Consider the following 52,578-nt stretch of genomic DNA (forward strand, 5'->3'; position numbering starts at 1 on the left):
CCCCCCGCCCCCCCCCCGATGACCCCTGCGTAGCTGCGGAGGAATCAGCAATCGCACGGCGATTGCCCGGAGCACGCCCAAGCGTAAGCGCAGAGCGGGTCTATGGACTGGCATCCGATCCAAGGCGCCAGGGGACAGTTCTGGTCCATAGATACTTGCCAGCGCAGGTATCTTCGGAAGAGAGCAAGCCTAGACTGCCCCAAAAACGCAAACAGCAATGCGCAGTGCCGGGCCATGGCCTGCGAAACGCGCGCCCCTTGCCCCTCCGGCCTAGGTCCGTAGGGTAAAGCCTCCACAATGGGAGGACACGGAATGATTCGGAAATTTGCGATGGCTACGGCCCTGGCCGGGGCGCTCATGGCGGGGACGGCGCCGGCGGCCCATGCGGGCCCGGACGAATACCTTGGCGAGATCATCACGGCGGGCTTCAATTTCTGCCCCCGCGGTACGCTGGAGGCCGATGGCCGCCTCCTGCCGATCAACGAGAATTCCGCCCTGTTCTCTCTCCTCGGCACGATGTATGGCGGCGACGGTCGAACCTCGTTCGCCCTGCCGGACCTGCGCGGGCGCACAATCATCGGGGCGGGCCAGGGCCCGGGCCTCACCGAACGCCGGCAGGGCGAGCGGGGCGGCACCGAGACTGACAGCGCGTCCCCCGCCCTTGCCGATGGTGGCGAAGGGGATGCCTCCGGCAATGCCTCGGCCGGCAACAATATGCCGCCCTATCTCGCCCTCAAGCAATGCATCGTGACGCAAGGCCTCTTCCCGTCCCGGAACTGACCATGCCCCTCTCCCCCTTCCACCTGGCCTTCCCGGTCCACGACCTTGCTGCCGCCCGCGCCTTCTATGGCACCCTGCTCGGCTGCGCCGAGGGGCGCAGTTCGCCGGAATGGGTGGATTTCGATTTTCAAGGCCACCAGATCGTCGCCCATCTTGCGCCAGACCAGTGCACCCCCACCGGCACCAGCGCCGTGGACGGCCACGGCGTGCCCGTGCGCCATTTCGGCCTCGTCCTGCCGATGGCAGACTGGCAGGCGATGGCCGCGCGCCTTGAAGGCCAGGTCGAATTCCTGATTGCGCCCTATGTCCGCTTCAAGGGCCAGCCTGGCGAGCAGGCAACCATCTTCTTCCACGACCCCTCCGGCAACGCCATAGAACTGAAAGCCTTCGCCGACATCGGCCAGCTGTTCGCGAGATAGGGCTGCGCCTCAGGCGGGCTCCCCTTCCCTGTCCCGCACCTTCTCCCCCATGATCCCGTTCGCGCGGCGCGCCTTGACGCATTCGAAGCTGCCCGCCCGGAAGGCGCGGCAGGCTTCCGGCCTGTCTTCATACACGCCGCACACGGCCTTGCCGCCGCCAAGCTGGAGGTGCACGCACTGGCCGCAATCGAATGTCACGAATGTCTGCCCGCCCTCGGCAAACAGGCTGCCTGCTGGCAGGGGGCGTGACGCGTCCCAAGGCGACAGGGCGAGATAGCGCGGGTTCTTGCTGAAACAGCAGGCCCCGCAGGACACGCAATCGGATGTCGGGTCAGTCATGGTGGGGGTCATCGCTCCGCCGCCCGTGCTGCGCACTCGCATCGGTCGGCGGCAGCCGCGATCTACGCCCGCCTGCGCCGCCCGGCAAGCGGGATTCGCCCTCGACTTTCCACCCCCCGCCCGGCCTCGCGTATACTGCGCGCCATGAACCCCGCGACGCGCCATCGCATCTTCTCTGCATTGCCGATCTGGCTGTGGCCTTATGTCTGGCTGCAGCTCTGGGGCCTGCAGCGCTGGATCCAGGCGAGCCGGCGCTGCCTGCTGATCGGCGTCTGCCCGCGCAGCGGCAATGTCTACATCACGCACGTCGCCGACGCCCCGGCGCCCGACGTACACGCCGCCGCGCCAGTTCGCGTGGCCCCGCCTTGCCGTGGCCGAGGCCGCGCGCCTCTGCGCGGCCTGTCCTTGCGTCCTCCGTGCACAATTCACGCACAGGCCACGCCCGGCCCACACCCTTGCCACACCCTTCGCCGACACGTCTTAAGGACGCGCCACCCCCGCACCACACCCGCATCACACCCCTGCCGCCGCTGCCCACCGGGCCTGCGGCCGCCCGTGCTGGGCCATGCCTTTGCGTTACCCCTTCCCTGCCCCGGCCTGCCCGCGCTAGGCTGTCGCCATGATCCTGTATGACTATCCCGGCGGGCCCAACCCGCGCCGCGTCCGCATCTTCCTAGCCGAGAAGGGCATCGCTGTGCCCATGGAAACCGTAGACATCATGACCCGCCGCAATCGCCAGCCTGATTTCCTTGAGAAAAACCCCACTGGCGGCATTCCCATTCTCGAGCTGGACGATGGCACCTGCATTTCGGAAAGCGTCGCCATCTGCCGCTATTTCGAGGAATTGCACCCCGAACCGCCTCTGTTTGGCACCGGTGCCAAACAGCGCGCCATCGTGGAAATGTGGCTGCGCCGGGTCGAGCTGAACCTGATGGTGCCGATCGGCATGGTCTGGGTCCACGGCCATCCGCTGACGGCCAAGCTGATCCGCCAGATCCCCGAAGCCGCCGCGCAAAACCGCGTGCGCGCTGCCATGGGCTACAAGCTGCTCAACGACCAGCTGGCGGAAAATGAGTTCATCGCCGGAGACGCCTATAGCGTCGTCGATGCCGTCGCCCTCGCCACGTATGATTTCGGCGCCGGCCTCGTCGGCGTGCCCCCCGAAGACGACCTCACCCACCTCGCCTGCTGGCATGCCGCCGTCTCCGCCCGGCCCAGCGCCACGGCTTGACACGACTGCGGGTTGACGTAAGCGCCCGCCACGGTCAAGCCTTGTGGCATGCCTATATCCATTCCGTCCGATATCGCCCACATCATCCAGCTCGCCATTGCGCCGGTTTTCCTGCTCGCAGGTATCGGCGCCTTCCTCAATGTCATGGCCAATCGCCTGTCCCGCGTGGTCGACCGCTGGCGCAAGGTGGAGGGCTTCATGGCCGAACTGGATGAATCGTCCCGCCAGATCCACGTGCCCGAGCTTGCGGCCATCGACCAGCGGATGATCCTGATCAATCGCGCCGTCATCCTGTCCACCCTGTCAGCCCTGCTGATCTGCCTCGTGGTTGTGACGCTGTTCACCGGCCAGGTCGTTAAGATGGATGTATCCAACGCGGTTGCGGCGCTCTTCGTCGCGTCGATGGGCGTTCTCATCGCCGGGCTCGTCTATTTCCTCGCCGAGATCTCCGTCGCCACCCGCACCCTGCGCGTCGCCCCCCACCTGATCCCGTCACACAAATCGCGGCACAAAAAAAAGGCGCCACCGGAATCCGGTGACGCCTGATTTTTAGCATGTGAGGCCGGGCCTCAGGCCGGGCTAGGCTCCGGGTCGCCAAGGCCTTTATCGCCCTTGGGCTTGCGGCGCTTGCCGATGACCGGGACAGCCGAGGCCGGTCCGGCATCATTGTCGTCGAAATCAGGCCGGGTCGGCTTGTTGCCCTTGAGCAGTTCGGAAATCTCGGCGCCGCTCAGCGTTTCATATTCAAGCAGGCCATTCGCAATCGCTTCCCACTCAGACCTCGTTTCGGTCATGATGCGGCGCGCTTCGTCCATGCCGGTCTGGATCAGCTTGCGGACTTCTTCCTCGATCTTGCGTGAGGTCTCTTCCGAAATATGGCTCGACTGCATCAGCTGCTGGCCAAGGAACACGTCACCCTGGTCTGAGCCGTAATCGACAGGGCCGATATCGTCGGCAAAGCCCCAGCGCGTGACCATCGCCCGGGCGAGGCGGGTCGCCTGCTGGATGTCGGAGGCGGCACCGGCTGTAACATTGTCATGGCCGAATTTCAGTTCCTCGGCGACGCGTCCGCCCATCATGATGGCCAGGCGGCTGGTCATCTCGATCTTCGACATTGACAGTTTGTCGTCTTCCGGCAGCTGCATCACCATGCCCAGCGCACGTCCGCGCGGAATGATGGTGGCCTTGTGCACCGGATCGGCCGACGGCACTTTAATCGCCACGATGGCGTGACCGGCTTCGTGCCAGGCTGTCAGCTCTTTTTCTTTCTCGGACATCACCATCGAGCGGCGTTCCGGCCCCATCAGGACCTTGTCCTTGGCATCTTCGAACTCTGCCATCGCCACGACGCGCTTGCCGCGGCGGGCCGCCAGCAGCGCCGCCTCGTTGACGAGGTTGGCAAGGTCAGCACCCGAAAAGCCGGGCGTGCCGCGCGCAATCGTCTTGGTGTCGACGTCCTTGGCCAGCGGCACATTCCGCATGTGGACGCGCAGAATTTTCTCGCGGCCGATAATGTCCGGATTGCCGACGGTGATCTGGCGGTCGAAACGGCCGGGCCGCAGCAGCGCCGGGTCCAGCACGTCAGGCCGGTTGGTCGCCGCGACGAGGATGATGCCCTCATTGGCCTCAAAGCCGTCCATCTCGACGAGCAACTGGTTCAGCGTCTGCTCGCGTTCGTCATTGCCGCCGCCGAGGCCCGCGCCGCGCGAGCGGCCGACTGCGTCGATTTCGTCAATGAAGATGATGCACGGCGCTGAGCGCTTGGCCTGTTCGAACATGTCGCGCACGCGGCTGGCGCCGACGCCGACGAACATTTCGACAAAGTCGGAACCGGAAATCGTGAAGAAGGGTACGCCGGCCTCGCCAGCCACAGCGCGGGCGAGCAACGTCTTGCCGGTGCCGGGAGGGCCGACCAGAAGGGCGCCCTTCGGGATCTTGCCTCCGAGGCGCTGGAACTTGGATGGGTCCTGCAGGAATTCGACGATCTCCTGCAGCTCTTCCTTGGCTTCGTCCACGCCGGCGACATCGTCAAACGTGACGCGGCCATTCTTTTCGGTCAGCAGGCGGGCGCGCGACTTGCCGAAGCTCATCGCACCGCGTCCGCCGCCGCCCTGCATCTGGCGCATCATGAAGAAGACAAAGCCGACGATCAGGACGATCGGCAGGATCGAGAAGATCAACGAGGCAAAATTGTTGCGGCCACTGTCAGCATCAATCGTGAAGGGCACGCCTTGTTTCACGAGGATGCCCTGGGTTTCCATGTCGAGACCGCGCAATTCGCTGACCAGCGTGCGGTTGTCAGTTGTCTTCACGATGATTTGCTGGTCGCCCAGCGTGGCTTCGACCAGTTCACCGCCGTCGATCAGTTTGTAGATTTCGGACAGTTTCGCCTTGTCGGCATGATCTGCTTCAGAGGTACCGCCCATGGCGACGGCCATGCCGATGACAAGCAGGGCGATGGCCCCCCAGATGGCAAGATTGCGCACGTTCATATTCGGTCTCTCAATTTTTCAGTGTCCCTGATATCTAACATAGGAGCAGCGTCACACAAAAACGACTCCTTTCCGCTTAACATGCAGCAATTGTCATGCATGATCGAGCAGAAGGCCCTGCAAATCAGTCAAACGCCGGATCAGCAATGGATCCGGGCCATCTAGCCCCGCTTCCGGGACAAGGTGAACAATATTGCCCTGCCGGCTAACCTTCGCGCAGCCCAATGTCGCACCTGCAAAAGCCCGCGGGGCCCGCACCCGGTCAGCCAGCGATTGCAGGTTTTCCCGCCGTGGAGGGGTCTCCCGGCCCGTCACGGCCTGGATCAGGATGCCCATCCCGCGCGCGCCACTTTCCGGGCCGAGCATGGTCATATCTGCCGTTATATGGGCAACGCCGGACACACTTACATGGTCGCGCAGCCAGCGCCCGAGACGAACATCCTCGATTGCGCGCAGGGCGGTGACATCAGTAAGGCAACGCGAAATCTGGGCATGAAGCCCGGGAGAGCCGGCCAGCAACTGCCGCATCTGCACCCGTTCATAGACCGGATTGTCGTTCGTCGGGTCCTCGACCCAGTCCGCGCCCCGTGATTTCAGCTCGTATCGCAAATCGCTGCGACGGGCGGTCAACAGCGGCCGGGCGATCCGAACGCCCTCCCCTTCCGGCCAGACAGGCGACGGTGAAAGGGCCTGCATGCCAGCAAGCCCATACCAGGTCGACCCCTGCCGGGCCCGCATCAGGAAGGTCTCAGCCTGGTCGTCGGCCGTGTGGCCGGTCAGCAGGATCGCGCCGCCATGCGCCTTCAGCGCGCAGGCGAGGGCGGCATGCCGGGCCCGCCGGGCCGCAGATTGACGGCTGACGGGGGCGTCCCACTGCAACGTCTCGTGACGTATCCCGAGCGCGCGGCAGATCTCGCCGACCCGCACGGCCTCGTCAGCAGACGCATCTCGCAGGTGGTGATCAAATGTGAATGCGATGAGGTCGCGGCCACGCGCCTGCGCCCAGTCGTGTGAAAGATGCAGGAGCGCGAGGGAATCGCTGCCCCCGGACACGGCGACTCCGACCGGGCCGGTTCCCGCCGGACACAGCCGATCAAAGGCTGAGAGAGCGGGCGTTAGCGTCTCTAGTTGTCGCACCCGGACTTGGTCCGCTCGACCGCCGACAGGTCGCGCGTCACACCCGAAGCATTCGGGTAGCGTTTCGGCAGCGTGTCGAGCGCGAGGCAGGCCTTCTCCTTGTCGCCGATGAGGCGCATGGCCCGGGCCAGTTTTACCAGCGCATCAGGCGCGCGCGGGTCGTTCGGGAAGGAACGGATCATCGTCGTGTAAGCTGCCCCGCTGTCAGCATAGGCTTTCTGCTGGTACAGCGTCTCGCCGAGCCAGTAGTGGGCCTCGCCCGCTTGCGGATCATTGCCGAACTTCTCGAGGAACTGGCGAAAGGCGGCCTCAGCGCCGGCATAGTCAAACTGAATCAGTTTCGATTTGGCGGCGGCAAACAACGGGCCGGCCTGGCCTGGCAGGTTGCTCGCCGAAATCGTGCCCAGCGATCCGGACGGCAGGTTCAGGCCTGCTTCCGACGGGTTGTTCGAAATAGGCGTCGACGACTGACGCATGCCGGACGCGCTGTTGGCGAGGCCGGACGCGGACGATTCATTGGTCGGCGTGATCAGCCGGGTCGGCCCGGATTCGCCGAGGCTGCCAGACTGAGGTGAAGACTGCGAGGCGACGGAATAGTCGCCACTCTGCGCCGCACCGGGATAGGCGGATTCCGGCTCAGCGGCAGGATCCGCAAAGGCGGGGTCTGCGCCAAGGCGGGCTTCAAGCGCGGCCAGGGTACGGCCCTGCGCTTCGAGCTGCTTGCGCAATTCACCGATACTGTCGGAGAGCGACTCATTATCGCGCTGGAGGGCGTCATTCTGGTCGCGCGCCTGGGAGAGTTGGAATTCCATCGTCTCGACGCGCCCGGTCAGGGTCATGATATCGCCGAGCAGGTTGTTCGCCTGGACTTTGAGGTCCGCATTCTGCTGGCGCACCATTGTGACCTGCGACGCGAGGTCAGAGCTGGTAACGCCCTGTGAGATTGGCGCATTGCGCTGCGCCATGGCCGGTGAAGCAGCAAACACGAGGCAGGCAAGGGCGAGAGCCGGGGCTTTGAACATGGATGCATTATCTCCGCGCAGTGTGGTTGCCACCATACAAAAACAGCCGGGGCCAAAATAAGGCACCCGGCTGCATATTGTAGACCGTTCAGCAGGACAGCTTAGCTGGTCGAGCCGGAAACGATTTGCGTGAAACCGTTACGGTTCAGAGCCCAGGACTGCTCGTCGCTGCCAGCAGCGATCGGACGTTCCTTGCCGTACGAGATCGTGTCGACCCGCGAAGGATCAACGCCGAGGCTGACAAGGTAGTCTTTCACAACCGACGCGCGGCGTTCGCCGAGCGCGAGGTTGTATTCGCGTGTGCCGCGCTCGTCACAGTTGCCTGCCACGAGGATACGGACGCCTGGATAGGACGCCAGCCAGGCAGCCTGACGCTTCAGGATTTCCTGGTCGTCGGCATCAAGGCGGTAGTTGTTGAGGTCGTAATAAACGCGCTCACCAACGTTGACGCGGAAATCGTCAAGCGAACCAGCCAGCGGGCCGGCAGGTTTCACGACGTCTTCGACAACAGGTGCAGTAGGCGCTGGTGCCGTTTCGACGACTTCAACCGGCGTCGTATCTTCAACGACAGGCGCGGGCTTGGAAGCGCAGGCGCCGAGCGAAATCAGTACGAGGGCGGCGGCGGTAAGTTTCAGTGACTTTTGCATTGCTAAGACTCCCCTGGATGTCCTTAGAGCGATATTGACGCCTTGCGGCGGGCGTTTTGTCAACAAGACGACGACTAGCGCTTGATTGATTCCATATTCGGAGGGAAATCAGGCGACAATCGGGCGGTGACTTAACCGAGCGTCGTTTCGCACAAATTTGTCGTCATGTCTCCATAAAGCAACGCCCCCGGACCATTCCGGTGGCCTTTAACTGCTAATTTTATTGCAGAAGCGGCGACCAGGCCGGATCTGACGCGTCGGTTTGGGTCTGCAAACGCTGTTCGTTGCGTCCTGAAAGGTCGACCGACCAGAGCTGGGGCCCTGCGCCGGGACGTGATTCGCGGAAATAAACGATCACGCGGCCATTTGGCGACCAGTCCGGGCCCTCATCAAGATAGGCTTCGGTGAGCAGGCGCTCGCCTTTGCCGTCAATCCCGATCACGCCGATATAAAAGCGGCTGCCAGACTGTTTGGTGAAGGCGACGAGATCGCCGCGCGGGCTCCAGACAGGCGTGGAATAGCTGCCCTTGCCGAACGTGATGCGGCAGGCCGAATCGCGACCGCCCGACGGGCAGGTGCGCGGGCTGCCATCGGCATTCATGATGTAGAGTTGCGGGCTGCCGCCCCGGTCGGACGTGAAGACGATGGAATTGCCGTCCGGTGACATGGAGGGCGATGTATCAATGGCCGGATGATCGGTCAGGCGGCGCGATTCGCGGGTCCGCAGGTTCATGATGTAGATGTCGGAATTGCCGCGTTCGGCCTGGGTCATCAGCACGCTTTGGCCATCACGCGAGAAGCGCGGGGCAAAGGTCATACCCGGGAAATTTCCGAGCAATTCCTGGCGACCTGTCTCGATATTGAAGAGATAGACACGCGGCTTGCCGCCCTCATAGGACATGTAGGTGATTTCCTGGGCCGACGGCGAGAAACGCGGCGTCAGAACCGTATTGCGGCCAGGTGTCAGGTATTGCTGGTTGGCGCCGTCACTATCCATGATGGCAAGGCGTTTGACGCGGGCGAGTTTCGGACCGGTCTCGGCAATATAGACGATGCGCGTGTCGAAATACGGATCTTCCCCGGTCAGGCGCTGGTAGATCGAGTCGGCGATCTTGTGGGAAATGCGGCGCCAGTTGTCCGGAGTCGTGGTCAGGCGGCGGCCCGGCTGGCCATTGATCCGCATCACTTCGCCCGCATAGACGTCCCACAGGCGGAACGAGACGGCGATCTTGCCATCGGGCAGCTCTTCATAAGCACCGACGACCAGGCCGTCTGTCTTGATGATCTTCCAGTCGGCAAAGCGCGGCTGCACGTCCAGCGACAGGTCTTTCTGGATGAAGGAGGCCGGGTTCTGCATTTCGAACAGGCCGGTCGAAGCGAGATCGGCACGCACGACGTCGCTGATCTGCTTCGCCATCGCGGCGTCGGCCCCGGAAATCTGGAAGTCCGGAATGGCCAGCGGCGTCGGCGTGAAATTGCCGTCCGTGACCCGCACCTGCAACTGCGCCGCAGACGGAAGGGCAAAGCTCGTGGCCAGCAGGAACGCTGATACCAGCGCCATCAGGATACGTTTCATTCGATAGTCTCCTTGAATCTTTGGGGGGCGGTCAATTCTCCGGCCCGATTGTCACGTCGATTTCCTGCCATTGGTCGTAATCGTCTGCAGGTAATTTGTATGGCGCGCACTTGCGCACTGCCCGGAGGGCAAGGTCAACCGGAATGCCCGACCGGCCGATTGGGCGCGATTTCGGCAAGATCAGTTCGGCCGAGTTCGACAGGCTGCCATCGCGGGCCAGCTTCAGGCGCACCACGACATTGATCTGGTCTTCCTTGGGCAGGTCGTCGATACCGTTCCAGCAATAGCCGATCTGACGGCGAACGGCTGCCTGCAACGAGGCGGTATTACCGGTGCGCTCGCCCGCCCCCTTGCGGGGTTGCTGGGCATCGGCCAGCATCGGCTTCTGGATACGTGGCGGTTCCTGCGCAGGCGGGGCCTTGCGCTCGTTCTTGGCCTTGGTCTTCAGCACATCTTCGAAATCATTCAGGAAATCGAGGTCATCGGACTCGGTCTTCGGCTTCGTCTTCTGAACCAGTTTCTCTTCCTTCTTCGGTTCCGGCTTCTTCTTTTCCGGCTCCTTGACAGGCGCAGGCTCGGGATCCGGCTCGGCCTTCTCGTCTTCTACAACAATGTCATCCTCGCTCGGTTCCTCGGCGCGGGTGTCATTGGCGTCGACTTCGTCGGCCGTCAGGTCTTTCTGGTCGTCCGGTTTCGCCTCTTCTTCGGGCGTCTCTTCTGGCACCGGCTCGGCTTCAGGTTTGACCTCGGCCTTGGGGATCGCACTCACATTGGTGACAAGGCCGATGTCGAGAAACTCGATCGGCACATCGATGGCGTTCGCACATTCGGGCAGGCGCATCAGGATATCGATCGGGCCGAGGCCCGGCTCGTCGCGTTCGAGCTTGACGATCGCCTTGTCACACTCGGATTTCTGGTTCGGCCACGACATCACCGCCAGCGCGAGCACGCTCGCGTGGAGAAGGGCCGAAAGGGTGAAACCGCGAAGCATGGGTGCTTAAGGCCCTCGCTATTTCTTCTGTTCGGTCACGAAGGCGAGGCGCGTATAGCCAGCCGCACGCACTTCGGACGTCACTTCCATTATCCTGCCATAGGGAACGGACTCGTCGGCGCGCAGGTACATCTGCTGCTCGTAGCCTTCGCCGATGATGGCGGCGAGCTTTGCGCCGAGCTCGTCCACGGTCACTTCCGTGTTCTGAATGAATATCGTGCCGTCAGCCTTCACGGAGATGGCCAGCGGCGCATCGTTCGGCTCGGTCTTGATCGGCCCGGATACGGTCTTCGGCAGGGCGACGTCCTCACCGCGCACCAGCAGGGGCGCGGTGATCATGAACACGATCAGCAGCACCAGCATGACGTCCACAAATGGCGTGACGTTGATTTCGGCATTCAGCGCGCGGCGTCCGCGCCGCCCGCCCTTGCCGCCGGATCCGAGGATAAGTCCCATGCCCTAGTCCCTCGCTGCGTCGGACGCACGGCGCGACAGGCGCACCAGGACATCCTGCGAGAATGTGTCGAGCTGGTCGCCGAACTTGGTCAGGTCGCTCGTGAACTTGTTGTAGAAAATAACCGCCGGGATAGCGGCAACAAGCCCCATGCCGGTTGCGAACAGGGCTTCGGCAATCGGGCCTGCCACGGTGCCGAGGCTCGTGTCTTGCTGGGCCGCGATGTTGAGGAAGGCGTTCATGATACCCCAAACCGTGCCGAACAGGCCAATGAAGGGCGACGCTGAACCGATGGTTGCCAGCACGCCCAGCCCGCTGCCGGCCTTGCTGATTTCCCGGTCAACAGCGGCCCGCATGGAACGCTCGGCGCGGCTGACGATAGCCGCCGCCTCAGTCGGCTGGGAAAGGGCGCGCTTGGCATCCGACCATTCGCGGGCAGCCGATGCGAATACGCGGCTGGCTGCATCACCCGCGACCTGACCAGGGCGCATGTCGAAGTCTTCCGTGCGACCGGTCCAGAATGCATCTTCGAACTGTTTCGCTTTCTTGCGGGCGCCGCCCAGCGAGAACGTCTTTTCGGCAATCACCATCCACGACCAGACCGAGGCGGCTAGCAGGCAGAGGAGCACCAGTTTGACAATCGGGTCTGCATCGAAAACCAGTGAGAGTAGCGAGAAGTCACTATTGCTGGCGGCCGTACCAATCGCTTCGGATTCCATGAGATTCCCTGCTCCTTGAAGTCTGCGGGCTGCGTGCGCGCCGCATATGAGTCTGTGCCGTCGGCGAAGGCCTCGGCGTCTGCCCCTGTTTCCACACCAAATCTGGCGGAAACACGGCAGGCACGCGAGTTTCCGCAGCTGGTTAACCGATAGGGGCTTTTGGTTAAGGATTAGTGGCTGAAGACCGGGTTCGTTGCACTGCAGCAAGGACGAGGCAAACGGGCCTAGAGGATAGGTGCGGCGAGGCGTAAAATATTCTCTTTCATCCGTCGCCAATTCGATCGCGTCGCCCAGGCTTCGGGATCGATAAAGGTGCACCTGTCCAGATAGCGTTCGCGCATCTCGTCCAGCTGGCCGGATACAGCCCGGTCATAGGCGATCAGGGTCAGTTCAAGATTCAGGTAGAAGCTGCGCGTGTCCATATTGACCGTTCCGACCATCGAAATCGTGTCATCGATCAGCACGCATTTCGTGTGCAACAGGCCGTCCGAATAGCGCGCGATACGAATGTCGGCGGCCAGGAGCTCCTCGAAGACAGACTCGCTGGCAAATTGGGCGAGCTTCGAGTCGATCCTTTCGGGCACAATCACATCCACGGCAACGCCTCGCTTGCGGGCCGCCTTCAGCGCCAGTGTCAGCGTCTCGTCGGGGATGAAATAGGGCGTGATGATCGACACGCGCGAATGGGCGGCAAAGATGGCCGAGACGACCCATTCATGGATCGGGCTGTCGCGCGTTTCCGGCCCGGACGGCAACAATTGCAGCGATACGTCCCCGGCCGGCGCCACTTCCGGGCGGTCAGTCGGCAGGTCGCGCAGGGCCTCCCGGTCGACATCCAGACCTACACAGTCAAAAATATAGTCGGCATTGAACACGCAACCGAGCGAATCGACGATCCGCCCCTCCAGCCGGAACATCGTGTCGACCCATTCGCCGACCGACTTGCTCTTCTTGAAAAATTTCGGATCGACCAGGTTGAAGCTGCCAATATAGCCAATCGACTGGTCGATCGCGATCAGCTTGCGATGGTTGCGCAGGTCTGAGCGCTGGGACAGCGATTTGATCAGGCCGACCGGCAGCGAGGCTTCCACGTCCACGCCCGCCTGACGCAGCCGCTGCAGCCAGCTCGATCGGAACAGCGCCTTGCTGCCGAAACTGTCTGCCAGAAGATTGCAGTCGACCCCGCGCTTGGCGGCGCGCACCAGCGCTTCCATCACTCTCATTACCCGGCCTTCCGGCTCGACAATATAGAATTCGAGGAAACACGTATTGGACGCCTGATCGATATCGGCGACAATCCGGTCGAGTATGCTGCCGGCGTCTTCGAGCAGTTCCAGCTTGTTGTCGTGAGTCACGGGGAAACCGGAATGGGTTGCCACGCTTTGGCTGAGCGCCCGCATCGTGTGCGAGGCTTCCAGCACCACGTCCTGCAAGGGATCCTCGGTCATGCCATAACGGCGCGAGTAGAATTGCCGGATACGCGCGCCCTGTCTGAGGCGCTTGCGTCCCATCCGGTGGTCGCCAAACAGGAAGTAGAAGAATATCCCGAAATAAGGCAGAAAGAACAGGATGATGATCCATGCCAGCGTCGTGCTGACCGCCAGCTTTCGGTAGAGCAACCGGAAGGTCAGACCGACCGAGATCAGGATATGAAGGGCAAAGACGAGTGAACTTGGTAGCAAGACGGTCCCCTTCAACGCGTACTGTCGAACGCCGGATGGAACCTTGTGTTCCAGCCGCCATATGAGCAGCATGAGCCACTCTCTCGAAATCCTGACATGGAATATCCAGGCCGCTATCGGCACGACCCGGTATTCACAATACCTGACCCGCGCGCATCATCAGGTGTTCAATACCAGCGCCAAGCGCTCGACGTTGGAAAAAATAGCGGAAATCGTCAGAACCTATGACGTGGTCTGCCTGCAGGAGGTCGATCTGGGGGGGCGCCGATCCGGCTTTTCCTGCCAAGCCGAGCAGATTGCGACCCTGTCTGGCCATTCCCACGTCGCCGTTCAGCGCAACCGGACGATCCCCGGCATCTCACAGCACGGCAACGCCATTCTCAGTCGGTACGCCCTGTCTGATATCCATGATTTCAAACTGCCGGGACGTGTGAAGGGTCGCGGCTGCCTCATCGCCAATGTGCAGGTGGGACGGGGAATATCAGTCGCAAACCTGCACCTCAGCCTTGGCCGTAACGACCAGGCCCAACAGCTTGAGGCCATTGGCCAGTACCTGCCCCGGAAGAACCCGTTCCTAGTCGTTGGCGACTTCAACTGCACGAACAGCTCCACTCATCTCGAGGCGTTCGCCGAGGCGAACCGAGCCCAGATTGCCAATCATCCGCAAATCCCGACCTTCCCGTCATGGCGCCCGCAGCGCGATCTCGACCATATCGTCTATTCCGACCTGGTGAGCCTTGAGCACAGGCGTAGTCATGCGCTTCAGCTGTCCGATCACCTGCCAGTTTCGGCCGAAATCCACTTCTGATGTTGCGAGAATGAAAAAGCGGGGCCCCTTCCAGCGCCCCGCTCAAATTCTCTAAATGCTGACCGCACTATTCGAGCGAAGAAATCTCATCGCGCGCGGCGTTCAGAATTTCGACGATCCGGCACTGGCGCGCCTCGTCAGCGAGCCGATCGCGCGCCGACATTACGACGGCATGCCGCAGCCGGTGCATCGCCGTGCGCACGTCGGTCGGGTCGACGTCTTCCTCGGCGCGCAGCAGGTCAGCGAGCCGCGCATGAATCGCGTCGACCGTTTCCGTCTCGCGTTCAAGTTCGGCCTTACCGTCATCCGTGATGTGGAAAGTCTTCTTTCCGTCCTCGGTGCGCACTTCGGCCCAGCCAAGGTCCTGGATGATTTCCAGCGCCGGATACATGACGCCCGGGCTCGGCTTGTAGGTGCCACCGGTCCGCGTCTCGATTTCCTGGATCAGGTCGTAGCCGTGGCGCGGCGTTTCGTTGATCAGGCTGAGAATGAGAAGGCGAAGATCGCCGTGGCCGAGTGGCCTGCCGCCGCGGCGTCCGCCCCGACCTTGGCCTCCGCGCCCATGGCGGTGTCCGCCGCCCATTCCCATTTTCATGTGCCAGCGCGCGCGGCGACCTTCTCCATTACATCTGTGCATATTGTCTCCTTTATTCTGGCGCCTGTGGCGGCCGACTCCATCGTCATTGTCCAAAAGTTCGCCCGACAGAACGAGCCCGTCATCTGAATCCTGATCTCGCATAGATACTCATTTTCGATATATCTAAACATAAAATAGTTTTAGATATATCTAAATGCAAGTGGCGGGCACAGAAAAGGCCAGGCCGCCGCAATGCCAGCAGGCTTCTTTTGCAGATTATACTGTAATTACAAGGTTATTAGTCTTTGTAGACGAACGCTTCCAGATGTTCGGCCACTTCACGAATCGGCCGGCGCAGGCGCCCGTCGGCATGGATCATCACGGCTGTGATCTCGGCTTCGGAAATCAACTGGCCGTCTCGCAGGCAGGCCTGCTCGAACCGGATACGCGGCCCGTCCATGCCGAGGTAGCGCGTGCGGATGTGCAGCAGGTCGTCCACCTTGGCCGGGCGCTTGTAGCTGACATTCACATTGGTCAACGTGAACGCGGCAGGATCCTCACGGTCCAGCAACGACTGGTGCGAGATACCTGCATCGCGCAAATGATCCGACCTGCCACGCTCGAAGAAGCGCAGGTAATTGGCGTGGTAGACCATGCCCGTGAAATCGGTGTCTTCGTAATAGACGCGCACCGTGATCCAGTGCTGGCGTTGATCATCGAAATTCTTGGTGTCGCGTGTCGGCTGGGTCATGCCTTCCGCGTTAGCAGATCACCCTTGGTCCGTCATCTCCAGCGGACCGGTTTCGTACCCCAACTCTTCTGCACGGGTCTCGATGCGGGCCAGGGTCCCGGCGTCGAGGGATTTCTCGCGCGCGAGTATCCAGAGATACTTTCCGCTCGGGTCACCGACAAGTACGGCCGAATAGTCGGGTTCGAGATGCAGGATCCAATAGTCGCCCCAGGCGAACGGCACCCAGGACGGCGCGAATTTCACCTTCAGGCGCGCATTGCCGGACTGCTCCATCACCCGCGCCATGCCCTTTGCCACCTCTACGGGACCATCCACGCTGCCCTTGTGGCAGGTATTGATCACATCGATCCGGCCATCGGCCCGCTGGACATATTCCGCTGTCACACCGGCGCAATTGTTCTCGAAGCTATTGGGATAGCGGGCGATCTCATACCAGAGCCCTGCATAGCGTGTTAGGTCGACCTGCAGAACGGTGGGCGGGGCCGTTTCAGCGGCGCGGTAGTCCGGCTGGCTGGTGCAGGCAGAGAGCCCAAAGGCTGCGGTTAAGGCAAACAGGCTGTGGCGTATCATGGTGAAGTCCTCCTGCTCTGCATACGCGCCATAACGCCTTTCGGTTTCACCCTTGTCTGGCCAGAGTGCCGCGCACATGCGAAGCCGGATCATTGCCAACGCACAGAGGCGTCATGACTAGCCCTCCCCGCACCAGCCTCACCCCCATCCTGCGCGGCCTGCGCGGACGCTGCCCGGCCTGCGGCAAGGGCCGCCTGTTTACCGGCTACCTTCGCCAGGCGCCCACCTGTTACCATTGCGGCGAACCAACCGGCCAGATCCGCGCCGAGGATGGCCCGCCCTGGCTGACCGTGCTGATCCTTGGGCCCCTGCTGGCGCCGCTCACCTTCATTGTCTCGATGAAATCGACCCTGCCGCTCTGGCTCAGCCTGCCGGCGCTCGGGGCGTTCGCAATCGGCGCCGTCCTGTTCCTGCTGCCCCGCGTTAAAGGAGCCTTTATCGGCCTCCTCTGGCGGATGCAGCAAACGGCCTAGGCTTACTTCTCGCCGAACAGGCCAGATTGCGCCCCGCCCGGCACCGGCAGGCCAAGTCGCTCATAGGCGAGCGGGGCCGCCGTACGCCCGCGCGGCGTGCGGGCGACATAGCCCTTTTGCATAAGGTAAGGCTCGATCACGTCCTCGACGGCATCGCGCGCCTCGGACAGGGCCGCTGCCAATGTCTCGACGCCCACCGGCCCGCCGGCATAAGTCTTCACCAGTGCATGCAGGTAGCGTCGGTCCAGCGCGTCGAGGCCATCCTCGTCAATCTCAAGCCGCTTCAGCGCCCGGCCTGCTGCGGCCCGGTCAATCTTGGCGCCCTCGGCCTCGGCAAAGTCGCGCACCCGGCGCAGCAGGCGCAGCGCAATACGCGGCGTGCCCCGCGCCCTGCCCGCAATCTCGACAGCGCCGTCTTCCGTAATGGCGGCGCCGAGTTTCCGGGCCGCTGCCATAACAATATGTGCCAGTTCCTCCGGCTCATAGAATTCGAGCCGCAGCGGAATACCGAAACGGTCGCGCAGCGGCGTTGCCAGCAGGCCGGCCCGCGTTGTTGCGCCAACCAGCGTGAAGGGCGACAGGTCCAGCCGCACGGAACGCGCCGACGGTCCCTCTCCGATCACGATATCGAGGGCATAATCCTCCATGGCCGGATAGAGGATTTCCTCCACGATCGCCGGCAGGCGGTGGATCTCGTCAATGAACAGGACATCATTCGGCTCGAGGTTTGTCAGGATCGCAGCGAGGTCGCCCGCCTTGGCGATCACCGGCCCGGAGGTCGCCCGGAAACCGACGCCCATTTCTCGCGCCAGGATCTGCGCCAGCGTCGTCTTGCCGAGGCCCGGTGGGCCGAACAGCAGCACATGGTCCAGCGCTTCCGAGCGCCCGCGTGCAGCATCGACATAGACTTTCAGGTTCGACTTGGCTTTGCGCTGACCGACATAATCGTCAAACGTCTGCGGTCGTAGCGCGCGGTCCAGCGCATCGCCGCCCTGCGCGTTGGGATCGGACAACTCACCCTCGCGGCTCACCGGCTAAGTTCCTTCAGCGCCGCCTTGACCAGCGGGCCGACGTCGGAGTCACCGGCTGTCGAAGCGGCAGCCGCCACAGCCCGTGCCGCGTCGCTCTGGCCGTAGCCGAGGTTGACCAGCGCCGAGATCGCCTCACCGCGTGGCCCTGTTTTTGCCGCGACCGGCATGCTTGCCATACCCGCGGCGCTCGCCGCATCGAATTTGCCGAACCGACCCATCGGCGGCGCCTTGCCGCCAAGGTCGAGCACGATCCGCTCGGCCAGTTTCTTGCCGACGCCCTTGGCCCGCTCCAGCACGGCGGCATCGCCAAGCGCTATCGCGCCCATCAGTTCTGCCGGTGAAATCGCATCGAGAATGGCCATCGCTGCCTTGCCCGCCACGCCATGCACATCCTGAAGGCGCACGAACCATGCGCGCTCCTCGTCCGTCCCGAACGCATAAAGTACGATTGCCGCTTCCATCACTTTCGTCTCGACATGCAGCACAGCGGTTTCGCCTGCATGCACAACGCTCAGCAGGCGCGTACCCGCCTGGCAGACATAGCCGACGCCGTTGACGTCGATCAGCACATGATCAAGGCCGAGCGCCGCAATCGTTCCGGTCAGGCGTCCGATAATCATGCCGCCCCCCGCTTCATCTCCAGCGGCAGGTGGTGCGCCGCGCAGATCGCGCAGGCGAGCGCATCGGCTGCGTCTTCCTTCATCTCGCCAGCACGCGGCAACAGGCGTTTGACCATGAACATGACCTGCGTCTTGTCCGCCGTGCCGGTGCCAACGACCGACAGCTTGATCTTGCGCGGGGCAAATTCGGCCACCGGCAGGCTGGCCAGCGACAGGGCCGCCATGGCGGCGCCCCTTGCCTGGCCGAGTTTCAGCGCCGAGCGCGGGTTTGCATTCACCAGTGTTTCCTCGATTCCCGCTGCATGCGGCGCATGCAGGCGGGCGATTTCAGCCACGGCGGTGAAGATGCCAGCCAGCCGCGCGGCCATTTCCATGGTCGTGTCGACGGAGATAACCCCATGCGCCACATGCGCGAGGCGGGCGCCGGTCTGCTCGACCACGCCCCAGCCGGTATGGCGCAGGCCCGGGTCAATTCCGAGAATTCGAATCGTCGCTGTCATGACACCTACCCTATCAGGGCATGAGGTTAATGACAGCTTGCATTTTCCCCGTTTGTTCCTGCGGCGATAAAAAACGGCCGCGTTCCAATTGGACGCGGCCGCAAAATGTATGGCGTAAAAGCCTATTCGGAGAAACGCGGCACCAGGACCTGGTCAATGACATGGATCAGACCGTTGGCCGCCTCGATATCGGCCATGGCCACGGTCGCGGTATTGACCCTGATCTCATTGCCTGTCGCATCGACCAGTATGTCCTTGTTTTTGAGCGACGCCATATTCCTGGACTTGCCGATGGGATCGCCGGACCGGATAGTGCCCGGCACGACATGATAGCTCACCAGAGTGACGAGCTTATCCTTTTTCTCGGGCTTCAGCAGGTCTTCCAGCACGCCCGGCTCCATGGACGCAAAGGCCTCATTGGTCGGCGCGAAGATCGTGTGAGGCCCGGGGTCTGACAGGGCTTCGGTCAGGTCGGCCGATCCGATGGCGGATACTAGCGTCGAGAAATCAGGGCTCGAACCGAGGATGTCGATCACCGTCGGCAGGGCAGACGGCACAAGCGGAACTGCCTCGGACCCAATCGTGGCGGCCTCAGCCGTTTCGGGGACAGGTGCCACACGGTCGCCTCGCTCCGGCGTTGTCGGTTTTGAGCAGGCTGCCAGCAGCAGCAGCACGCTGGCGGCCATCATTATCAGGATAACGGATCTCATCTTGCAGGCATCTTCGCAGTTCTGCCGGGATGGAACGGGAGGATCGCGCGGTTGAGTAGGAGCCAGCCCGGTAAGGAGCGCGACTCAAACAGAAACGCTGCTGGCCGGCAAAATGTTCCAGGCGACGTCGCTCAGCTCATCCATTTCAGCACACGCGGCTCAATCGGGTTCGCGAAATCCCGTTGCTCTGCGCGGGCCTCGACCCATTCGCGCTTCAGGCGCTGGTACCACTTGGCCTGCGCGTCGATATCGTCGATCCAGAGCATCGCCTTCTGGTGCGCCAGCCCCATGTTCTGCAGGTCGACCATGTCGCCATCCTGGCGCAGGAACTTTTTCGCCATCGGGATGGCAAGGGGGACCGCAAGGTTGAGGAGCGGCGCGCCGGTCCACCAGGTGAACTGGGTGATGCGCGTGCGCTTGGGCGCTTCCGGCGTCAGGCAGGTCAGCGTCAGCAGGCGGGTCTTTTCGTTGGAAATGATTTCCCAGCGAAAGCCCGGCAGCTGGAAGCGGATTTCCGTTTCAACATTGTCGCCGAATACCCAGCGATAGAGTTTCGAGTTCGAACTCGGCGCATGCCGGTCAATCGCCCAGCCGCGCTCTGTCGGAATGAATTGCTTCTCTTTCAGCTTCAGGCCGACAGAGGGCGGGCGCCACCACCATTGATTATGCACAAAGGGCACATGGGCCGGATCCATCAGGCCGACGACGGCGTCGTCCATGTGCGCATTGAACACGTCGTGGATGACGAAGCCCGGCTTGTCAGGCAGCGGCCCGAATTCCGGCGGCGGCACGGCGGGCGGCATGTCCACGCGCGGATTGTCAGCGACATAGAGATAGACCGCGCCATAGGCCTCATGCACGCGGTAGCGGCGCACCTTCACCTTGGACGGGTCGTAGCTGCTGCCTTCGGTCAGGCTCGGCATCAGTTTGCAGACACCGTCGGTGCCGAAGCGCCAGCCATGATAGGGGCATTGCAGGGCCCACTCGCCATCGGTTTCCAGCTGCTGGCCCGCCGAAAGCGGCACCAGCCTGTGCGGGCAGATATCGCGCAGCGCAAATGCTTCACCCGCCGGCGTGCGGCCCACGACAACGGGCTCACCGAGCATCATGATCCGGTACTGTTGGCCCTTTTTCAGCTCGCTCGACGGCGCCGCCAGGTACCAGCTGTCGGTCAGGTATCCCGCGTCGGTGATGCCTGTCTTCGTCTGGGGAGGGGTCTGTGTGTCAGCCATGGCAAGCCTTATGGCGCAGGCGTGACAGTGATGTCGATACGCCAGGTGCCGATCTCTTCGCCGCCCTCCCAAGGGCGGTGATTGACCATGTGGAGCGTAGCCGTGCCCGGCGCGGTCGCCGTCAGGTCAAAAGCCATGAAGTGATTGCCGCCGGTCACACCGGGCTGGTTCTGGAATCCCGGATCAGTCGGGCGAGTTGCCTCGTCGGCCAGTTCCACGAAATCGGGCAGGTCTTCGATCTCCCAGACATAGCCGGCCGTGGGAATGCTCTCGAGTTCGATACGGAGTGTCTGGCCGACCTGCATCGCCACCTCGCCGTCAGCCTGTTCGGCCCCCGCATAGAGCAGGCCGTCCGGCAATTCGGTCACAGGATCTGCCGCTGGCCCCATACAGGCTGCAAGAAAGGGTCCAGCAAGGGCCGCAGGGAACATGGAACGCACCATCTGAAATCCTCCATCTGCGCTCTGCATAGCAGGAACTGGCCTGCGCGCCATCACGGCTCGTTGCGGATCAGTTCCGGATCGCGCCTTCGAACGTCACAGAGGCGCCACCTGCGCGGAAATAGTCGGTCCAGAAACCCCGCAAGCGCGCGTCCAGCTCCGGATCGAGCGGCGGACGACCGGGATTGTGCGAGCGGCCAAAGCCGACAATCCGCACGTCCGCGCCTTGCACGGCTGGCAGGTAGCGAAACTTCTCTGCCAGCGCCATCGCGGCGTCCGGCTCCATCGACCCGAATTCGCTCCACGGCACGGCCTGGCTGTTCTCCAGCATGTCGGAAAAGATATAGACATGGGCAAACGGCTGGCCGCCGGGCGGTGCCTGCGTCCACTGCGCAATTGTCGACATGATCGCCGAATGGTCAGCCGAGGCCGATCCCAGAACGGCGGGGGCCAGTGTATGGGCCAGCTGGACCATGAACTGGCGCTTGTCGGCCAGGGCCTTCATGCTGCTGCAGCCGCCCATCATGGAATCGAGCGCTCCCTGCCCCTCGGGACAGCCCGGCTTGCACGCATTGATCAGGCGCGAAGACTGCGTGTAGTGCTCGCCGATAGTTGCAAGCACGATCCGGTCGCCGGGGCCCAGCTGGTCGACAACGGTGCCGATGCTCTCGGTGATGACGGCGCGATCAGTATCGTCATAGGGCGTTGTCTGGTCGATCAGGAACAGGGACGAGGTTTGCCCGAAGGCGCAATAGCCTGCGGCCTGCGCGGCCGAAGGGGCCTCATTCGACCCGCCCGAACAGCCTGTCAGGACCAGTGCAACTGCCAGAAATAGTCGCTTCATTCAGGCGCCGAGCCTGCGCATCTGGTTGGCAAACCGGCGCTTCTCAACGACCTCTTCATCGGCACGTTTCGCCCGCATGGCCGCCGCCTGTTTTTCGAGTTTGCGCTTCTGGCGATCGACCTTCTCAAAGTCGGGATGCTGGTCATGGCAGAAATAGGCGGCCGAAACGCCGACAGCGACAACCGCGAGATTGATCAGCATGAATATCCAGCCATCAAGACCCAAGCCGGACTTCAGTGCAATAATCGCCGCGCCGCCATATTGCTGGCTCTCAAGCGCTTGGCCAAAGACCATTTCAGGCTGTGTGATGAAGGCGAGATAGCCCTGCCGCAGGATCGACACGCCATAGGCTAGCGCAATGATCAGGGCGATGACGAGGGCGACTTGGATGGCTTCGCCCCACCAGTTCTTGCGCCGCGCATTGTACCCGAACCGGCACATGATCATGCCAAGCCGGTGCGCCAGCGTGACAAGCAGTCCGCCGACCAGAAAGGATACGAGAAGGGCCACGGCAGGGCTTTCCTGAAAGAAAAGCTCGAAACTGAACCGATTGATCGGGACTTCCGCCACGGCGAGCGCGACCATGAACGGCCAGTAGAACCAGCCCGAGGAATAGCGCGGCTGACGTTGTTCTGAGGCCTAGATATCGTCCCAGGTTTCATTCGTGTGCTGGAGCTGGTTGGCCAGGCTCTCCTGCCGCGGGGTCCAGCGTGTCTCGACGGCTTCCATCCGGCGCGAGAACTGGCGCTCGAGGATGTCTGCGCCCGTGCCCGCAGGCACCGGGACGTCAGGGCTTGGCTCTGCATCGGGAATGGGGGTCGGCGTCAGGCTTGGCTGACCCGGAACGACTTGAAGGGAGGACGGCGACCGGCCCGTTGTGTCAGTGCTCATCAGACAATTGTTCCCAAGCTTTTCGACCCGCCTTCACCTTAGCCGTGTTAATGTTTGCGCGAAGCATGTGGCAGCTTCAAGGCGAAATGCCAGCGACACCTGCGATGCAGCGCGCCACCGCACATCCGGCATGCCGTCCAAGCCCACTTCCCGTGCGGGTAAAGCGCCGCTATATGCGCCCCATGACCCCACGCGACAAAATCCGGAACTTCTCGATCATTGCCCATATCGACCACGGCAAGTCGACGCTCGCTGACCGCCTGATCCAGGCCTGCGGCGGGCTGACCGACCGTGAAATGAGCGAACAAGTACTCGATACGATGGATATCGAGAAAGAGCGCGGCATCACGATCAAGGCCCAGACCGTGCGCCTCAGCTACACGGCGCAGGATGGCGAGACCTATACGCTGAACCTGATGGACACGCCCGGCCATGTCGACTTTGCCTATGAGGTCAGCCGGTGCCTGGCCGCCTGCGAAGGCTCGCTGCTCGTCGTCGATGCCTCGCAGGGCGTCGAGGCCCAGACGCTCGCCAATGTCTACCAGGCGATCGACCAGAACCATGAAATCCTCCCCGTCCTCAACAAGGTCGACCTGCCCGCCGCCGACGTCCAGCGCGTCAAGGACCAGATCGAGGACCTGATCGGTCTCGACACGGCTGATGCGGTCGAGACCTCGGCCAAGACAGGGCTCGGCATTCCCGATGTCCTCGAAGCCATCGTCAAACACCTGCCGCCACCGCGCGAAGGCGATGCCACCAAGCCACTCAAGGCGGCGCTGGTCGACGCCTATTACGACCCATATCTCGGCGTCGTCGTCGTCGTCCGGGTGCATGACGGCGTGCTGAAGCCGAAGCAGACGATCCGCATGATGCGCACCGGCGGCGTTTACGAGATCGACAAGGTCGGCACGTTCAACCCGAAGCTCACCGAAACCGACGCGCTCGGCCCGGGCGAGGTCGGCTATTTCGTCGCCTCGATCAAGGAAGTCGGCGAAACGGCGGTCGGCGACACGATTACCGAGGACAAGCGCCCCTGCGAAAAAGCCCTGCCGGGCTATAAGGACGTCCAGCCGGTCGTCTTCTGCGGCCTGTTTCCGATGGACGCCGGCGACTTTGATGACCTGCGCGCGGCCATGGGCAAGCTGCGCCTCAACGATGCCAGTTTCACCTGGGAAATGGAAACCTCCGCCGCGCTCGGCATGGGCTTCCGCTGTGGCTTCCTCGGACTGCTGCACCTTGAAATCATCCAGGAACGCCTCAGCCGAGGGTTCGACCTCGACCTGATCGCGACCGCCCCCAGCGTGGTCTACGAGCTGACCATGACCGACGGTACGGAAGTCGAGTTGCATAACCCGGCCGACATGCCGGATGTGGTCAAGGTCGCCGAAATCCGCGAACCATGGATCATCGCCACGATCTTCACGCCCGACGAATATCTCGGCGCGATCCTGAAACTCTGTCAGGACCGCCGCGGCATCCAGACCGAGCTCTCCTATGTCGGCGGCCGGGCGATGGTGAAATACGAATTGCCGCTCAACGAGGTGGTGTTCGACTTCTATGATCGCCTGAAATCCATCAGCCGCGGCTATGCCAGTTTCGACTATGGGATCGTTGGCCACCGCGCCGAGAATCTCGTCAAGCTGCAGATCCTCGTCAATGAAGAACCTGTCGATGCCCTCGCCATGCTGGTCCACCGTGACCGCGCCGAGAGCCGGGGCCGGCAGATGTGCGAACGGTTGAAAGACCTGATCCCGCGCCAGATGTTCAAGATCCCGATCCAGGCCGCCATCGGTGGCCGGGTCGTGGCGCGCGAAACTATCTCGGCCATGCGCAAGGACGTGACCGCCAAATGTTATGGCGGCGACGCCACTCGCAAGAAGAAGCTTCTGGAGAAACAGAAGAAGGGCAAGCAGCGTATGCGCCAGTTCGGCAAGGTCGAGATTCCGCAGGAAGCGTTTGTTGCGGCACTTCGGATGGATCACGACTAGGGCGGCTTCCCCATTTCCGTATCCCCGGCGTAGGCCGGGGTCTCTTGGCGCTTGTCCCTTTCTCCAATGGCCTGAGGTCCCGGCGTTTGCCGGGAACACGGGATATGGTGGTTTCAGTCAGCACGGGGCTCGTCCTTCGACTTCGCTCAGGATGAGCCCCTTTGGGAATCCCACTCTCCATTGCCGCAGACCCCTGCGAAGGCAGGGGTCCATGGACGAATGTCCCCCCGGCACCCGTGGCGACATTCGTCCATGGATACCTGCTTTCGCAGGTATCTTCGGGGGGAGAGTTGCGGGCGCCTCCGGGAACACCTCCCGGTGCCCGGCAAACCTGTCTGATTGAGGCGGGGATTCAGCTTGAATTGTCCCACTTTTCCAGCGCGGCGTTGAGCAGGCCTAGCAGGGCCGTGGCGATAGCGCCGAGTTCGGGGCGGAGGCGGTGGGCGCTGGCCATGGTCAGGGCGGCGGGCCTGGGGTCGCCGCATTCCTGCTGGCGGGCGAGGAAGGGCGCGGCGGCCACCGGGCCGCTTGCCCGGAGACTGCCGGGAAAAAGCGCGGGCGCGTCGGGATCGGCCTCCGGCTGCACCCGGCCCGACAGGGCGAAACGGCGCGGGGCCGGGAAGGTGGCGATCTCGGCGCCCTCGGGGAGCGGCGTGGGGGTGGCAGGGGTGAGGCCGGTCCGTGGCCGGACCGCTGGCAGGGAGAGAGCCAGCGCCATCAAGGTCGGCAGGCGCCGCACGATGATCTCGAGCTGTTTCAGCCGCCCCGAGGCGCGGCGCTTGAGACTGCGCCGCAAGGTCAGCGGGCGTAGGTGGATATTGGTCAGGCCGATAATGTTCGTCAGCGCGAGCCGCGCCGGTTCAAGGCCGTGATGGATGATGTCGGACGGATGGCTCATGGGGAGCAGTATAGCGCAGGCAGGGTATGGGTTGGACAAGGGGGCGGAGAGAGGGAGTGCAGGGTGGGTATCACTGCGCCGGCAGCACACATTTGTTCGACCACTGAAGTTTGATGACGGTTTCAGCGACCGGACGGCCATCTAAAGATGGCGTTTTTAATTCTCCGTTAAATAGAATATTGACTCTACTTTTGATTTGAACAATGATCCGGCTACCGAAGGAGCAGCACGGTCTCTCTAGCCGGGCTCCATTTGAAGGGATCGAACAGTGGACTTTTCACTTGGAAGATCAGGCAGGATTTTGGCGGCCATTGCCGGGGGGCACTCGTGGCAGGCTGCACGGCCACCAGCACGTCCAATGCCGAACGCGATTACGGCGGCTCCAACATCGAACAGGCAACCTCTCGGGAACGCCCCCCCCTCCGGTCGTTGAAACGCTTGAGGATGGATCGAAGCGGATCGTCCTAGATGACCGGCATTTTACCTACGTTTTCGTAGATGTCGCGGAAGACGGCGCCGATGCAGAAGGCGTTGATACGGAAGAAATCGACGGCGATTCCGAAAAGTGAATCCCGCACATCAAGGGGATAGGTACGCACAATGCTGCGCATGGTTTCCAGAACAGCCCTCGCGGCTGGCACACTGTTGCTGCTCTTGCAGGGCGCCACTGCCCAAACGCCGATAAGTCCCACATTCGAATTTAATTATACTGATCCTGCCGGAGTGGGTTTTTACGACACCACGCCCGTCGCGCCTGTTGAGGGAAATACCGGCACGACCCTCGGCGAGCAAAGGCGCATCGCAATGGCGGCTGCAGCTAGCAACTGGAGCGATGAACTGCTCTCCCGGCAAGCACTGACCATTACCGTGGATGCCAGCATGCCGGCTTTTCCGTCTGGATTATGCACCAGCACACGCGGCCCGGTCGGACAGGCCCGGCCTTCAGAGTTGCGTGAAAATTTCGCGAACGTGCCCCGTCCCAACACCTTCTGCCCGATTGCACTCGCGCGTTCGATCTCAGGCGCGGACCTCTCCCCCGGCTCTCCAGATATTGTCATCCAGATGAATGGCGCCGTCGGCTCACCTGACTGCCTGACGCAAGGATTGTGGTATGGAACCCCGGGTCCCGAAACCGGTAATCGCATACCATTCGTGCAAGTTGCCGAGCATGAGATTGCGCACGGCCTGGGTTTCACCACCGGTACCAACTTCAAAACCGGCATCTTCATTTCGGGCGCCGATGGGGATCCCATTGTCTATAACACGATGATCGGCCAATCCGTTAATCCGGCCATATTCATAATCTGGCCGGAAATGACTCCCGCACAGCGCGTGAATTCTGCCACGTCCGCGCAACTGCTCTGGGACGGGACAAAGGCCAATCAATGCAGGATCGGTACGCTCACGCAGGGGCTGTCTGTCGAGCGGCACACGCGTGAAAATGTACGCACCGACCACACTGGCACCTGGATCATTCGTCAGCCATTTCGATCGGGGCTTTGCGCCAAGCGAATTGATGGAGCCCGTCCTGACGGTGACGTATCGGAAGGATATCGCTGTTTCATTGCTACGCGATCTCGGCTGGCAGACCAGGGAACAGAAGTGTACCGAACCGATCACGATGAACACATTTTGCGAGCATCATCATATCTGGGCCGGCTCTCCCACAACGAACACAACCTATTGGGATCCGCCCTATACCTGCACGGTCAGCTGGGACCAGTTGACCACGTCTGATTTCTGCCGGCACGATCACAAGTTCGCGGCGAATTGGACGACCTACTTGGACGGCCCCGCGCCTGCGACAAACTTCTGCGCTGATAAGACCATTCCCGATACGGCCGTTGTCACACGGGGGCTCTATCGGTCTCATTACCACCTGAATGCCAGCTCACCGACGATAGGCCCCGTTCTGTCCGATTGATGGGTCGGCGGTGCTGCGGGAGACCGTATAGGGAAACTGGGTGTTTCGGCTAACGACCCGGTTCGGCTGCCGTGGTCCCTTCTCGCGCCCGCTTGTCGGCGCTATATGCCCCCCATGACCCGCTCGCTTACCATCCTCGGTATTGAATCTTCCTGCGACGAGACGGCTGCTGCTGTGCTGCGGCTGGCGGATGGGCGCGTGACGCTGCTGGCCGACGTGATCCATACGCAGCTGGAAGAGCATGCGCCCTATCAGGGCGTGGTGCCGGAGATTGCGGCGCGGGCGCATGCGGAGATTGCCGACAAGACGGTGGCCGCCGCCATGAAGGATGCTGGTCTTTACTATGATGAACTGGATGGTGTCGCGGCGACGTCCGGCCCCGGCCTGATCGGCGGCGTGCTCGTCGGCATGATGACCGGCAAGGCCATCGCGCAGGCGGCGGGCAAGCCGTTCATTGCGGTGAACCATCTTGAGGGCCATGCGCTGAGCCCAAGGCTCGGCGGCGCGTGCCCTTTCCCTTACCTGTTGCTCCTGGTGTCCGGCGGGCATTGCCAGTTCCTCGAGGTGCGCGGGCTAGGCGACTACAAGCGCCTCGGCTCGACGATTGACGATGCCGTGGGCGAGGCGTTCGACAAGACGGCAAAATTGCTCGGCCTCGGCTTTCCGGGCGGCCCGGCCGTGGAACGGTTGGCGAAATCCGGTGATCCAAAGGCTTTCAGCTTCCCGCGTCCGCTGATGAACCGGCCCGGCCTCGACATGAGCTTTGCCGGCCTGAAGACCGCTGTTGCCCGCGCCGCCGCCGAAGCGCCGCTGACAGATAAGCGCCTCGCTGACCTGTGCGCCAGTTTCCAAGCCGCCGTCTGCGACGTGCTGGCGGGCAAGGCGCAGCGCGCACTCGAAGGCTTTGATCCGGGTGAAGGCGAAACGATCCGTTTCGTCGTGGCGGGCGGCGTTGCCTCCAACCAGGCGATCCGCACGGCGCTGAAAACGGAAGCAGCGGCGTTCGGGGGGCAGCTTGTCGCGCCGCCTTTGCGGCACTGTACAGACAATGCTGCGATGATCGCGCTTGTCGGGGCCGAGCGGATGGCCGCCGGACTGATCGACGCGATCGGAGACCTTGGCGCCGGGGCGAGACCCCGGTGGCCGCTGGATGAAGCGTCGGCGACGCTCGATCCAGCTTATGCCACGGGGCTCAAGGGCGCCAAGGCCTGATCAGGCGTCACTAAACTGCAAATTCAGCGAGGGCGAGCGTGGCTGCGAAGATGGCAACGGCGAACGGCACGGCTGCGATCAAGGCGTAAAAGGATTGGCGGGCTTCAGTTTTCGAGAGGGTCATCGGATTGCTCTTCACGGGGTCTTTTGGAAGGCACCATAGTCTTCCATGACTCTGATATAGCAGGCCCTGAAAAATAATCAATGAACGATATCAATTTTATTCATCGTTTAGGTTTTCTATCGATCCGGCATATGGGCGCCACACGATAGAGAGGCCAGCAAAAGATCGAGAACGCCACCCAGCTCCCGCTGCAATTTCGGCAGGGACAGCGCCGAAAACAGTTGCGGAAAGCGGAATTTCATCAGCGCAGACTGCATGAATTCAGCCGTTTCCTCCGGCCGGTCGAGCGCGCGGAATTCACCGGCCTGAATGCCATCATTCAGGATCTGCACCAGGTAAACGCGCTCCTGGGCCATCTGCTCGTTGAAATAGAGCGGGCGTTCCTGTTTGAGTACGTTCGCAACTTCAAGGATTTTTGCATCCTCTTCAATGGCGCTGAACGTCCGCTCGAGACTCATCTCGAAAAACTCGCGAAGCCTTGAAGAGGCTGAGTTTTTCTTGCGCGCGAGGACTGCGTAATCCTCGAAGACCTTGGCGTTGAACTTGCGCGCCATGGCCTCGGCAATGTCGATCTTCGAAGCGAAGAAGCGGTAGATATTGCCGGCAGACATGCTGCAGTCGCGGGCAATTTCCGACATGGTCGTCTTGCCGTAACCGTAGTGATGAATGCGCTCCATGGCGGCATTCAGGATCTGCTCGCGGGTGTCTGTTGTTTCATTCATGCGAAAACCATACTACTAATTTCTGAAGGATCAATGATTCATTCAGGTCACATTCGCCAGATTTGCGTGGCAGTGGAAAGCTCGCAGCAGTATGCCATAGCGGTTCGCACACTCAACCAGGCTCCGAGGAGACGCTCATGCCATTGTTCTGCCTATACTGTCTCGACAGACAAGATGACGGTGCCGCACTGCGCGCCAAGGCCCGCCCAGCGCATCTGGAATGGGCCGTGGGCCTGGGTGATGTCGTTCGCATGGCCGGGCCGCTGCTTGCGGATGACGGCGAGACGATGGTCGGGTCGATTTTCCTGGTGCAGGCCGAAAGCCTCGCCGCCGCCAAGGCCCTGTCGTCGCAGGACCCCTATGCGTTGGCCGGCGTATTCGAACGTGTCGACATCCGTGAGACCCGCTGGTCCATCGGGGACGGCAGGCCGGCATGAGACAGCTCGTCCTTGGCAACCTGAACTATTCCAGCTGGTCGATCCGGCCCCTGCTGGTCGCGCGCCGTGTCGGCCTGCCGGTTGAAGAAGTAGTCGTGCCGCTGGATTTTCCCGACACGCGCGCGAAACTGAAAGAGATCAGCCCGACCGCCAAGGTGCCGCTCCTCCTCTGGGACGGCCAGACGATCTGGGAAAGTCTCGCGATCACCGAATGGATCGCCGAGTGGGCCGCGCCCGGCCAGGTCTGGCCCAAAGACGCCAGTGCGCGTGCCGCGGCCCGCGCCGCCGCTTCAGAAATGCATGCCGGCTTTCCAGCCCTGCGCAGCCTGTGCCCGATGGACATCCGGTCGCGCCATGCCACCCCGGCGATGACTGACGGACTGAAGGCCGACATCGCCCGGATTGATGGCTTCTGGTGCGAGCTGCGCGATCGCTTCGGCAAGGACGGGCCGTTCCTGTTCGGCCAGTGGAGCGCCGCCGACGCGTTCTACACGCCCGTCGTCACCCGCTTTCGCACCTACAACCTTCCCCTCACCCCCATTGCGCAGGCCTATGCCGACGCTGTGCTGAGCGATCCGATATTCCGCGTTCTGGAAGAACAGGCAAAGGCCGAACCGTGGTGGATCAAGTATGGCCCGGATGGCCGGTCCAGCGGGTACCTCAAGCCGGTAGGTTGAGCAGGTCGTAGCCGAGATCATGCCGGAACAGCGTTTTCACCTGTGTCCGGTAAAGGTCCATCGCTTCACCCGTGAACAGGTCGGCGAGCGAGGTCTTGCGATTTTGCAGCACGTTCGGCTCGGCGTCCGGATCGGTGTGCTTTGCCATTTCTGCCTTCGTGCCTGCTGCGAGCGCCGCATCGATTGCGCCGGGCGTCAGGTCGAGCGACCAGTGCGCCGCCACGGCCTCCAGCACCGCGCGCGCATCCTTCAGCGTGTCTTCGTAATGGACGGTAAGAATCCGGCCGGGCGCATCGACACAGACATCGCCCCAGCGATTCCAGAACCGGGCGAGCCAGTAGATGTCGCATCGGTATTGCTTGCCGCCCGGATCACCTTTCAGATAGGCCAGCCAGTCGACCTTTATGTCATATTCCCATTTGGCGTGGTGGCTGGCGAGAATGGCCATCGGATGCCGGACGGCGAGCACATAGGGCGGCAGGTTGGCGGCGCGCCGGGCCCAGCCCCAGTCCGCCAGGCGGTGGGGTATGGTGTGGCTGAAAGCGAGACGCGGGATATCCGGAAAGGTGAGCTTGTCCTTGGGCCAGCCGATATAGGGCCGCACCGCGTTCTCCGAAAAATATTTCGGCCGCGCGATGCCATGCGTGTCGGCAATCGCAATCGCCAGCATGTATTTCAGCCAGTGCGTGCCGGAGTTCTTTGACGTCACCAGCATGCCGTCGAAAGCGCCATGGCGCAGCATGGAATAATTGTTCCAGTTGTCGTTGCGAACGCGGGCGCGGTAGGCGGCAGGAAGGGTCTCGATCATGCGGGGGGCCTAGCCTCAGACACGCCAGAGCGCAACGGGTGCGGAACTCATGTCTTGAGGCCAGCCCGATCGCGATACACTTGCAGCAGCGCCAACTGGTCGCGCGTGGGCGTGCCTTCCGCCTCGGAGACCGCCTCGAGCATGCCGTCGAGATCGACCACTTCCTTCGGGCCGAGATAGCCGTCGCCGACGATCTTCTGGCTGAGACGGCGCATGGTTTCCTGTGGCAGGGGCGCCTTGTTCGTGACCCATGCCGCATGCGCGACCAGTTCATGGGCTTCGTCCTGAGAGAAGCTGAATTGGCGCATGATCTCGTCGGAGATGGTGTCGCTTTGCCGGTCGGTCAGCGGGCCGCCGCGGGCGCGGGCGACTTCCATCATCATGATGGCGGCCGCCTCGCGGGGATCGTCGATCAGGTCGAGGCCATTTCGGCCGACCCGGTACTTGAAGGCGAGACGCCGCGGCAGGTTGGCGGCGGACCGCGCCAGATCAACCGCTTCACGCGCACCATCGCGGGCCATGCGCAGCCGCCACGACCAAACGCCGATAGCCACCAGAATACCAAGAATGCCGATCAGGAACTGCATCAAAAAAGTGTAGCGCGCCCCGAAGGGACGCGCCACACCCAATGAGTCTTAGGCGTTACTGCCCGCCACCTGCGGGGTCTGCGATGGCGTGGGCCTGCGCGAGGACGTAGGCGCGGATAGCTTCGGTTTCCTCGGGCGTCAGGTATTCGGAGAACGACACCATGCCATTGGCTGCGAGGTTGCCGTCGAGCACGACGCCCTTCCAGGCTTCGGGGTTGCCCGTGATGGCCGACCAGCGCAGGTCCGGCAGCACGCCGGAACTGGCTGCGAGCGCGCCATGGCAGACCATGCAATTGCGCGAGAAGGCCACCGCGCCCTGTGCGATCATCGCTTCGTCACCGAAGACATCAGCCTTGGCGGTCCGCTCGATCGGCGTAAAATCAGCGTCGGCGATAAGGCCGGCGCCACCGATCTTGAACGTGACCACCTTGCCGACAGTCGACGGCACCGCCGGGTCATAAGCATAGCCGGCGGCGAGGGCGAACGCACTGCCCCAGCCGGTCGTGATCGTCACGTATTGCTCGCCGTCGATCAGATAGGTGCCGGGGCCGGATGCGGCGCCCGACTTGACGTTCTGGCTCCACAATTTTTCGCCGGTTGCAGCATTGTAGGCGACAAACTCGCCATTCAGCTTGCCCTGGAAGACGAGATTGCCCGCCGTCGACAGCACGCCGCCATTCCACGCATTCTCATGCTCCACGGTCCAGCGGGGTTCCTGCTTGACCGGATCCCACGCAATCAGGCGGCCCTTGAGGGTTGAGCGAAGGAACTTGGCGACGTCAGGCGGGGCAATTGGCGGGATTCCCGACGAGAAGTCGGCGCCGGTATTCCAGCCGATCGTCTTGGTGCCGAACCTGGGATCTTCCGCATAGGCCTGCGGGATTTCCTGCGCCGGGATATAGGCCAGACCGGTTTCTGGGCTGTAGGCCATTGGGTGCCAGTTATGCGCGCCAAGGGGGCCGGGCAGTTGCTGGTGAGGCTCCTTGCCATAGCGGGCCGCAGCCACCTCCATCGGCCGTCCGTTCTCGTCGAGACCGGTTGCCCAGTTCAGTGGCACGAACGCATCGCCCGAAAGGTACTCGCCCGTGGCGGCATCCAGGACATAGAAGAACCCGTTCTTGGGAGCCTGCATGGCGACACGGCGCGGCGCGCCATCTTCGCCAAGCGGCAGGTCTGCCAGAATGATCGACTGGGTGGCCGTGTAGTCCCAGTTGTCGCCGGGCGTGGTCTGGAAATGCCATTTGTATTCACCCGTATTGGCATCGACCGCGACGATCGAGGACAGGAACAGGTTGTCGCCGCCGGCGGGGTCGCGGAACGTGCGGTTCCATGGCGACCCGTTGCCGACACCGAAAATGATCTGGTCGTTGACCGTATCGTAGACGATGGAATCCCAGACCGTGCCGCCGCCGCCATCGGTGACCCATGCGCCCTCGTCACCCCAGGTGACATTGCCCACGGATTCGAAAGCCTTGTCCGAGGCTTCATTGTCGGGTTGCTTTTTCGGGTTCGGCACCGTGTAGAAGCGCCACAGTTTTTTGCCGGTCGCCGCATCATAGGCGGTCAGGTAACCGCGCACGCCAAGCTCGGCGCCGCCATTGCCGATCAGCACCTTGCCGTTCACCACGCGCGGTGCGCCGGTTATTGTATAAGGCTTGGCCTGGTCGACGGTGACCGTGCTCCAGACCCGTTCGCCGGTTTTCGCGTTCAATGCTTCAAGCCGACCGTCGATCACGCCGACATAGACCTTGCCATCGAGGACCGCGACACCGCGGTTGACCACATCGCAGCAGGCTTTCACACCCACGGCGCGGTCAACATCCGGGTCGTAGGTCCACAGCGCGTCGCCTGTCTTGGCATCAAGCGCGTAGACTATGGACCAGGCCGACGTGACATACATGACGCCGTCGACAACAATTGGCGTCGCCTCAACACCGCGATTGGTGTCGAGATCGTGAGTCCAGGCAACGCCGAGGCGCCCGACATTTTCGGTATTGATTCCGGTCAGCGTCGAAAACCGCTGCTCGTCATAGGTGCCGCCATAGGTGAGCCATTCGGCGCCGCCACTGGCCGTCGCGATACGATTTGTGTCGACGGCGGCGAAGGCTGCTTCCACAGGCTTTTCGGCCACTTCGGCCTTCTCTTTCGGGGCACAGCCCGCGAGCAGCGCCAATGCGCCTCCCGCCATGATGAATGAACGCCAATGAGTCATGGCCTGGTGTCTCCCCTCGGTTTGAGTATGGCGGTCTGGTGCCGCTTTTGATGATTAGTGGTTAGGCTAGCCCTTCTACCGCAATTGTCGAGGTCTGTCGCTAGGTCAGTTGCCCGCCAATGTGCCGGATCGTTCGGCTACACCGCTGAGCGCGGTGAGATCGGCCTGCGCGGCGTCGATCGCCTGCGCAATGGCCGATTTCCATTCAGCGAGATTGCCTGCCGATGCGGCGCCGTCCGGGAAGTTCACGGACCGGGAGGTATTCACCACGCCGCCCTCAAGGTGATTGCCGCGCCTGACAAAACCGGCCAGCGCATCCTGCGCGCCGCTGCCTTGCGCGCCGTAACCGGGCACGAGGAACAGGCACTTCGGCGCCAGCTGCCGCAACTTGCGCGCCTCATCGGGCCCAGTTGCACCCGCGACGAGCATGAGGCTGGACCAGCCGTCCGCACCTTCAAGTCGCTGGATCGCGGGCTGAAGGGCCTCCACGACACGCGCATAGAGGGGCGCACCGCCCATGTCCTGCATCTGGAAATCCGCCGATCCGGGATTGGACGTACGCGTCAGCACGACCACGCCCTTGCCATTGGATTCCGCCGCCGACAGGAACGGTTCCAACGTGTCGATCCCCATATAGGGGTTTACGGTGACGGCATCACAGGGAAACGGGGCGGCCTTGCCAAGATAGGCCTGGGCATACCCTTCCGCGGTCGATCCTATATCGCCGCGCTTGGCATCTGCGATCACGATCAGGCCCGCATTGCGCGCCGCTTCGCACACAATCTGCAGTGCGCGCATGCCGTCGGGACCGAGACGCTCGAACAGGCCAACTTGCGGCTTGATGATTCCGGCCCGGCCGACAACCTGTGCGATGATGGCTTCACCCCAGCGCGCCAGCCCGTCTGGCGTGTCACCGCCGAACAGAGCGGGCACACGTCCGGCATGCGGATCAATTCCCACACAGAGCGGGCCCAGTGTGCGGGCGGCGGTGATCAGGCGGCTAGCAAAATCGCTCATGGCCGCACCTGGCAGGCAACCTTCACTACCTGAAGCCGGCGGCGGACATTGTCAGATTGCGGCCCGTAAGTGTTCACCGTAAACGCCTCATGGGGACCTTCAACGGTCGACACATCCAGACTGGTGAGGAACGCCTCAACGGAGGACGGCGCAGCGGTGTATATCCGGCCCCGGCGCGGGCTTTCAGCAACGATGACGCCGCGTACGCCGCCATCCTTGTCGAAGACAGGACCGCCAGAGATGCCGCCAAGCGTACCGATGAGGCCTTGGGTGCGCCCGATTTCGGCCCAGGCGAGGATCGGCTCGGCGCCATCGCGACGTCCGCGTGTGATGAGCTTGGATCGCGACAGAAGCTTGGTCGCCACTTCACCCGGCCGGCCTTGCGGATAGCCGACATGATAGCCTTCGTCGCCGACGCGCAGCGGCGCACCGAGAGCGAGCTTCACTGAAGCCGGGCTACGGCCGGTCGAAATGAGGGCAAGGTCATGGTCGGGATCAACCGTAACGCTTGCAGCCGGGACATATTGGTCGGGCGCCACCAGCAGGCCAACGCTGTTACAGCCTTCAACGACATGACGCGCCGTAATCCAGTCACCGGAATTATTGACTGCAAAAGCCGTGCCGATACCATCCTTCGGGGAGTCAACCTGGACCAGTATCTGCTCATCGAGGATGGAGGGCGGCGGCAATGTCGGGCCGTCCGATTCGAGCACTGTAGGAGGCGATTCAGGCGCATCAGCGTTGTTCTCGTTGGCAAACAACGTCCAGACCACGGCGCTGAATACCAGAAGATAAAGGACCCAATCAAACGACCTCATTTGTGCGTGCGTCTCCTCAACTCAAAACCTTTGCAGGGCCGGGTCCCACAATCCGGCCGCCAGAATCAGCGCCGACGAAATCTTTGCGGCAATCAGCACAATCGCCGCGCCAGCCTGATCCTGCTCGATCCGCTGCGGAATGTCGCGCAGCAAAACGTCCACGAGCCGGTAAACGATCAACTGGAGCAACAGGGCAATCACGCCCCATATCAAGAGGTCGAACAAGGACACACTCGATGCCAGCGTCGACGCGATGGGTATTGCGAGTCCCGTAATCGCACCTGCCAGCGCCAAACCCGCAGAGGCGTTGCCGCCTTTTACGAGTGCAAGTTCTTTCCATGGCGTCAGCAACACGTAGATAGTGCTTGCGACAACCAACATAGCACCTGCAGATGCAGTCCAGATCAGGAAGCGCGGAAACGCCTCTACAAAAGCACCAATTTCACCGTCCATTGAACCCGCCTATCTTGAACACATATTGTCCGAGGCCCTCCCGAGGCCGCCCTTATACCTAAACACAGCGCGCCTGCGCCTCAAGGAGACATCATCATGCTGAGCGGAAAAACTGCACTCGTCACCGGCTCGACGAGCGGTATCGGAATGGCGATTGCGACCCGCCTTGCACGCGAAGGATGCAATGTCGTACTCAACGGATTCGGGGACGAAGCCGCGATTGAAGCAGAGCGGGCCGGTCTGGCTAAAGAATTCGGGGTAAAGGTCGGCTATTCGGGCGCTGATCTCACCAACCCAGACGCGATTGAAGGTATGATGGGCTATGTCGCCCGCGATTTCGGCGGTGCAGATATCCTCGTCAACAATGCAGGCGTTCAATATGTCGCGCCAATCGAGGACTTTCCCGTTGCAAAGTGGGATCTCATTATCGCGCTCAACCTGACTGCCGCGTTTCACACGACGCGCATGGCGCTTCCCGGGATGAAGGAAAAAGGCTGGGGCCGTATCCTCAATACAGGCAGCGCCCATGCCAAGGTCGCCTCTCCCTTCAAGTCCGCCTATGTCACGGCCAAGCACGGCCTGGCCGGCCTGACCAAGGTGACGGCCCTCGAAGGCGCGAAACATGGTGTGCGCTGCAACCTGATTTGCCCCGGCTATGTCCATACGCCGCTGGTCGACGGCCAGATCGCCGATACCGCCAAGGCGCGCGGGATGACCCGGGAACAAGTGATCAAAGACGTGATCCTCGAGGCCCAACCCACCAAGGAATTCGTCACGGTGGAGCAGATAGCAGGCTTTGCCGCCTTCCTGTGCTCGCCGGACGCCGACCAGATAAATGGCGCGGAACTGTCGATTGATGGCGGCTGGACGGCCGAATAGGCGTCAGCCGCTACTCTTGCAGAACTTCAGTCAGGCACGCGGCGATCGTTTCGCTGGTGTCTTCGTGCGTGAAGAAGGTCTTCAGCTTCCAGTCCGCATCCATCAGATAGAGCAGGCTCGTATGGTCCATCGTGTAACCGGCTGAACTGCTGTCATCGTCGATGCGCGAATAGTCGGCGATGAAGGAATCGGCTGCAGCGCGGACCTGGTCTTTGGTGCCCGTCAGGCCGACCAGATTGTCGGGAAACGCAGCGGTTGTTACGTATTGGGCGAGCGTTTCGGGCGTGTCGCGTGCGGGATCGACCGAGATCAGGAGGGTCTGGGGCGGCGCCATGCCTTCCGGCAGCATCTTGTAGGCGCGCGCGATGCTGACCAGCGTCATCGGGCAGACGTCCGGACAATAGGTAAATCCGAAATAAATCAAGGTCGCACGGCCTTTGAACGTGTCCTCGGTGACCGTTTCGCCGGTGTGCGAGACGAGCGAGATGGGCCCGCCGATCTCCGGATAGGCGCGACTGAGGCACCCGGATTTGACCCCGCCGGAGCGAGGCGCTGCGGGTGCCGCGGCGGTGTCGGACGAGGGTGCTGAGGGGGAGCAGGCGGTGGCGGCAAGGGTGCCGAACACGACGAGGAGGGTGCGGAAAGGGAACATGGTAGCGATATGCCGGGAATGCCCCGCTTGGCGCAAGCGTCACGCTGCCGCATAAGCAGTTTCATGGACGATATTACGCGAGATTCCCGGTATGCGTTGGACGACGCCGTGTTCACGCTGGCGCCCGAGGGGCTTGGCTCGGCGCAATCGGCGCTGGGACGGACGCGGCTGCGCACATTCATCACGCTGCGCTGGCTGGCCGTGGCCGGGCAGACGGCGGCCGTGCTGTTCGTTGCCTTCGTGCTGGGCTTTGAAGTGCCACTGGCGCTGTGCCTGGCGATCATTGCCGCGTCGGCCTGGCTCAATGTGTTCCTTGCTTTTGCCTTCCAGAGCCAGCGCCTGACGCGCGGCTGGGAGGCGAGCCTGCAACTGGCCTTCGACACGCTGCAACTGGCGGCGCTGATCACGGTGACCGGCGGCCTGTCCAACCCCTTCCTGCTGATGCTGCTGGCGCCGGTGACCGTTGCGGCCCTGTCTGTCTCGCAGGCGCGCGCGACGATGGTTGCCGTCCTGGCGCTCGCCTCGGCGGCGATGATGCCGTTCTTCTCGCTGCCTTTGCCCTGGGTGGGCGGGGAGGCGATCAGCCTGCCTCCGCTCTTCCAGTGGGGCCAGTTCACGGCCCTCGTCGTGGGCCTCGTGTTCTTTTCCCTGTCGGCGGTCCGGGTCAGCCAGGATGAAGCCCGGCTGGTGCGAGCACTTGATGCGGCTAGTGTGGTGATGGCGCGCGAACAGAAGCTGTCGGCGCTTGGCGCCATGTCGGCGATGACGACGCATGAACTTGGCACGCCGCTGGCCACGATTCACCTCGTGTCCAAGGAACTGCTCGCGGAAATCGGGGCGGATGATCCCCATAGCGAAGACATCCGCCTGATTGCCGAGCAGGCAGACCGTTGCCGCGCGATCCTCGCCACCATCCGCGAAGCGCGTGAAGCGACGGATATCGTGCATGCGCTGATGCCGCTCGACGCGCTGGTCGAAGAGGCCGCTGCGCCATTCAAGGGGCTGGGCGTCGACCTAGTCGTGCGCGCGGTGCCCGGCGAAGGCGGCGAAGCCAAGGCGCCGATCCTCAATCGCAGCCCGGAAATCCTGCACGCGCTGGGCGCCTTTATCGAGAACGCGGTCAGCTTTGCCGATACGCGCGTGACGGCGGTTGCATCATGGACCGAAGAGCAGGTGATCATCACGATCACAGACGACGGACCGGGATTTGCCGCTGAAGTGATGCCAAAACTCGGCGAGCCCTACGTCTCCCAGCGCAGCGAAGCCCAGCTCGGCGGCGGCGACATGGGACTGGGCTTTTTCATCGCGAAAACGCTGATCGAACGCACGGGCGGACGCATTGCGACGCGCAACCGGATACCGCCGAAACGCGGCGCGGTCGTGCAGGCGCTCTGGCCAAGAGCAGCGCTGGAGGCTTCTAAATTGGCCTAGGCCGTGCAATGGGCCTATATAGAAATGGAATCATGAGAAGGAATGGGGCTATGGACCGCCCGGTGACTGTAAACATGCACGAAAGCCTCAAGGATGTGGAAGACCGTTCCTGCCTTGTGATGGATGATGACGGCCCGTTTGTTCAACGCATGGCGCGCGCCCTGGCCCAGCGCGGCTTCATCGTTTCCGCCGTTTCGACCGTCAGCGAAGGCAAGGATATTGCCCGCCTGAACCCGCCCGCCTTTGCCGTGCTGGACCTGCGCCTCGAAGACGGCAGTGGCCTCGACGTGGTCGACGTGCTTCACAAGCATCGCCCGGATGCGCGCGCCGTGATCCTGACCGGCTATGGCGCGATTGCGACGGCCGTTGCCGCCGTGAAGGCCGGCGCTGTCGATTACCTGTCGAAGCCGGCCGATGTCGACGACATCGTCCGCGCGCTCACCGCCACCAAGGACGAGAAACCGGCCCCGCCGGAAAACCCGATGTCGGCTGACCGGGTGCGCTGGGAACATATCCAGCGCGTCTATGAGCTGTGCAATCACAATGTCTCGGAGACGGCCCGGCGCCTGAACATGCATCGCCGGACCCTGCAGCGCATCCTGGCGAAACGCGCCCCGCGCTAAAGTCCAAGCCCACGGATGGCGCAAAAAACGTGACTGCAGCGTCACTTTATCTGTAACAAATGCAACAGTTGCAAACGATTCTCGCTTCGCCTAAGCGCGGCGGATGAAATCTTCCCGTGCCCTCCCCGCCTCGCTCCTGATTGCCTCATTTGCCGCCCCGGCTTTCGCCGAAACGGGCGACGCGCCAAGGCGCCTGGACCCGGTTGTCACGACCGCCACACCAAGTGCCGCGCCGCTGACCGACATTCCGATGTCCGTCAGCGTGATCGACGCCGGTGCGCTCAAGTTGGCGGATGCCTTCCTCGGGGCAGAAGACATTACCGACCTGCTGACCGGCGTCGACGCCGCCGTCGCCAACGGCACACAAGTGGCCTTCCAGATCCGCGGAATTGGCGCGGTAGACCATCAGGCGCTGACGCCGACGGCAGCGGCGGTCTATTCCGACGGTGTCTATCTGGCGACCAATGTGCAGACCGGCCTGATGCTGTATGACCTCGACCGGATCGAGGTGCTGAAAGGTCCGCAAGGTACGCTCTATGGCCGCAACGCATCTGGCGGAGCGATCAATTTCATCACCGCAAGACCGGACCCGGACCAGGCACGCTATGTTCGCGCCGGCTATGGCAATTTCAACCGCGTGGACCTTGGCGGCGCCTACGGGAACGCTTTGGAGAACGGCTTCAGCTATCGTCTTGCCGGGCGGTATCTGTCGCGTGACGCTGCCCTCGACAATACGGCTGGCCCGGCAGATGCGGGCGGCGTGCGCGACGAGTTCGGCCTGCGCCTCGGCCTCCTCTGGGAGAATGCTGGCGGCGGCGAACTGCTGGTGCGCACACATTACGAGGAAGACAATGGCGTCAACACCACGCCGCGCAATGACAGCCTTGACCTGGGCGATCATGAAATCGCGGTGGCTGGAGACGGCCTGCAGGACACGGATAATGCCTTCTATGGCGTGTCGGCCGAATACAGCCGCGCATTCGGGCGCTGGGACCTCACTTCGCTGACGGCTTTTGAAGGGTATGCGCAGCAATACGGCTTTGACTTTGATGGCGCCGTGGCCCTGTTCGGAAATCGCCGTTTCAATGCGAACCTCGCGTATGATAGGTCGTTCCGTCAGTATTCGCAGGAACTCCGCCTGCAGACGGACTGGGTCGGTGGGCACACGCTGATCGGCCTCAGCGGGTCGGTCGATGACTTCAGCCAGACCTACACGATCTGGTGCGGTGTGCTGGACCCCGCAACCCTGCTGGGCACGTGCCCCTATGTGGGAGCAGGCAGCCGCGCCGGGCCAGCACCCGTGTCGCCCGGCACCGCGATGACCCTGGTCACCGACATCAACCAGTCACGCACGGCGCTCGCCGCCTTCACGCATAATGAATTCGACCTGACTGAGCGCCTGGCGGCCACGCTCGGCCTGCGCTTGACCGATGAGCGGATCGAAGGGCATGGCAGCGGGCGGCATGTCTTTGATGACGGCACGGTCGGTTACAATAATGTCGGCGGCTTGGGCCTTGCCTTCGGATCGAACGCAATCGATGAGACACGCCTCAGCGGGAACGCCGCGCTGTCTTATGATGTCGGGCCCGGGCAGGCCTATGCGTCCATCTCGAACAGCTACAAGTCGGGCGGCTTCAATGGCGAGGTGCAGAACAATGCCACGCATTTTACCGACGAAGGCCTGTTCGATGCGGAAGCCGTGACGGCGTATGAGCTTGGCTACAAGGCGCGCCCCACGGACACGCTGAGCTGGAGCCTTGCTGCGTTCTGGCAGGATTATGATGCGCCGCAGGCACGGATTTTCGTGAGCTTCGCGCTGCCGGACGGTTCGAGCATCACGTCGAACTCATTGTCGAACCTCGATGCGGCCACGGTCTATGGCGCAGAGGCCGACATGACCTGGCGGCCAGTTGACGGCCTGACGCTGGACGCCGGACTAACCCTGCTGGATACGGAGATCGACCAAGCAACGAATATTGGCGGCAACGCCGCAGCGTTTGACGGCAATCCCCTGCCCTTTGCGCCGGACGTGTCAGCCACGCTGGGCGGCCGGTATGAATTCGCGCTGACGCCGGGCGTGGACGCGAGCCTCGCGGCCCATGCGAAATATCGCGGCGACTATTATCTCGACCCGGAAGGCCTTGAGACGCGGATGCAGGCCGGCTTCACCACATTGCAGGCCGAGGCGGCGTTCCAGTTTGCTGGCACGGGTCTTGGCGTCACGATCTGGGGGCGCAACCTGACCAATGAAGACTATGCGCTCTCGGGCTATGGCTTCATCGGCTACAATACGTTTCGGTCGGACCCGCGCACCTTTGGTGTGCGGCTGGATTACAGCTTCTAGCTTGTCGGCTTCATCGGCGCCATTGCGCCGACGACCATCGCTTCCGTGCCGAGCTTGACCGAAGCCTCGGGGTCGATCTTGAAGAAGGGCGAATGGTGCGACGGCGCAGTTTTAACGTCGGCTTCGGGTGTGCCGCCGACATTGAAATAGACGCCTTTGACGCCGGTTTCCCGCGTGACGAAATAGGCGAAGTCTTCGGCGCCCATGCCGCCGCGTGGCTGTTCAAACAGCGTGCCTTCCGGCAGTGAGGCCGTGAATGCGTCGCGCAGGAGCTGGGCCGTGTCGGCGTCGTTGATCGTGGGCGGTGTCGATTCCGTTTGGGAGCGCACGACTTCCGGCACGCCCATCGCGATGGCAACGCCCCGTGCGACCCGGTCTATCCCGTCGAGCAATTGTATCCGCACCTCAGGGTCATCGGACCGGACGGTCAGCTGCATCTCGACCTTGTCGCCGATGATGTTGGGCTTGGCCCCGCCATGGATTGCGCCGACCGTAGTGACGCCGGGATCCAGCGGCGCAATCGAACGCGACACGACCGACTGTAGTGACACGACAATCTGGGACGCCACGAGCTCCGGGTCGATGTCCAAGTGCGGGCAGGCCCCATGCGTGCCGACGCCATGGACGACAATGTCCACGCTGTCAGAGCTGGACTGCACGATATCGAGCGGCAGCAGGATACGTCAGGTCGGCACGTCGGCCGCAACGTGGAAGGCGATGGCGTAATCAGGCTTGGGAAAGCGGGTATAAAGGCCGTCATCCATCATGGCGTGAGCGCCGCCGGTACGTTCTTCAGCCGGTTGGCCAACAAGAACAAGTGTGCCGGACCATTCGTCCTTGCGGGCAGCCAGCTGTTTCGCGGCGCCGACAAGGGACGTGACGTGCACATCGTGCCCGCAAGCATGCATCACCGGTTTTTCAATGCCGTCGATATCGACCTGCTTGACCGTGGACGCATAAGCGAGACCGCTGTCTTCGAGAAGCGGCAGGCCGTCGATGTCGGCGCGAATCAGGGATGCCGCCAAGGCCAAGGATTCCAATTTCATGTGCTGTCTCCCCAATTCCGGCGACAGGCTAGGCGCCGCATTCGGGCCCGTAAATCATTGATCCTTATTCCCCGGGACACCCGCCTGTATCAAAACGGATGGCGCGGAAATTGACCGGGTCTCCATTTGAATAGTTCAGCGCGTAGTGCGGCTGGGACTCGGTGACGCAGAGATTCAGCTTTTCTGCTTCGGCGCGCAGCGTAGCCACCGTATCCGCGATTGCGGGATCGGCTTTCCTGTCCTCGAAATTGACGAGATAGACGACCGGATAGGCGGAGGGGTCCGTCGGCAGTTCGAGCGGGGTTTCCGGCGGGTGCAGGTTCTGCGTGCCGAGCGTGAGGATATAGCTCGGTTCTGCATAGCCAAGCGCGAGGATGCGCTCGGGCGCGATCGTATTGCAATTGGCATCGTCGCCTGGCACGCCGCAGACGTCTTCAAGCGCGGCGCGGGCGGTTTCGGTCGGCTGGAGCCAGACCTGGCTTGGCAGCATGAAGATGCGGATATGCCAGCCGATAGCAATGCTGGCGGCAATGGCGAACAGCATTGCCAGTCCGTCCCGGCGCCGGGCAAACTCGATAATGGCCAGTCCAACAAGCACGAAGCCGAGCCACCAGAGCCAGAGCGGAAAGCTGCGATAGGACGTCCATGCCTCAAGCACCTGGCTGGAGGCGGCTGTGGTGAAATCCGCGGCGGTTTCTTCCATGAAGAAGATCGCGACGCCGGGGAATGAGACGGCAAGCAACAGGATCGCGCCGACGGCAAACAGGGTGAGCGAAATCCAGCGGCTGACCGGCATGCGCTTGCCTTCCATCAGCTGGACCGTTGCGTAGCCGCAGAGCAGGCCGATAGCCGGATAAGCGGGCAGGATATAATGGCTGAGCAGCGTGGGCATGAGTTCGAAGAAGGCGTAGGTGAGCGCCGCCCAGGCTACGAGGAAGCGGATGGCGCGGGTCTCGTCTGTCAGGCCGTCTATGCCGATCGGCCAGCGGTGTTTCCAGTCGTCGCGGCCCGAGATGTACCAGAAGACACCGAGCAGGACTGCCGGGAAGGCCGGCAGGGTTTTCAGCGTGGACAGTGTCGTCAGGGTCTTGGCGACAAGGCCTGTGCCTTCAGGGCGCGGCAAGTGGGGCAGAGCGAACAGGAGCACTGTGAGGAACGCGAACACGAATGCGGTAATCAGCGCCGAGTCGCGCAGCCATTTCCAGCCGAGATCGCCGCGCGGCTTGAGCCGCTGCCAGGCGGCGACGCAGCCCGGCACAAGCATCAGCGTGGCCGGGAAGAACCAGGCCGGCATGTGCGTCAGGTGGTAGAAGGGCCAGCCGCCATGGCCTTCGGAAGCGCCGGTGAACTTGTCTTTCAAGTCCTTGCCGACGGCGCCCTTGATAAACTCGCCATTGGTCGCCGCCTGTATCCAAAGGAACCAGGGCAGGACGAGGGCGACGAAAATCGCCGGGCCGGGCCACCAGAGGAGGACGCGCCACCAGTCGCCGCCCTTGCCGCCGGCTGCCTTGGTCCAGACCCATGCGCCGATGCCGGCATAGGCCGCGACCATCGGGCCGACAGGCCCCTTGATGAGGAAGACAAGCCCCATCGCGGTCCAGAACAGCAGCGCCATGCGTTTGGACTGGTCCTTATTCATGTAGAGACGCGCGAGCGCACCGATGCTCAACGTGGTCAGGAAGACGAGCATGCCATCCGTCTTGGAGATGTGCGCCTCGCTAGTGAGCAACAACGTCGTGCCGAACAATGCAGCACCGACGAAACTCGCGCGTCGCCCGATCAGCGGCATGCCGCACCAGAAGCAGGCAAGCGTGGCCAGGGCCGCACCGAGCCAGCTGGGTACGCGGTAGGTCCATATCTGCTTGGCGTCTGCGCCGGTGAACAGGGCTGTCGAGCCAGCCTGCAGCCAGTGGATGCCCGCCGGCTTCTTGTTGCGCAGCTCGTCCTGGTAACGCAGGCGGATATAATCGCCCGATTCCAGCATCTGCTTGGACGCCTGCGCAAAGCGGCTCTCGTCACGGTCGAGCGCAGGCAGGATAAACACGCCGGGCGCGGCGGCCCCGAACGTGATCACGAAAAGCAGGACCCAGGCTTTCCAGCCGGACGAGATGCGGTCGAGAAATGTCATGGCTTTGCCTTTTAGCGGGTCGCGCAGGGCGCGTCTTGTGGTTTTGGGCAGGAATCAGGGCCAGATGAGGTAAGGTCTCGCTTTTGCGGCCCTGTCTCGTTATGAGGCGTGGTTTGTTTTCCCCGCAAGCCCGAAGGCGCGTTGATTTGGCCAGTTCCCTTGAATTCTCTGTCGTGGTGCCCGTGCACAATGAAGCCGGCAATGTCGAGTTGCTGATCGAAGAGATTGCGCGCGCCCTGGACGGCCGCGCCTTCGAGATGGTGTTTGTCGACGACGCCTCGACCGATGACACCCGCGCCGTGCTGTCTGAGCTCAAGTCACGCTTCCCGATGCTCAGGGTGCTGGGACACCGCAAGAATGCCGGGCAGAGCCGCGCGATCCGGTCGGGTATCCTAGCTGCACGGGCGCCCGTAATCGGCACACTGGACGGCGATGGACAAAACGATCCGGCCGACCTGCCGGACCTGTACCGTGCCCTGACCCGCGCCGATGCCCCCAGCGACCTGAAAATGGTCATGGGCCGCCGGGCCAGCCGCAAGGACACGCCGTGGAAACGGTTCGGATCGCGTTTCGCCAACAATATTCGCCAGCGCCTGCTGAAGGATAATTGCGATGATAGCGGGTGCGGCACCAAGGCGCTTTATCGCGACGCCTATATCTCGCTTCCCTATTTCGACCATATGCACCGTTATGTACCGGCCCTGATGCGGGCCGAGGGCTACAAGGTGGAATTCCGGGACGTGAACCACCGTCCGCGCGCCACCGGCACCTCGAACTACACCAATTTTGGCCGTCTGAACGATGCATTGTCAGACCTGCGCGGCGTGATGTGGCTGATCCGCCGCCGGCGCAATCCCGGCGGTACGGACGAGATATAGACGCCGATAGTGTCCCGGATCAAGGCGGCGCGTGTCGCGGCATCCGTCAGAGGCATGTCGATGAGCGTGACGCTCAATCTCTCATAGGCGCGGCGCGTCAGCGCGCCGAAGGGTTCCGCGTGCGTGAAATCGAGCGTGCGTTCAGCATCTGATGCGTAGATCGCCTGCCAAGCCGGAAACCAAAAAACCTTGTCCGCCCTGCCCCGCGCCGTAATCGCCCGGTCAATGGAGCCTTTATCGAGCTGCCAATAGGCGGCATAGGACCATTAGGTTCGCCAAGCCCCGGTCGAAGACGACCGGACCCGGCGCTGACAGAGCGGCGTCATGGTCGCGGACCGCCTGGTCCAGCATCAGCGCCACAAACAGGGCCGGATCCCGGTCGCCCGTGCCCTGCTCGTCCACCCGGCGCTGCGCTGCCTGCACCTGCCGGGCAGGCTCTGCCACGGTGTGGCCGGTGCCCGCCAGAAGCTGTAGCACCGTGGTTTTGCCGCTGCCGGGCGGGCCGGTAAGAATATGGAAGTCTGGCATTCTGTTCTCTCTGGAAGATAGGATATGGACCTGAAATCGCCGTGTTTGCCGCGAATAATGGGTGCCGGGCGGTGATGACCGACCGCATTGGGGAAATCCGCTCGCATCGCCGCGTGTGATACGGTAGACCCTGTGTTAACTCGACCGGATGACGGATGGTCTGAATGAGCAAGAATTCGAAGATCGCACTGGCGGGAGCAGCGATCGCAAAGCGAGAGCGTGACAAGCAGAAGAATCATGCTTCGAGCGACTCACATGAAAAGGGGAACCTGATGCGCGCAATTTTCGGAATCTTTCCGCTGCTGGTGATTCCAGTAGCTCTCTACAATCTCCTGGCCCTCGGCTTTGGCGGCGCGGTCGAGACCGTGAACGCACAGGGCGAACTGGTTCGGGCGACCAGCGCGCCCATCCTGAACCTGCTGAACGGTCCATTCATGCACCTGCCAATGATTTCCGGCGTCGACTGGATGCTGACCAAGGGAGACGCGATCCTGCTGCTGGCAATCGTGTTCCTGTTCCTCGAGATCCTGAAGTCGACCAGTACGGGCACCTCGACCATCATCAATCACGCGATCTCGATGATGCTGTTCATCGTCTGCCTGATCCAGTTCCTGCTCCTGCCGAACTTCGCGACCTCGACCTTCTTCATCCTGATGTCGATGGCCCTGCTGGACGTGCTGGCCGGTGTGGTGGTGACGATCGTGTCGGCGCGGCGCGACTTCGGGGTTGCCGGGGACCTCTAACACCCAAGACCTTGAATCCGAGACAGAGCGGCCTGCCCCACGAAAGTGCGGCGGGCCGTTTTCGTATCGGGTAAATACCCCGCCCTGTGTCCAGCATGCTCTGCGCGGCATCAAAGGTCTCGCCAGACCCGGAACGTTCCGGGTGTCGCCTCGTTGACGTGGAGGAAAAGGAGAGCCGCCATGACCAGGACAGTCCTGCCTGAAGAGGCACGTCGCCGTACATCGCCGGACGAGGCCGACCAGATCGAAACAGCAGCCCGCCGGCGGCGCAAGCAAATGCTGCCCGGAGAGGGACCGCACGCGCCTGACAAGGACGTGCCGGTCGACCATTTCAAAGGCAGCGACGAGACCATAATTCTCGGCCCAGCGCCCGATGTCGCCAGCTATACCACACCAGAAGTGCATGATGAGCTAGCGGCTACGCCTGACAAGGGCGAGCACAAGGCGACGGGCACCTACCAAACGCCATCGCCTGACTAGAAGCCGAACTATTCGGGCGACACGTCGCGCCGAGTCCGGCATCCCGGTAAAGGGCCCTTGGCTAGTCTTTCTTCGTGAGGTCGGCGAGCTGGTCCTGGATGGCCTGCATCTGGGCCTGCATGGCCGCGAGTGCCTCGGCCTGGAAGTCGAGTATCGGGTTGGCCGAGGTCGATTTCTCGGTTTGGGACGCTTTGTAGAGCGTCGGCATGAACATTTTCATGCCCTGTTCGAACATGGCCATGTTGCGTTTGGCCTGTTTTTCGAAGGCCGACATGGGGTTGGCCGCCTTGCGCCATTCCTTTTGCGTGTCGGCAAAACTGTTCATCGACATGTCGAGGAAGGCCGGCAGGAAAGTCTGCGCGCCGCCGCCATAGAAGCCGATCAGCTGGCGCAGGAAATTGAGCGGCAACGCGCCTTCGCCCTTTGTTTCCTGCTCGAAAATGATCTGCGTGAGCACCTGGCGTGTTAGGTCGTCACCCGTTTTTGCGTCGCGAACCTCGAAATCCCGGCCCTCGCGGACAAGTTCGGACAGGTGGTCCAGCGTCACGTAGGACGAGGTGGATGTGTCGTAGAGTCGCCGATTCGCGTATTTCTTGATGATGATCGTCGAAGACGATCCATTTTGCTTGGCCATGTCCTGCCCTCTGTTCTCCAAATCGGAGAAGCAATTATTGTGCTATGCAGCAATGCTTGCACAAATTTTGCGTGTGACCAATGTCCCAGTTGAAGTCTGGCGCTCATGAAGGCTACGAGTGGACACAACTTAACGCCGGAGGAAACAGGCATGACGAAAACAGTATTGGTCACAGGGGGCACGCGAGGCATCGGGCACGCCATCAGCGTGGCGATGAAGGCCAAGGGCCACAAGGTTGCGGCCAACTATGCCGGCAATGACGAGGCGGCGAAAAAGTTCGAAGCAGACACCGGCATCAGGACGTACAAGTTTGACGTCGCCGACTATGACGCCGTCGGCAAAGGTATCGCCGCGATCGAAGCCGACCTCGGCACCATCGACATCGTGGTCAACAATGCCGGCATCACGCGCGATGCGCCATTCCACAAGATGTCGCTCGACCAGTGGCAACAGGTCATCAATGTCGACCTCACGTCGGCCTTCAACGTGACCCGCCAGGTCTGGGACGGCATGCGCGAGCGCGGCTTTGGCCGTGTGATCAACATCTCGTCGATCAACGGACAGAAGGGCCAGTTCGGCCAGGCGAACTATTCGGCTGCCAAGGCGGGCCTGATCGGCTTCACCAAGGCCCTCGCCCAGGAAGGCGCCAAAAAGGGCGTCACCGTGAACGTGGTATGCCCGGGCTATATCGATACGGAAATGCTGCAGGCGGTGCCGGAAAAGGTGCTTGAAGGCATCATTGCGTCAATTCCGGTAGGCCGTCTCGGCAAGGCTGAAGAGATCGCTTCGATGTGCGCCTATCTGGCGAGCGATGAAGCCGCCTTCATCACCGGCGCAACGATGACGGTGAACGGCGCGCAATATATCGCGGGCTAGGCTGAACGCATCATGCGCAGCAGGAAGAACCGGACCGGCCTCGCGCTGTTCGGTTTTTCTTTGCCTGAAAGTACCCTCAGGGCCGAGGTCGCCAGTCAGGCGGGGCAAGCTCGAATCCCTTGAATTCGAACCCGGGCGCGACCGTGCAACTGACTAGCGTCCATGCGCTCAGCGTTTCGGCGGTTTGCCAATGGTGAGCTGGGACTAGCACTTGCGGGCACTGGGCTGCGCGCAGGTTCGGCCCTAGCTGGAACGCTTCGACACCATTCCCGTCTGGCGGCGACAGTGTCAGGGCAAGCGGACCACCGGCATGCCAGAACCAGGCTTCGTCTGCGTCAACCCGGTGCCAGGCGGATACTTCGTCAGCCTGCAGCAGGAAGTAGATGGCGGTGGAGGCCGGTCGGTAGCCGTGCATGGCAGGGGCGCGGAAGGTTTCGGCATAGTGGCCGCCTTCCGGGTGCGGCTTCAGGCCGAGCAGCCGGATGATCTCGTTTGCGCCCAGGTCTCCGGAGATGGCGTCCATCAGAACCGGTCCTTGCGGCCGCGGATCTCGGCAAAGGTCGCCGCAGCATCGCCGGGATGGCCCATGGCGGCCTGAAGGGCAGGGTCGTCAGCGCGCAGGAAGGGATTGGTCGCCAGTTCGCGTGAGAGCTGCGTGGGGACGGTCCACTCGTTCCGGGCGCGCTTGTCGTTGATCTCGTTCACGTAAGCGGCGAGGGCTTCGTTGCCGGGATCGACCGTCACGGCGAACCGGGCATTCGAGGCAGTATATTCATGGGCGCAGTAAAGCGCGGTCTCGGGCGGCAGGCCCTTCAGCCGCGTCAGGCTTTGCCACATCATTTTCGGATTGCCTTCGAAGACACGACCGCAGCCGAGGGCAAACACGGCATCGCCGACGAACGCGACAGATTCGGTTGGCAGATGATAGGCGATATGGCCAAGCGTGTGGCCGGGAACATCGATGACCTTTGCTTCGATATTGCCGAGTTTAACTACGTCGCCGGTCTTCACCGCACGGTCGATGCCAGGAATTTTCTCCGCTTCGGCGGCAGGCCCAGTGATGGTGCACGCGGTCGCGTCCCTGATCGCAAGGTTGCCGCCCGCATGGTCAGGATGCCAGTGCGTGTTCCAGATCTGCGTGATCGTCCAGCCTTTCGCGGCGGCCTCAGCAAGGTATTTCTGCGCATCGGGCGTATCGATGGCGGCTGTTTCACCCGAGGCGGAATCATGCGCGAGGAACCCGTAATTATCGTTCAGGCAGGGAAACTGGTGTATCTGGAACATGTTTCGGGGTCTCCATTGCCGTTATGGGTAATTACAAGACCTTGATCTAACACAGGGAAGTCGATGCGTCAGGATGCCGTCACGCTACAACGATTCTATGCCTCGCCGTTAGGGAACGCGGCGTCACGCATCCTGTCGGCCAAACTGATCGACCTGTGGGGCGACGCGAACAATCTCTCGCTGCTGGGGCTAGGCTACGCGATGCCAGTGCTCGATACGTTCGGCGACCATCCAAGCCGCAGCGTGGCGGCCGTGCCATTCGATCATGGGCCGGTGCACTGGGACCCGACGGGACGGGGCAATGCCGCGGTGTCCGTGGGCGACCTGCGCCTGCCCTTTCCGGACGGCATGTTCGACCGGGTAATCGTGCTTCACGGACTTGAAGAAACGGGCGACCCGCGCGCCTACCTGCGCGAAGTCTGGCGTGTGATGTCGCCGGAAGGTCGCATCGTTCTTGCCGCCTCGAACCGCGCGGGGCTATGGGCGCGGGCAACGCGCACGCCCTTCGGTCAGGGCCGCCCGTGGAGCCGGGCCCAATTGATGAACCTACTCTCGGTCGGCCTGTTCCAGGTCACGGCCAGTTCAAGCGCTCTCTACATGCCGCCTGTTTCAACGGGTATCGTGACAGCCGCTGCCGAAGGCTGGGACGCCATCGGCCGCCTGATCACGCCCGGTCTTGGCGGAGTCGTTCTGGTCGAGGCGGTTAAAAGACTGTATGCTTCGCCCGGTGGCGGCGCTGTCGCTCCGGTTGTCGAGCGGGCGCGCATTGCCAAGCCCGCAACAGGCTCCGGGCGCAAAAGGCATTGACGCAGGCGGTGCGGCAGGTACGTTCGCAGGTGCACAAAACAGAAGGCCGGTCGACCATGAAACTCGTGACAGCAATCTTCAAGCCCAGCCGCCTTGATGCGGTGATTGACGCCCTGTCGGAAGCCGGCGCCACCGGACTGACGGTCTCGGAAGTGCGCGGCTATGGTCGCCAGCAAGGCAAGACTGAAGTCTATCGCGGCGCCGAATATGAAGTCCGCCTGCTGCCGAAGGTACGGGTCGAGGTCGCCTGCGCGGACGCGGACGTGGATCGTTTCTCGGATGCGATTATCTCCGCAGCAAACACCGGCACGATTGGTGACGGCAAAATATTCGTCCACACGGTGGACTCGGTGGTCCGGATCCGGACGGGCGAGCGCGACGAGCAGGCCCTGACCGGCTGATTGACGCCGCAGCGCCAAAGCTCATGACAAA

General features: G+C 62.4%; 61 protein-coding genes. 21 read left to right on the plus strand and 40 right to left on the minus strand.

Features of this window, described 5'->3' with window-relative positions:
• The first annotated feature begins 312 nt into the window (after positions 1–312).
• Positions 313–780: a phage tail protein gene (locus tag ACESNB_RS06545; RefSeq protein WP_373005524.1), complete on the plus strand. Its 468-nt coding sequence runs from the start codon at positions 313–315 to the stop codon at positions 778–780.
• A gap of 2 nt (positions 781–782) precedes the next feature.
• Complete coding sequence (locus ACESNB_RS06550) at positions 783–1,199, plus strand: VOC family protein (RefSeq protein WP_373005526.1); 417 nt, start codon at positions 783–785, stop codon at positions 1,197–1,199.
• Positions 1,200–1,208: 9 nt separating this feature from the next.
• Here the strand turns inward: ACESNB_RS06550 and ACESNB_RS06555 are convergent, their stop codons facing one another.
• Positions 1,209–1,538 (minus strand): YkgJ family cysteine cluster protein, encoded by a 330-nt coding sequence (locus ACESNB_RS06555; RefSeq protein WP_373005528.1) that lies wholly within the window; start codon positions 1,536–1,538, stop codon positions 1,209–1,211.
• 619 nt (positions 1,539–2,157) lie between these two features.
• On the opposite strand from ACESNB_RS06555, the gene ACESNB_RS06560 reads away from it, so the two are divergent.
• Together ACESNB_RS06560 and ACESNB_RS06565 are read left to right on the plus strand one after the other, a co-directional pair.
• Positions 2,158–2,769: a glutathione S-transferase family protein gene (locus tag ACESNB_RS06560; protein WP_373005530.1), complete on the plus strand. Its 612-nt coding sequence runs from the start codon at positions 2,158–2,160 to the stop codon at positions 2,767–2,769.
• 48 nt (positions 2,770–2,817) lie between these two features.
• Positions 2,818–3,315 carry a DUF2721 domain-containing protein gene (locus tag ACESNB_RS06565; RefSeq protein ID WP_373005532.1) on the plus strand — a complete coding sequence of 166 codons (498 nt, stop codon included), beginning with the start codon at positions 2,818–2,820 and terminating at the stop codon, positions 3,313–3,315.
• A 23-nt stretch (positions 3,316–3,338) separates the two neighbouring features.
• Here ACESNB_RS06565 and ftsH read toward each other — a convergent pair whose 3' ends face one another.
• From ftsH to cls, 9 genes are all read right to left on the minus strand, one after another.
• Positions 3,339–5,261, minus strand: a complete 1,923-nt coding sequence (ftsH, locus tag ACESNB_RS06570; protein ID WP_373005534.1) for an ATP-dependent zinc metalloprotease FtsH — start codon at positions 5,259–5,261, stop codon at positions 3,339–3,341.
• Between the two features lie 93 nt (positions 5,262–5,354).
• Complete coding sequence (gene tilS, locus ACESNB_RS06575; protein ID WP_373005536.1) at positions 5,355–6,314, minus strand: tRNA lysidine(34) synthetase TilS; 960 nt, start codon at positions 6,312–6,314, stop codon at positions 5,355–5,357.
• Between the two features lie 71 nt (positions 6,315–6,385).
• Positions 6,386–7,420 (minus strand): tol-pal system protein YbgF, encoded by a 1,035-nt coding sequence (gene ybgF, locus ACESNB_RS06580; protein WP_373005538.1) that lies wholly within the window; start codon positions 7,418–7,420, stop codon positions 6,386–6,388.
• 101 nt (positions 7,421–7,521) lie between these two features.
• Positions 7,522–8,067 carry a peptidoglycan-associated lipoprotein Pal gene (gene pal / locus ACESNB_RS06585; RefSeq protein ID WP_373005540.1) on the minus strand — a complete coding sequence of 182 codons (546 nt, stop codon included), beginning with the start codon at positions 8,065–8,067 and terminating at the stop codon, positions 7,522–7,524.
• Between the two features lie 220 nt (positions 8,068–8,287).
• Positions 8,288–9,643, minus strand: coding sequence for a Tol-Pal system beta propeller repeat protein TolB (gene tolB, locus ACESNB_RS06590; protein ID WP_373005542.1), 1,356 nt, complete (start codon positions 9,641–9,643; stop codon positions 8,288–8,290).
• Positions 9,644–9,674: 31 nt separating this feature from the next.
• Positions 9,675–10,634 (minus strand): hypothetical protein, encoded by a 960-nt coding sequence (locus ACESNB_RS06595; protein ID WP_373005544.1) that lies wholly within the window; start codon positions 10,632–10,634, stop codon positions 9,675–9,677.
• Between the two features lie 18 nt (positions 10,635–10,652).
• Complete coding sequence (locus ACESNB_RS06600) at positions 10,653–11,090, minus strand: biopolymer transporter ExbD (RefSeq protein ID WP_340691811.1); 438 nt, start codon at positions 11,088–11,090, stop codon at positions 10,653–10,655.
• Positions 11,091–11,093: 3 nt separating this feature from the next.
• Positions 11,094–11,807 carry a protein TolQ gene (tolQ, locus tag ACESNB_RS06605; protein ID WP_373005546.1) on the minus strand — a complete coding sequence of 238 codons (714 nt, stop codon included), beginning with the start codon at positions 11,805–11,807 and terminating at the stop codon, positions 11,094–11,096.
• Between the two features lie 224 nt (positions 11,808–12,031).
• A complete protein-coding gene (gene cls / locus ACESNB_RS06610) occupies positions 12,032–13,561 on the minus strand; it encodes a cardiolipin synthase (protein ID WP_373005548.1) in 1,530 nt (509 codons plus the stop codon).
• On the opposite strand from cls, the gene ACESNB_RS06615 reads away from it, so the two are divergent.
• On the plus strand, positions 13,560–14,297 hold the full coding sequence (locus tag ACESNB_RS06615; RefSeq protein ID WP_373005550.1) for an endonuclease/exonuclease/phosphatase family protein: 738 nt from the start codon (positions 13,560–13,562) through the stop codon (positions 14,295–14,297). The genes cls and ACESNB_RS06615 overlap by 2 nt on opposite strands.
• A 67-nt stretch (positions 14,298–14,364) precedes the next feature.
• Here ACESNB_RS06615 and ACESNB_RS06620 read toward each other — a convergent pair whose 3' ends face one another.
• The 3 genes from ACESNB_RS06620 to ACESNB_RS06630 form a co-directional block, all read right to left on the minus strand.
• On the minus strand, positions 14,365–14,934 hold the full coding sequence (locus tag ACESNB_RS06620; protein WP_373005552.1) for a PadR family transcriptional regulator: 570 nt from the start codon (positions 14,932–14,934) through the stop codon (positions 14,365–14,367).
• 238 nt (positions 14,935–15,172) lie between these two features.
• Positions 15,173–15,625, minus strand: coding sequence for a YbgC/FadM family acyl-CoA thioesterase (locus ACESNB_RS06625; RefSeq protein WP_373005554.1), 453 nt, complete (start codon positions 15,623–15,625; stop codon positions 15,173–15,175).
• A gap of 18 nt (positions 15,626–15,643) precedes the next feature.
• A complete protein-coding gene (locus tag ACESNB_RS06630) occupies positions 15,644–16,195 on the minus strand; it encodes a lipocalin family protein (protein ID WP_373005556.1) in 552 nt (183 codons plus the stop codon).
• Between the two features lie 113 nt (positions 16,196–16,308).
• On the opposite strand from ACESNB_RS06630, the gene ACESNB_RS06635 reads away from it, so the two are divergent.
• On the plus strand, positions 16,309–16,668 hold the full coding sequence (locus tag ACESNB_RS06635) for a DUF983 domain-containing protein (RefSeq protein ID WP_373005558.1): 360 nt from the start codon (positions 16,309–16,311) through the stop codon (positions 16,666–16,668).
• A gap of 2 nt (positions 16,669–16,670) precedes the next feature.
• Here the strand turns inward: ACESNB_RS06635 and ruvB are convergent, their stop codons facing one another.
• From ruvB to ACESNB_RS06680, 9 genes are all read right to left on the minus strand, one after another.
• Positions 16,671–17,699, minus strand: coding sequence for a Holliday junction branch migration DNA helicase RuvB (gene ruvB, locus ACESNB_RS06640; protein ID WP_373005560.1), 1,029 nt, complete (start codon positions 17,697–17,699; stop codon positions 16,671–16,673).
• Positions 17,696–18,319: a Holliday junction branch migration protein RuvA gene (ruvA, locus tag ACESNB_RS06645; protein WP_373005562.1), complete on the minus strand. Its 624-nt coding sequence runs from the start codon at positions 18,317–18,319 to the stop codon at positions 17,696–17,698. Before ruvA ends, ruvB begins: the two co-directional genes overlap by 4 nt.
• Positions 18,316–18,819 carry a crossover junction endodeoxyribonuclease RuvC gene (ruvC, locus tag ACESNB_RS06650; RefSeq protein ID WP_373005564.1) on the minus strand — a complete coding sequence of 168 codons (504 nt, stop codon included), beginning with the start codon at positions 18,817–18,819 and terminating at the stop codon, positions 18,316–18,318. Before ruvC ends, ruvA begins: the two co-directional genes overlap by 4 nt.
• A 122-nt stretch (positions 18,820–18,941) precedes the next feature.
• Positions 18,942–19,529, minus strand: coding sequence for a fasciclin domain-containing protein (locus ACESNB_RS06655; RefSeq protein WP_373005566.1), 588 nt, complete (start codon positions 19,527–19,529; stop codon positions 18,942–18,944).
• A gap of 131 nt (positions 19,530–19,660) precedes the next feature.
• Complete coding sequence (locus ACESNB_RS06660) at positions 19,661–20,761, minus strand: Rieske 2Fe-2S domain-containing protein (protein WP_373005568.1); 1,101 nt, start codon at positions 20,759–20,761, stop codon at positions 19,661–19,663.
• A gap of 8 nt (positions 20,762–20,769) precedes the next feature.
• Positions 20,770–21,204: a protease inhibitor I42 family protein gene (locus ACESNB_RS06665; RefSeq protein WP_373005570.1), complete on the minus strand. Its 435-nt coding sequence runs from the start codon at positions 21,202–21,204 to the stop codon at positions 20,770–20,772.
• Positions 21,205–21,271: 67 nt separating this feature from the next.
• A complete protein-coding gene (locus ACESNB_RS06670) occupies positions 21,272–22,045 on the minus strand; it encodes a hypothetical protein (protein ID WP_373005572.1) in 774 nt (257 codons plus the stop codon).
• Complete coding sequence (locus tag ACESNB_RS06675) at positions 22,046–22,630, minus strand: hypothetical protein (protein ID WP_373005574.1); 585 nt, start codon at positions 22,628–22,630, stop codon at positions 22,046–22,048.
• 54 nt (positions 22,631–22,684) lie between these two features.
• Positions 22,685–22,936 carry a hypothetical protein gene (locus ACESNB_RS06680; RefSeq protein WP_373005576.1) on the minus strand — a complete coding sequence of 84 codons (252 nt, stop codon included), beginning with the start codon at positions 22,934–22,936 and terminating at the stop codon, positions 22,685–22,687.
• A gap of 182 nt (positions 22,937–23,118) precedes the next feature.
• Between ACESNB_RS06680 and lepA the strand changes: the two genes are divergently transcribed.
• Complete coding sequence (gene lepA / locus ACESNB_RS06685; RefSeq protein ID WP_373005578.1) at positions 23,119–24,924, plus strand: translation elongation factor 4; 1,806 nt, start codon at positions 23,119–23,121, stop codon at positions 24,922–24,924.
• 352 nt (positions 24,925–25,276) lie between these two features.
• On the opposite strand, the gene ACESNB_RS06690 is transcribed toward lepA, so the two are convergent.
• Complete coding sequence (locus tag ACESNB_RS06690; protein WP_373005580.1) at positions 25,277–25,822, minus strand: hypothetical protein; 546 nt, start codon at positions 25,820–25,822, stop codon at positions 25,277–25,279.
• Between the two features lie 464 nt (positions 25,823–26,286).
• A complete protein-coding gene (locus ACESNB_RS06695; protein WP_373005582.1) occupies positions 26,287–26,433 on the minus strand; it encodes a hypothetical protein in 147 nt (48 codons plus the stop codon).
• Here ACESNB_RS06695 and ACESNB_RS06700 point away from each other — a divergent pair.
• Both ACESNB_RS06700 and tsaD read left to right on the plus strand, forming a co-directional pair.
• Positions 26,423–27,559, plus strand: coding sequence for a hypothetical protein (locus ACESNB_RS06700; protein WP_373005584.1), 1,137 nt, complete (start codon positions 26,423–26,425; stop codon positions 27,557–27,559). The genes ACESNB_RS06695 and ACESNB_RS06700 overlap by 11 nt on opposite strands.
• Positions 27,560–27,851: 292 nt before the next feature.
• On the plus strand, positions 27,852–28,958 hold the full coding sequence (tsaD, locus tag ACESNB_RS06705) for a tRNA (adenosine(37)-N6)-threonylcarbamoyltransferase complex transferase subunit TsaD (RefSeq protein ID WP_373005586.1): 1,107 nt from the start codon (positions 27,852–27,854) through the stop codon (positions 28,956–28,958).
• Between the two features lie 240 nt (positions 28,959–29,198).
• On the opposite strand, the gene ACESNB_RS06710 is transcribed toward tsaD, so the two are convergent.
• Positions 29,199–29,804, minus strand: coding sequence for a TetR/AcrR family transcriptional regulator (locus tag ACESNB_RS06710; protein ID WP_373005588.1), 606 nt, complete (start codon positions 29,802–29,804; stop codon positions 29,199–29,201).
• Positions 29,805–29,941: 137 nt separating this feature from the next.
• Between ACESNB_RS06710 and ACESNB_RS06715 the strand changes: the two genes are divergently transcribed.
• Both ACESNB_RS06715 and ACESNB_RS06720 read left to right on the plus strand, forming a co-directional pair.
• Positions 29,942–30,241, plus strand: coding sequence for a YciI family protein (locus ACESNB_RS06715; protein WP_373005590.1), 300 nt, complete (start codon positions 29,942–29,944; stop codon positions 30,239–30,241).
• Positions 30,238–30,918 (plus strand): glutathione S-transferase family protein, encoded by a 681-nt coding sequence (locus ACESNB_RS06720; protein ID WP_373005592.1) that lies wholly within the window; start codon positions 30,238–30,240, stop codon positions 30,916–30,918. Before ACESNB_RS06715 ends, ACESNB_RS06720 begins: the two co-directional genes overlap by 4 nt.
• Here ACESNB_RS06720 and ACESNB_RS06725 read toward each other — a convergent pair.
• The 6 genes from ACESNB_RS06725 to ACESNB_RS06750 form a co-directional block, all read right to left on the minus strand.
• Entirely contained in the window at positions 30,902–31,726 is an 825-nt protein-coding gene (locus ACESNB_RS06725; protein ID WP_373005594.1) for a sulfotransferase family protein, read from the minus strand. The genes ACESNB_RS06720 and ACESNB_RS06725 overlap by 17 nt on opposite strands.
• 47 nt (positions 31,727–31,773) lie before the next feature.
• Positions 31,774–32,349: a hypothetical protein gene (locus ACESNB_RS06730; protein ID WP_373005596.1), complete on the minus strand. Its 576-nt coding sequence runs from the start codon at positions 32,347–32,349 to the stop codon at positions 31,774–31,776.
• A 19-nt stretch (positions 32,350–32,368) separates the two neighbouring features.
• On the minus strand, positions 32,369–34,525 hold the full coding sequence (locus tag ACESNB_RS06735) for a PQQ-dependent dehydrogenase, methanol/ethanol family (protein WP_373005598.1): 2,157 nt from the start codon (positions 34,523–34,525) through the stop codon (positions 32,369–32,371).
• A gap of 105 nt (positions 34,526–34,630) precedes the next feature.
• Positions 34,631–35,542 carry an orotidine-5'-phosphate decarboxylase gene (gene pyrF, locus ACESNB_RS06740; protein ID WP_373005600.1) on the minus strand — a complete coding sequence of 304 codons (912 nt, stop codon included), beginning with the start codon at positions 35,540–35,542 and terminating at the stop codon, positions 34,631–34,633.
• A complete protein-coding gene (locus ACESNB_RS06745; protein ID WP_373005602.1) occupies positions 35,539–36,360 on the minus strand; it encodes a trypsin-like peptidase domain-containing protein in 822 nt (273 codons plus the stop codon). Before ACESNB_RS06745 ends, pyrF begins: the two co-directional genes overlap by 4 nt.
• A 21-nt stretch (positions 36,361–36,381) precedes the next feature.
• Positions 36,382–36,813 (minus strand): DUF350 domain-containing protein, encoded by a 432-nt coding sequence (locus ACESNB_RS06750; RefSeq protein ID WP_373005605.1) that lies wholly within the window; start codon positions 36,811–36,813, stop codon positions 36,382–36,384.
• 96 nt (positions 36,814–36,909) lie between these two features.
• Between ACESNB_RS06750 and ACESNB_RS06755 the strand changes: the two genes are divergently transcribed.
• Positions 36,910–37,692 carry a 3-hydroxybutyrate dehydrogenase gene (locus ACESNB_RS06755; RefSeq protein WP_373005607.1) on the plus strand — a complete coding sequence of 261 codons (783 nt, stop codon included), beginning with the start codon at positions 36,910–36,912 and terminating at the stop codon, positions 37,690–37,692.
• Positions 37,693–37,702: 10 nt separating this feature from the next.
• Here ACESNB_RS06755 and ACESNB_RS06760 read toward each other — a convergent pair whose 3' ends face one another.
• Positions 37,703–38,344 (minus strand): SCO family protein, encoded by a 642-nt coding sequence (locus tag ACESNB_RS06760; RefSeq protein WP_373005609.1) that lies wholly within the window; start codon positions 38,342–38,344, stop codon positions 37,703–37,705.
• Positions 38,345–38,407: 63 nt separating this feature from the next.
• Here ACESNB_RS06760 and ACESNB_RS06765 point away from each other — a divergent pair, with 63 nt between their 5' ends.
• The 3 genes from ACESNB_RS06765 (at position 38,408) to ACESNB_RS06775 (ending at position 42,742) form a co-directional block, all read left to right on the plus strand.
• Positions 38,408–39,775 (plus strand): ActS/PrrB/RegB family redox-sensitive histidine kinase, encoded by a 1,368-nt coding sequence (locus tag ACESNB_RS06765; protein WP_373005611.1) that lies wholly within the window; start codon positions 38,408–38,410, stop codon positions 39,773–39,775.
• Between the two features lie 50 nt (positions 39,776–39,825).
• The gene (locus tag ACESNB_RS06770; RefSeq protein ID WP_373005613.1) at positions 39,826–40,398 is read left to right on the plus strand and encodes an ActR/PrrA/RegA family redox response regulator transcription factor; all 573 of its coding nucleotides are present in this window, start codon (positions 39,826–39,828) and stop codon (positions 40,396–40,398) included.
• Between the two features lie 103 nt (positions 40,399–40,501).
• Positions 40,502–42,742, plus strand: coding sequence for a TonB-dependent receptor (locus ACESNB_RS06775; protein ID WP_373005615.1), 2,241 nt, complete (start codon positions 40,502–40,504; stop codon positions 42,740–42,742).
• On the opposite strand, the gene ACESNB_RS06780 is transcribed toward ACESNB_RS06775, so the two are convergent.
• The 3 genes from ACESNB_RS06780 to ACESNB_RS06790 form a co-directional block, all read right to left on the minus strand.
• Positions 42,739–43,401: a M20 family metallopeptidase gene (locus tag ACESNB_RS06780; protein ID WP_373005617.1), complete on the minus strand. Its 663-nt coding sequence runs from the start codon at positions 43,399–43,401 to the stop codon at positions 42,739–42,741. The two genes, ACESNB_RS06775 and ACESNB_RS06780, sit on opposite strands and share 4 nt — an antisense overlap.
• A 24-nt stretch (positions 43,402–43,425) precedes the next feature.
• Positions 43,426–43,788: a M20/M25/M40 family metallo-hydrolase gene (locus tag ACESNB_RS06785; protein ID WP_373005619.1), complete on the minus strand. Its 363-nt coding sequence runs from the start codon at positions 43,786–43,788 to the stop codon at positions 43,426–43,428.
• A gap of 64 nt (positions 43,789–43,852) precedes the next feature.
• Positions 43,853–45,916: an ArnT family glycosyltransferase gene (locus tag ACESNB_RS06790; protein WP_373005620.1), complete on the minus strand. Its 2,064-nt coding sequence runs from the start codon at positions 45,914–45,916 to the stop codon at positions 43,853–43,855.
• A 101-nt stretch (positions 45,917–46,017) separates the two neighbouring features.
• Between ACESNB_RS06790 and ACESNB_RS06795 the strand changes: the two genes are divergently transcribed.
• On the plus strand, positions 46,018–46,794 hold the full coding sequence (locus ACESNB_RS06795; protein ID WP_373005622.1) for a glycosyltransferase family 2 protein: 777 nt from the start codon (positions 46,018–46,020) through the stop codon (positions 46,792–46,794).
• On the opposite strand, the gene ACESNB_RS06800 is transcribed toward ACESNB_RS06795, so the two are convergent.
• Positions 46,692–47,021: a hypothetical protein gene (locus ACESNB_RS06800; protein ID WP_373005680.1), complete on the minus strand. Its 330-nt coding sequence runs from the start codon at positions 47,019–47,021 to the stop codon at positions 46,692–46,694. The two genes, ACESNB_RS06795 and ACESNB_RS06800, sit on opposite strands and share 103 nt — an antisense overlap.
• A 7-nt stretch (positions 47,022–47,028) precedes the next feature.
• Positions 47,029–47,322: an AAA family ATPase gene (locus ACESNB_RS06805; protein WP_373005624.1), complete on the minus strand. Its 294-nt coding sequence runs from the start codon at positions 47,320–47,322 to the stop codon at positions 47,029–47,031.
• A gap of 164 nt (positions 47,323–47,486) precedes the next feature.
• Here ACESNB_RS06805 and ACESNB_RS06810 point away from each other — a divergent pair, with 164 nt between their 5' ends.
• Together ACESNB_RS06810 and ACESNB_RS06815 are read left to right on the plus strand one after the other, a co-directional pair.
• The gene (locus ACESNB_RS06810; protein ID WP_373005626.1) at positions 47,487–48,065 is read left to right on the plus strand and encodes a hypothetical protein; all 579 of its coding nucleotides are present in this window, start codon (positions 47,487–47,489) and stop codon (positions 48,063–48,065) included.
• Positions 48,066–48,245: 180 nt separating this feature from the next.
• The gene (locus ACESNB_RS06815) at positions 48,246–48,545 is read left to right on the plus strand and encodes a hypothetical protein (RefSeq protein ID WP_373005628.1); all 300 of its coding nucleotides are present in this window, start codon (positions 48,246–48,248) and stop codon (positions 48,543–48,545) included.
• 61 nt (positions 48,546–48,606) lie between these two features.
• On the opposite strand, the gene phaR is transcribed toward ACESNB_RS06815, so the two are convergent.
• Positions 48,607–49,179 (minus strand): polyhydroxyalkanoate synthesis repressor PhaR, encoded by a 573-nt coding sequence (gene phaR, locus ACESNB_RS06820; protein ID WP_373005630.1) that lies wholly within the window; start codon positions 49,177–49,179, stop codon positions 48,607–48,609.
• A gap of 150 nt (positions 49,180–49,329) precedes the next feature.
• On the opposite strand from phaR, the gene phbB reads away from it, so the two are divergent.
• The gene (gene phbB, locus ACESNB_RS06825) at positions 49,330–50,055 is read left to right on the plus strand and encodes an acetoacetyl-CoA reductase (RefSeq protein ID WP_373005632.1); all 726 of its coding nucleotides are present in this window, start codon (positions 49,330–49,332) and stop codon (positions 50,053–50,055) included.
• A 76-nt stretch (positions 50,056–50,131) separates the two neighbouring features.
• On the opposite strand, the gene ACESNB_RS06830 is transcribed toward phbB, so the two are convergent.
• The gene (locus ACESNB_RS06830) at positions 50,132–50,578 is read right to left on the minus strand and encodes a cupin domain-containing protein (protein ID WP_373005634.1); all 447 of its coding nucleotides are present in this window, start codon (positions 50,576–50,578) and stop codon (positions 50,132–50,134) included.
• Complete coding sequence (gene gloB / locus ACESNB_RS06835; RefSeq protein ID WP_373005636.1) at positions 50,578–51,339, minus strand: hydroxyacylglutathione hydrolase; 762 nt, start codon at positions 51,337–51,339, stop codon at positions 50,578–50,580. Before gloB ends, ACESNB_RS06830 begins: the two co-directional genes overlap by 1 nt.
• 63 nt (positions 51,340–51,402) lie before the next feature.
• On the opposite strand from gloB, the gene ACESNB_RS06840 reads away from it, so the two are divergent.
• On the plus strand, positions 51,403–52,146 hold the full coding sequence (locus tag ACESNB_RS06840) for a class I SAM-dependent methyltransferase (RefSeq protein ID WP_373005638.1): 744 nt from the start codon (positions 51,403–51,405) through the stop codon (positions 52,144–52,146).
• Between the two features lie 56 nt (positions 52,147–52,202).
• Entirely contained in the window at positions 52,203–52,547 is a 345-nt protein-coding gene (locus ACESNB_RS06845) for a P-II family nitrogen regulator (protein WP_340693869.1), read from the plus strand.
• Positions 52,548–52,578 lie beyond the last annotated feature (31 nt).

Origin of the sequence: Hyphomonas sp. (assembly GCF_041689225.1) — a bacterium.
GTDB lineage: Bacteria > Pseudomonadota > Alphaproteobacteria > Caulobacterales > Hyphomonadaceae > Hyphomonas.

Excerpts from the sequence above, each read along its gene's own strand:
- ACESNB_RS06660 (WP_373005568.1), bottom strand. The coding sequence starts at position 20,761 with ATGGCTGACACACAGACCCCTCCCCAGACGAAGACAGGCATCACCGAC.
- ACESNB_RS06630 (WP_373005556.1), bottom strand. The coding sequence starts at position 16,195 with ATGATACGCCACAGCCTGTTTGCCTTAACCGCAGCCTTTGGGCTCTCT.
- ACESNB_RS06560 (WP_373005530.1), top strand. The coding sequence starts at position 2,158 with ATGATCCTGTATGACTATCCCGGCGGGCCCAACCCGCGCCGCGTCCGC.
- ybgF (WP_373005538.1), bottom strand. The coding sequence starts at position 7,420 with ATGTTCAAAGCCCCGGCTCTCGCCCTTGCCTGCCTCGTGTTTGCTGCT.
- gloB (WP_373005636.1), bottom strand. The coding sequence starts at position 51,339 with ATGTTCCAGATACACCAGTTTCCCTGCCTGAACGATAATTACGGGTTC.
- ACESNB_RS06565 (WP_373005532.1), top strand. The coding sequence starts at position 2,818 with ATGCCTATATCCATTCCGTCCGATATCGCCCACATCATCCAGCTCGCC.
- ACESNB_RS06845 (WP_340693869.1), top strand. The coding sequence starts at position 52,203 with ATGAAACTCGTGACAGCAATCTTCAAGCCCAGCCGCCTTGATGCGGTG.
- ACESNB_RS06555 (WP_373005528.1), bottom strand. The coding sequence starts at position 1,538 with ATGACTGACCCGACATCCGATTGCGTGTCCTGCGGGGCCTGCTGTTTC.
- ACESNB_RS06625 (WP_373005554.1), bottom strand. The coding sequence starts at position 15,625 with ATGACCCAGCCGACACGCGACACCAAGAATTTCGATGATCAACGCCAG.
- ACESNB_RS06710 (WP_373005588.1), bottom strand. The coding sequence starts at position 29,804 with ATGAATGAAACAACAGACACCCGCGAGCAGATCCTGAATGCCGCCATG.
- ACESNB_RS06785 (WP_373005619.1), bottom strand. The coding sequence starts at position 43,788 with ATGAAATTGGAATCCTTGGCCTTGGCGGCATCCCTGATTCGCGCCGAC.
- ACESNB_RS06775 (WP_373005615.1), top strand. The coding sequence starts at position 40,502 with ATGAAATCTTCCCGTGCCCTCCCCGCCTCGCTCCTGATTGCCTCATTT.
- ACESNB_RS06680 (WP_373005576.1), bottom strand. The coding sequence starts at position 22,936 with ATGAGCACTGACACAACGGGCCGGTCGCCGTCCTCCCTTCAAGTCGTT.
- ACESNB_RS06545 (WP_373005524.1), top strand. The coding sequence starts at position 313 with ATGATTCGGAAATTTGCGATGGCTACGGCCCTGGCCGGGGCGCTCATG.
- ACESNB_RS06675 (WP_373005574.1), bottom strand. The coding sequence starts at position 22,630 with ATGGTCGCGCTCGCCGTGGCGGAAGTCCCGATCAATCGGTTCAGTTTC.
- phaR (WP_373005630.1), bottom strand. The coding sequence starts at position 49,179 with ATGGCCAAGCAAAATGGATCGTCTTCGACGATCATCATCAAGAAATAC.
- ACESNB_RS06725 (WP_373005594.1), bottom strand. The coding sequence starts at position 31,726 with ATGATCGAGACCCTTCCTGCCGCCTACCGCGCCCGCGTTCGCAACGAC.
- ACESNB_RS06600 (WP_340691811.1), bottom strand. The coding sequence starts at position 11,090 with ATGGGACTTATCCTCGGATCCGGCGGCAAGGGCGGGCGGCGCGGACGC.
- ACESNB_RS06760 (WP_373005609.1), bottom strand. The coding sequence starts at position 38,344 with ATGTTCCCTTTCCGCACCCTCCTCGTCGTGTTCGGCACCCTTGCCGCC.
- ACESNB_RS06690 (WP_373005580.1), bottom strand. The coding sequence starts at position 25,822 with ATGAGCCATCCGTCCGACATCATCCATCACGGCCTTGAACCGGCGCGG.
- ruvA (WP_373005562.1), bottom strand. The coding sequence starts at position 18,319 with ATGATTATCGGACGCCTGACCGGAACGATTGCGGCGCTCGGCCTTGAT.
- ACESNB_RS06830 (WP_373005634.1), bottom strand. The coding sequence starts at position 50,578 with ATGGACGCCATCTCCGGAGACCTGGGCGCAAACGAGATCATCCGGCTG.
- ACESNB_RS06795 (WP_373005622.1), top strand. The coding sequence starts at position 46,018 with ATGAGGCGTGGTTTGTTTTCCCCGCAAGCCCGAAGGCGCGTTGATTTG.
- ACESNB_RS06735 (WP_373005598.1), bottom strand. The coding sequence starts at position 34,525 with ATGACTCATTGGCGTTCATTCATCATGGCGGGAGGCGCATTGGCGCTG.
- ACESNB_RS06695 (WP_373005582.1), bottom strand. The coding sequence starts at position 26,433 with ATGCGCAGCATTGTGCGTACCTATCCCCTTGATGTGCGGGATTCACTT.
- ACESNB_RS06620 (WP_373005552.1), bottom strand. The coding sequence starts at position 14,934 with ATGCACAGATGTAATGGAGAAGGTCGCCGCGCGCGCTGGCACATGAAA.
- lepA (WP_373005578.1), top strand. The coding sequence starts at position 23,119 with ATGACCCCACGCGACAAAATCCGGAACTTCTCGATCATTGCCCATATC.
- ACESNB_RS06770 (WP_373005613.1), top strand. The coding sequence starts at position 39,826 with ATGGACCGCCCGGTGACTGTAAACATGCACGAAAGCCTCAAGGATGTG.
- ACESNB_RS06615 (WP_373005550.1), top strand. The coding sequence starts at position 13,560 with ATGAGCCACTCTCTCGAAATCCTGACATGGAATATCCAGGCCGCTATC.
- ACESNB_RS06550 (WP_373005526.1), top strand. The coding sequence starts at position 783 with ATGCCCCTCTCCCCCTTCCACCTGGCCTTCCCGGTCCACGACCTTGCT.
- phbB (WP_373005632.1), top strand. The coding sequence starts at position 49,330 with ATGACGAAAACAGTATTGGTCACAGGGGGCACGCGAGGCATCGGGCAC.
- ACESNB_RS06595 (WP_373005544.1), bottom strand. The coding sequence starts at position 10,634 with ATGCTTCGCGGTTTCACCCTTTCGGCCCTTCTCCACGCGAGCGTGCTC.
- pyrF (WP_373005600.1), bottom strand. The coding sequence starts at position 35,542 with ATGAGCGATTTTGCTAGCCGCCTGATCACCGCCGCCCGCACACTGGGC.
- tolQ (WP_373005546.1), bottom strand. The coding sequence starts at position 11,807 with ATGGAATCCGAAGCGATTGGTACGGCCGCCAGCAATAGTGACTTCTCG.
- cls (WP_373005548.1), bottom strand. The coding sequence starts at position 13,561 with ATGCTGCTCATATGGCGGCTGGAACACAAGGTTCCATCCGGCGTTCGA.
- ACESNB_RS06815 (WP_373005628.1), top strand. The coding sequence starts at position 48,246 with ATGACCAGGACAGTCCTGCCTGAAGAGGCACGTCGCCGTACATCGCCG.
- ACESNB_RS06720 (WP_373005592.1), top strand. The coding sequence starts at position 30,238 with ATGAGACAGCTCGTCCTTGGCAACCTGAACTATTCCAGCTGGTCGATC.
- ACESNB_RS06790 (WP_373005620.1), bottom strand. The coding sequence starts at position 45,916 with ATGACATTTCTCGACCGCATCTCGTCCGGCTGGAAAGCCTGGGTCCTG.
- tolB (WP_373005542.1), bottom strand. The coding sequence starts at position 9,643 with ATGAAACGTATCCTGATGGCGCTGGTATCAGCGTTCCTGCTGGCCACG.
- ACESNB_RS06670 (WP_373005572.1), bottom strand. The coding sequence starts at position 22,045 with ATGAAGCGACTATTTCTGGCAGTTGCACTGGTCCTGACAGGCTGTTCG.
- ACESNB_RS06745 (WP_373005602.1), bottom strand. The coding sequence starts at position 36,360 with ATGAGGTCGTTTGATTGGGTCCTTTATCTTCTGGTATTCAGCGCCGTG.
- ACESNB_RS06750 (WP_373005605.1), bottom strand. The coding sequence starts at position 36,813 with ATGGACGGTGAAATTGGTGCTTTTGTAGAGGCGTTTCCGCGCTTCCTG.
- pal (WP_373005540.1), bottom strand. The coding sequence starts at position 8,067 with ATGCAAAAGTCACTGAAACTTACCGCCGCCGCCCTCGTACTGATTTCG.
- ftsH (WP_373005534.1), bottom strand. The coding sequence starts at position 5,261 with ATGAACGTGCGCAATCTTGCCATCTGGGGGGCCATCGCCCTGCTTGTC.
- ruvC (WP_373005564.1), bottom strand. The coding sequence starts at position 18,819 with ATGACAGCGACGATTCGAATTCTCGGAATTGACCCGGGCCTGCGCCAT.
- ACESNB_RS06655 (WP_373005566.1), bottom strand. The coding sequence starts at position 19,529 with ATGAGATCCGTTATCCTGATAATGATGGCCGCCAGCGTGCTGCTGCTG.
- ACESNB_RS06635 (WP_373005558.1), top strand. The coding sequence starts at position 16,309 with ATGACTAGCCCTCCCCGCACCAGCCTCACCCCCATCCTGCGCGGCCTG.
- ACESNB_RS06810 (WP_373005626.1), top strand. The coding sequence starts at position 47,487 with ATGAGCAAGAATTCGAAGATCGCACTGGCGGGAGCAGCGATCGCAAAG.
- tsaD (WP_373005586.1), top strand. The coding sequence starts at position 27,852 with ATGCCCCCCATGACCCGCTCGCTTACCATCCTCGGTATTGAATCTTCC.
- ACESNB_RS06805 (WP_373005624.1), bottom strand. The coding sequence starts at position 47,322 with ATGCCAGACTTCCATATTCTTACCGGCCCGCCCGGCAGCGGCAAAACC.
- ACESNB_RS06765 (WP_373005611.1), top strand. The coding sequence starts at position 38,408 with ATGGACGATATTACGCGAGATTCCCGGTATGCGTTGGACGACGCCGTG.
- ACESNB_RS06840 (WP_373005638.1), top strand. The coding sequence starts at position 51,403 with ATGCGTCAGGATGCCGTCACGCTACAACGATTCTATGCCTCGCCGTTA.
- ACESNB_RS06715 (WP_373005590.1), top strand. The coding sequence starts at position 29,942 with ATGCCATTGTTCTGCCTATACTGTCTCGACAGACAAGATGACGGTGCC.
- ACESNB_RS06665 (WP_373005570.1), bottom strand. The coding sequence starts at position 21,204 with ATGGTGCGTTCCATGTTCCCTGCGGCCCTTGCTGGACCCTTTCTTGCA.
- ACESNB_RS06755 (WP_373005607.1), top strand. The coding sequence starts at position 36,910 with ATGCTGAGCGGAAAAACTGCACTCGTCACCGGCTCGACGAGCGGTATC.
- ACESNB_RS06700 (WP_373005584.1), top strand. The coding sequence starts at position 26,423 with ATGCTGCGCATGGTTTCCAGAACAGCCCTCGCGGCTGGCACACTGTTG.